Here is a 52,131-nt window from a genome sequence, read left to right on the forward strand (position 1 = left end):
GATTTGTTCGGGATTCAACACGTGGGAAAGGGTTAAGAGTTTTCTTTTTTGAGTTTTATTCCAGAGTGTTATGTTTATTGATCTGCTGTCTTGGGAATTTCTGTTGTTTTCGGCGTTTACCATCATTCTGGTTGCGTCTTCGACCGGGTATGTGCGGACGGTTGGCTTTCTTAGCGCCAACATTGCATTCATTTTTGCGCTTCTCGGCCCAATCGGTTTGGCCTCGACTTTGCTCTTTTCCGGTTTGGGGTGGGCGCTGACCCGTGTGCATCTGACGGCATCCAGAGGGGGGGCAATTCTGTCGGCGACCCTGCTGATCCTCGTTTTCATATACATGCTGGATTACGAGTTCCTGGGATTGTTCCTGCCTGACGCAGTGCGGTTATCATTCCTGCAAACAGTAGGTCTGAGCTTTCTGTTGTTTCGTATCCTGCATGTGATGATCGATGCCCGGTCGGGTGTCATCGACCGCATCGATCCCGCCATTTACTCGAACTATTTGCTGGCATTCACCACGTTCATGATGGGTCCAATCCAGCGGTATCAGGATTTTCGCGACCAATGGGAAGACCGAAGCCGCGCCATTGAGATGACGTACGAGGCCCATCTTGATGCCGGACTGAGGATACTCTGGGGGCTGGTCAAAGTTTACGTTATCGGAACGCTTTTCTTCCGTTTCGCGCTTCAGCCTAATACCGATGTCCTTGCGCTGAGCCTGAGTGAATTCTGGGTTCAGTTGGCGGCCTTCTACTTTTTCCTCTACATGAATTTCTCGGGCTACTGCGATGTAGTGATCGGTATCGGCAGCCTGATGGGCATTCGCCCGCCAGAGAATTTCAACAACCCGTATTTAGCTCAGAACATTGCGGATTTCTGGCTGCGCCAGCACCGATCTCTGACATTGTGGTTAACCGACTATGTCTTCAACCCGGTGTATAAAAAGGCGCTCAGTTCCAGTTCTTTCGCCAGTCTGCCGCTGGCTGCCGGTATCATTGCTGCCATGCTGACCATGCTTGTCTCGGGCCTCTGGCACGGCACCACAATCGGGTTTTTGATCTTTGGTCTTGTGCACGGGACGTGGCTCGCCATCTACCGGATATGGGATCATGTCCTGACGGCGCGTTTCGGCAAGAAGCGGTTGCGTAAGATCAGGGCAAGCTGGCCCGGACGGGTTGTCGGAATGGCGATTACATTTCACGCGGCCGCTTTTGCTTTCCTGTTCTTCCAGTTGGACACGCAAAGCGTGGTTGCGCTTTTGAAAGGCCTTATGTGATGTGGTCGACCCTTTTTCCCAACCGGTCTCTTCGGGTGACACTGAAGATCCTCGTCGCGGTTAGCCTCATCAGTGTCCTTTTTGTTTTCTCCGCGACGGAGGTCGACTTTGTCTACACGGGTTTCTAGGAAACTGCGCCTCTCGGTCGCGGCCCTTAGCACTATTGGGGCCATCGTTGCACTGATCTTCACAGGGTTTGTCTGGCTGGCCATCAGCGCCGAGCGCAATTTGTATATGTTTCCGTTCAAACAGGAGGATTGGTACCGCTTTCTATTGCCGTCGCAGTTTGTGGCGCAGGGCAAGCCGGTCATTATGCTGACCGGACCGTCCACGATGCGCGAGAACCTGCGTTGGGGACAGATGCAGGAAGCTTTTCCCAACTATCACATCTACCAGGGCGGTATTAGCCTTGGAACAATCGAAGACGTGATGATTGCGCTGAAGCTCATCGAGTTTGCCTATGGTGAAGATGCGTTGCCGGACTATGTGATCCTTGGTCTTGGGCCCCGGTTTGTTGCGAACCTTCCACCCGAGCGGCCTATGAAAACGATTGTCGATACCTACAGTGCCTGGTCGATTACTACTGGTCCGAATGGGGTCGTGCTGCAAAAAAAATCTGCGTTTGGTGCCGTTTTGGCCAAAATGCGGTTCATCGGCAAGCAGCCCGAGCGTTTCCGCACTGCGCTGCGTGCGTGGGCAGGGCATTTCGGACGTTCCGTCGAAGAATGGCCGCTTGGTGAAACCATCTTGCGCAAGGCCGGATTGCTGAACTTCTGGAAAGCCCGCGTTCAGAGGCAACTCCGCTCCGTTTCACCGTATAAATTCGCCAGAACCGCTGGTCTGAGCGAGGCGGACCTTGCCGTCTATATGTCCGGCAGCTGGTGGGAATCCGTTTTCGACTGGGATGCGCGTGCGAATGGTGACGCTGCATCTGAGCGTTTACGCCAGCTTATGAAGTTCCTCAGCGAGCACGGAATTGGTGTGGCGGTCGTCAATATGCCGGAAAGGTCATACTCCCGCGATCGTTTTGCTTTCGAGTACGACGACTACCTCGGGGTGATCCGAGATGGTGTTGGCGGGGCGCCGTTCCTCGATCTGAGTACCTTCACGGACGATAGTGAGTTTTTCGACGCTGAACATACTTTACCGAAAGGATCGCAGCGCCTGACAGACCGTGTCATAGTTTGGGTGCAATCGTTACTGAAATAACGTATATAAGTAAGAGAATTGGATTCCGACGCTACTGCGATTAATGATATTGTTTGAATAGGTACCCTAAATTTTGGGGGTGGGTAAGTGGTTTTTGATGTTAGGGCCGGGCGTGAGTATACCGGCATAGATGCCGCCTGCGATACAGCGCGGACTCAGGTTCTGGGTGCTCTTCGTGCAACCGAATCCATCCAGGATTATCTCTCTTTGTGCCGCAAATGGCGCAAGATCGACCGGGTCACCAGCGAAGACGGGCGCAACGAATTGCGGATCGCGCTTCTGAGCGGCGCGACGACGGATTTCCTTGAGATTCCTCTTCGCGCCGAACTCGACAGCTTTGGTATCCGCGCCCGCATTCACCGCCCGGACTTCAACACCCATGTCGCCGAGCTTCTGGACCCGGCAAGCGCGACTGCCAGTTTCATACCGCAGATTGCAATTCTTCTGCTTGGGCTGCCCGACATCACGGAATGGCCTGCCGTGGGCGACACAGAAGCAGACGTGGCGATTCTGGCCAACCGGTTCGTCGACCTGTGGCTGAACAACATCTGCATAACGTTCAACCGGGAAACCGGCACTGACATCATACTTGGCAACCTGCATCTGCCGCCGACATCCGTGACCGGTCATCTCAGCCGTCGTCTTCCTTGGGATCGAACCAATTTCGTGCGCCGGATCAATCAGCTATTGGCTGAACAGGCTCCGAAATTTGTCCATACATTAGACGTGGAACTTCTCTCTGCCCGCCACGGGGTCCAGCAATGGTTCGACCCCCGTTTTTGGTACCACGCCAAGCAACCCGTCTCGTTTGACTGCATGATTCCGCTTGTGCGCGACACGGCGGGGATCATCGCAGCCATCTATGGCAAGACTTCGAAATGTATCGTGCTTGATCTCGATAATACCCTGTGGGGCGGCGTTGTCGGGGATGACGGAGTGAATGGTATAAAGGTTGGTCAGGGCAGTGCGGAAGGTGAGGCGTTCCTGGCTTTCCAGAACTACCTGCTAGAGCTGAAATCACGGGGCATTCTGCTTGCCGTGGCCTCAAAAAACGAAGAAGACAACGCGCGTGCGCCGTTCGACAAGCTGGATGACATGGCGCTGAAATTCGCCGACTTCGTTTCGTTCAAGGCGAACTGGGGGCCCAAGCCGGATAGCATCGCGGCCATCGCAAGAGAGCTGAACATCGGGCTCGATGCGATCGTCTTTGTCGATGATAACCCGGCGGAACGTGCCTTGGTGCGGCAGAGCTTACCGGAAGTACGCGTGCTGGAACTGGGCGCAGACCCTTCAGAATACCCAAATCTTCTCAGCCGGTCGGGCTGGCTTGAGACGATCGAGATTACCAGCGAGGACCGTAATAAATCCGAACAATATGCCGCCAACCGCTCGCGCACGGAGCTTGCGGAAAGCGCGGTGGATTATGACAGCTACCTGCGCTCGTTGAACCAGAAAGCCGTGATCCGCCCGTTCGAGCCAGAGCATCTGGACCGGATTACGCAGCTTATCAACAAAACCAACCAGTTTAACTTGACCACCCGGCGGCTGACACGATCCGAGGTCGAGGCGTTAGCCGCCAGTGACACCGCTCTCACCGCCTATATGAGGTTAAAGGACACCTTTGGTGACAATGGCATTATCAGCGTTGCCGCCGGAACGGTGGACGGCGACACGCTTACACTCGACCTTTGGCTGATGAGCTGCCGCGTTTTCAAACGGGGTGCCGAATTTGCAATGGCGAATTATCTGATGCAGAAAGCCGCGCGTCGCGGGATTTCGCATGTCAGGGGAATCTATCGGTCAACGGCAAAGAACGGTCTGGTCGAAAACCTCTATGCCGACCTCAATTTTGAGAGGGACGGTATTGCGGAAGATAACGCCACAAAGTGGACCCGAAACCTTGCCGGGTTCGAGCCGTTTCCAGTTAACATTGAAATAGTGGAGGATTTTGCGTGACCGAGAGTGAGGTATGGCAGCGCTTAACATCGGTCTTTCGGGACGTCTTCGAGGATGACGAGATCACATTGAGCCCCGAGACCACTGCTGAAGATGTCGAGGACTGGGATTCGCTGACGAACATCCAGTTGCTGATTGCCATCGAGAAAGCCTTTTCCGGGCTTGAGTTCAGCACCGGAGAGGTTGCAAACCTCCAGAATGTGGGTGATCTGGTTTCGGCGATCACAAAGCGCGTTACAGTCTGACGTATCCAGGAAGAGGGCGCAACACAATCGGCAACGGATTTCATTCCGCCCATTGCCGATGCGTAGCATCCAGCCTGTCTTTGTGGCCAGAGGCTGGGTTGATCTTTGGTTGCAACACGGTCTGTTCTATTCGTATCCCTTTCATGACAGCCCAGTATTCAGTTGCTATGACCATGTTGTGTTAAATGGGTTTTGAGTAGATGCAGATTGAAGATACCGCCTTACCGGGCGTCCTGATCCTGACGCCGAGGCGGTTCGGTGATGCGCGCGGCTTCTTTTCCGAATCCTGGAACCGCAAAACCCTTGAGGCGCATGGAATCTCTCTGGAATTCGTGCAGGACAATCACTCGGTTTCCGCCGGGGTCGGCACCCTTCGTGGGCTGCATTTTCAATCTCCACCTCACGCTCAGGACAAGCTGGTGCGCTGCGGGCGAGGGACGCTGTTCGACGTTGTTGTCGATATCCGCAAAGGTTCACTGACCTATGGGCAGTGGGTCGGGGTGGATCTGACGGCGGAAAATGGAAAACAGCTATTGGTGCCCAAAGGATTTCTGCATGGCTTTGTGACACGAGAGCCTGACACCGAGATTTGCTATAAATGCACCGATTATTACGCTCCGGACTGCGATGGAGCGGTGCGCTGGGACAGTTGCGGCATCGATTGGGGGCTGACCGGCGCTCCGGTGCTGTCCGATAAGGACAAGGCCGCGCCTGCATTGGTCGATTTCGACAGCCCGTTTGTCTGGGAGGGCGCCTCATGAAGCTTCTGGTGACAGGTGGCGCGGGCTTTATCGGCTCGGCCGTGGTGCGGCGGGCGATCGCAGACGGGCACCAGGTGGTAAATCTGGATGCGCTGACCTATGCGGCCTGTCTTGAGAACGTGGTCGGAGTGGCAGATCATCCAAATTATTCCTTTTTAGAGGCTGATATTCGGGATCAGACCGCCATGGACCGCGCGCTGGCCGCCCATGCCCCGGACGCGATCATGCATCTGGCGGCGGAAAGCCATGTGGACCGCTCGATTGACGGGCCCGGTGCCTTTATCGAAACTAACGTCACCGGGACCTATACCTTGTTGGAAGCGGCGAGAGGATACTGGGAAGGGCAGGGGAGGCCGGGCAGTTTCCGATTCCACCACATCTCCACCGATGAGGTTTACGGCTCGCTAGGCGCAACCGGACAGTTCACTGAAGAGACACCTTATGATCCCCGTTCGCCTTATTCAGCCAGCAAGGCGTCCAGCGATCATCTGGTGCGCGCCTGGGGTGAAACCTATGGGCTGCCGGTGGTGCTGACGAATTGCTCCAACAATTACGGCCCATATCATTTCCCGGAAAAGCTGATCCCAGTCACCATTTTGAACGCTCTGGCGGGCAAGCCGTTGCCGATATATGGCGATGGGTCCAACGTTAGAGACTGGTTATACGTCGAAGACCACGCCGAGGCGCTACTGCTGGTGGTTCGAAAGGGCCAGGTTGGGCGCAGCTACAATATCGGTGGCGAAAACGAGTGTACCAATCTGCAACTGGTGCAGATGCTGTGCGGTATTCTGGACCGGCTGCGCCCCGGGGCTGCGCCTTATGCCGATCTGATCACCTTTGTCGCTGATCGTCCGGGGCATGATGCCCGCTATGCCATCGATCCGACCCGCATCCGGGAAGAGCTGGGCTGGCGGCCCTCTGTTAGCGTTGAGGAAGGGCTGGAAAGAACCGTGCAGTGGTATCTGAACAATGAAAGCTGGTGGCGGGCGCTGCAGGGCCGTGACGGCGTCGGTCAACGGCTAGGTGTGAAGGCATGACTATACTTGTCTTTGGCAAAACCGGGCAGGTTGCGCAGGAACTGGCTGTTCATGATGGCGTGAAATGTCTGGACCGTATGGCAGCGGATCTAACGCATCCTGCGGCCTGTGCCGCCGCGATCCGGGCAACCATGCCGCAGGCCGTGATCAACGCGGCGGCTTATACCGCCGTGGACCGGGCCGAGGAAGAAGAGGCACTGGCAACTGTGATCAACGGGGATGCGCCCACAGCAATGGCACAAGAGTGCACTGCTTTGGGCATCCCTTTCGTCTCTATTTCGACGGATTACGCGTTTGATGGGTCGGGTGAGGCCTCATGGAAACCCGGTGATCCGACCGGGCCGCTGGGGGCCTATGGGCGCTCGAAACTGGCCGGAGAGCAGGGGATCGCGCGGGTCGGCGGCGCCTATGGCATTTTGCGCACCTCCTGGGTGGTGTCGGCCCACGGCAACAATTTCGTCAAGACGATGCGGCGGCTGGGGGTTGAACGGGATCAGCTATCTATTGTTGCCGATCAGATCGGCGGCCCGACCCCCGCGCGGGATATCGCAGCGGCATGCCTGTCCATGGCACAACAGCTAACCGAAGACGCGGACAAGGCGGGTATCTACCATTTTTCGGGCGCGCCGGATGTCAGCTGGGCCGGGTTTGCGCGCGCAATATTTGGCGAATTAGAGACTGATTGTGATGTAACGGACATCCCGTCCAGCCAATATCCCACCCCCGCGCGACGGCCATTGAATTCCCGCCTTGATTGCTCCTCACTGGAAACAAGTTTCGGTATCACACGTCCGGACTGGCGGCAGGGCTTAAGCGATATTCTGAGAGAACTGGAAGACGCATCATGAGTACACGCAAAGGCATCATTCTGGCCGGGGGATCGGGCACCCGTCTGTATCCGATCACGATGGCGGTCTCAAAACAGCTACTGCCGCTCTATGACAAGCCGATGATCTATTACCCGCTGTCGGTGCTGATGCTGGCCGGTATCCGCGATATCTGCGTGATCACCACCCCGCAGGATCAGGACCAGTTCAAGCGCACGCTGGGGGACGGCAGCCAATGGGGGATCAGCTTGACCTATGTAGTGCAACCCAACCCCGACGGCCTGGCGCAGGCCTTCATCCTCGCCGAAGAATTCCTGGCCGGCGCGCCCTCGGCGCTGGTGCTGGGGGACAACGTCTTTTTCGGTCATGGCCTGCCCAAGTTACTGGCGGCGGCTGACAGTCATGTCGAAGGCGGAACGGTGTTCGGCTATCACGTGGCTGATCCCAAACGCTATGGCGTGGTGGCGTTCGATGAGGACGGACGGGCGCGGGAAATCATTGAAAAACCCTCGACGCCTCCGTCGAACTATGCGGTGACGGGCCTGTATTTCCTCGATGGTTCCGCGCCTGAGCGCGCGAAAAAGGTACAGCCCTCGGCGCGGGGAGAGTTGGAGATTACCGACCTGTTGCAGATGTATCTGGAAGAAGGCCAGCTTAGGGTCGAAACCATGGGGCGCGGCTATGCTTGGCTGGATACGGGCACCCATGCCAGCCTGCTGGACGCGGGCAATTTCGTGCGGACGCTGGAAGAACGTCAGGGTTTGCAAACCGGCTGCCCGGAAGAGATCGCCTGGCAATTGGGCTGGATCAACGAGGAAGAACTGCGCCAGCGGGCAGAGATGTTCGCCAAGAATGAATACGGGGCCTATCTGGATGGGTTGTTGAAATAAACGAACAGGCCGTTGGGCCGGGGTGCGCAAGGCTTGCAGTCAGACCCAAAAAATGCACCCTGAAACCTGATTGAAGCAAATAGAAGTGGTGAAAATTTTCTGGGTTAAGTGGTTTATGTGAACCGAGTGTCGAAAATCTCCTACAGGCCGGACATTGACGGGCTTCGCGCTGTCGCCGTAGTTCCCGTTGTCCTGCACCATGCTGGCTTTGCCACGGTTCCGGGCGGGTTCGTAGGTGTGGACATATTTTTCGTCATCTCCGGCTTTCTGATCACTAGAATTTTGACGCGGGAAATTCGCGACGGTCAGTTCTCGTTGCTCTCCTTTTACGAACGCAGGGCCAGACGCATCCTACCGGCGCTTTTCGCCGTGCTTGTCGCCTGTCTGGCCGTCGGGTGGTTTCTTTTGTTGCCCAGCCAGTACGACGCGCTTGCAAGATCCACCGCGGCAACGCTGCTTTTTGTATCTAACGTGTGGTTTTGGGATGCGGCGGGGGATTACTTTGGCAGAGGGGTCGAACTGGCGCCGCTGCTTCATACCTGGTCTCTGGCGGTTGAAGAGCAGTTCTATCTTGGGTTTCCAATATTATTGTGGTTGATGGCAAAGCAATCGCGCAGCTTTTGGGTTGGTGTGATTGCAGTGATTTCACTCATATCCCTGGGACTTTCGATATGGGCCACGACCGCCGCGCCGATTGCTAATTTTTATCTCACGCCGATGCGGGTGTGGGAACTGGGGTTAGGAGCGCTGTTGGCAATCGGAGCCTTTCCGGCGCTCCGCCGCCCGTGGGCCGCCGAGGCAATTGGGCTGATCGGCCTGGTCATGATCGCCGGCAGCATCGTGTTGATATCCGAGGATACGCCCTTCCCCGGTTTTATGGCCGTACCGCCCTGCGCCGGTGCAGCGTTTTTGATCTGGGCAGGAATGCACGGCACCTCGATTGCTGGCAGGTTGCTGGCTTTGCGTCCGGTTGTCTGGATCGGGCTAATCTCTTATTCGCTGTATCTGTGGCATTGGCCGATCCTTGTCGCGGCCCGAGTGCAAAACGGCAGCGCGGACCTGCCGGTGATGACGGCGCTGGCCTGTGTTTTGCTGTCTGTCCTGCTTGCGGCGGCAAGCATGTACCTGATCGAGCGGCCCTTCCGCATTCCCGCAGGCAAGGGCGGGTTTTCAAGGGGCCGTATCTTTGCAGGCGCTGGCATCGGTGCCGCGCTTATATTGGGGCTGGCCGTTACTCTGGTGGCGAAAGAGGGTGTCCCAAGCAGGGTTCCCGCCGAGCTGGCGGCCAAAATGAACAAGTTCAAGGAATCCCACTATCTGATGGATGCGTGCAGACGATGGGTTGAGGGAGAGGAGCCTTGTAAGATAGGGGCACCTGTTCAGGCCGAAGCAGGACCCCGTGTTGTCGTGTGGGGGGATTCCCACGCAGGGTCTTTGCTTCCGGGCATAAATTCCTGGCTGAAAGACAACGGCATACCGGGGAAGGCCTTTGTAAAGTTTGGCTGCCCTGCGCTGCTGGGGGTTCGCCGTGCTGACATGGCGCCCGTTCACGGGTGTGACACCTATAATGAAATGGTGGCGCGCTATATCGAACAGCTGCCCGATCTCGATGCGGTTGTCGTGGCATCACGTTGGGCTTTGGCGACGGAAGGCGTTCGGGTTTCTGGGGAAGAGGGTAAATCAGCTGTTCTGGCAGCAAGTGATGAGCGCCCCACCGGGATTGCGGATAATCCAAAACACGTGGAACAGGGTCTGAAACGGCTTCTTCAGCGGCTGAGAGGCCGGGGCATCGAGGTTCTTATCGTCGGGTCGATCCCAGAGATCGGGTTTAACGTTCCCGATGCCCTCGCGGGCAGCGCCGCGTTCGGGACCCGGTTGCGCGTGCCCCCGTCACGGGAGGAGTTTGACCACCGCAACACCCGCTCTTACGCAATTCTGGCGGCAGCCGGTCGGGAATTCGGCGTAGCACTTGCGCGCCCGGCCGATATTTTATGCGAGGAGTTCTGCCGTATCCAACTGGATGGCCGCCCCGTTTACCGCGATGACGATCATCTAAGCGAGTTTGGTGCAAACTGGATTATGCCGGTCTTGCTGGATCAGCATTTATTGCAGAACTGACGCGCTTCGCTTGTACACTGAGGCATATCCATAAGGTCGAATTTCTCAACCCTTCAACAACCCGGGTCTTGTATTGAAAATGTCTGTAATCAAGAGACAGTTCACATCAAAATGCACCAGCGCCAGTATATTCGCTTCGACGCATGGCCTGGGAACGGGAATAATCAGGCAGGTTTCAGCGAGCGGCTGTGCCTGGCCCGCGCAAGGTCAGGATTGGTTTGGTGCCCGGAGATGCGAGTGTGATCGGAGAATCTGACATGACCCCGCCATCCCCCGCGATTGGCCGCAATGATCTGGCAATTCTTCTGTTCATCCTCCTGCTTGCTGCAGTGCTGAGGACTGCGGGGCTGAACACACCGCTTTGGTATGATGAGATCTGGACTGTCGACACACATGTTCGCCTGCCCTGGAGCGACATGATGCGCGAATACTCGATGAACCATCATTACTTCTTCAGCATGAAGGCCAAGCTGTTCTCGCAGATTTTCGGGGAGGAAGCCTGGGCCTATCGTTTCCCGGCCGTCTTGTTCGGCGTCGGTACGGTCGCTGCGATTTGGTGGCTGGCCAAAGAGGTCGCCAACACCAGGATCGCGCATGTATCCGCCCTGCTTGTGGCGCTGTCCTACCATCAGGTCTGGTTCTCACAGAACGCGCGCGGATATACCGAGCTTGCTTTCTGGAGCGTGCTTGGCCTCGTTCTCTTTCTGCGGGGTGTGCATCGCCCGGCGATGGGAACCTGGATTGCCTTTGGGCTAACCGCCGCCGCCGCTGTTTTCACACATCTGACCGGCGCGTTTTTCTTTGTCGCGTTAGGGCTTGTCTGGCTGATCTCGTTGGTGACGGGGTTTGGACGGGATACCCTGACCCGCGAATGGGTGCTGCGGCCGCTGATCGGCGTTGCTATCGCGCTGGTTCTGACCCTTTTGGCCTATCTGCCGGTTTTGCCCAGTCTCCTGAACACCATGGGCGAGATTTCAGCAACATCCGCCGTCGACAAAATGCAGGTTTACCAGAGCCCGGTCTGGACCATGGTAGAGGGCCTGCGAACCACAATCGGCAATACCGGTTCCCTGACGCTGATCGTGGCCATCGTTGGGCTGGCAACAATTGCCTTTGGCGCATTAGGGACGCATTCGGCGCAGCCGCTGTTTTTTGTCGCCATTGCCATGCATATAGCGGTGACGCTGGCCATCCTCATGTCGCTGGACATGCGGATCTGGCCGAGGTTCTTCTTCGTCGATATTGGCCCTGTCATCGTTCTGGTCGTTGTCGGCTGCGGATATGGGGCCGGTCTTGTGGCGCGGTTATTAAAGCGACCTCAGCTAGGGCGGGTGCTGTTTGCCGCGGGTGTTCTGGCAATGGTTGTCGTGTCTGTGTTTCTGGTGCAGCGCAACTATGATGCACCCAAGCAGGATCTGGCCGGGGCCTTCGACTTTGTGGAAGGAACGCGCGGGCCATCCGAACGGGTTTACGCCATCAACCCCGGGGGTCCGGTTTTCGAAAGCCATTTCGGCGCGGATTGGACAACCATCGGTGATGCGGATGGTTACGACCAGGCGATGGCCCAGCCCGGACCTATGGCGCTGGTGGTTCTGTTTCCGAACCGGATGTTCCGTGTCATTCCAAGGCTGGAGACAGATGTCGAGGGGCAACTGGAATTCGTACGCGCCTTCGCCGGAACGCTTGGGGATGGGCGGGTTCTTGTCTATCGGCGCAAGTGAATCGAGGCGGTTGGGCAGTGTTCAGACTGTGAACAATCTTCTTGAATATAACCGATTGAAATAAAAATGAGGCTTCTGCCGCACGCCGCATAAAACAACTATTTGTCCTGTGTCAGACCCAAGCTGCTTTCTACGATGTACAGCGGGCGTTTTCGCGACTCTTCGTAGAGGCGCCCAAGATATTCCCCGATCACGCCCAATACAATGAGTTGCAGGCCGCCGATCAGCAAAACCGCGACCATCAGAGAGGCATAGCCCGGAACATCAATGCCGTAGATCAATGTCCGCACGATCAGAAAGATGCCATAAAAGATCGCACCAATAGCGGTGAGCATTCCGATATAGCCGGCGATCCGCAGCGGGACCGTGCTGAACCCCGTGATCCCGTCCAGTGCGAAATTCCAGAGCCGCCAGTAGTTGAACTTGGTTTCACCGGCGATGCGCTCGGGTCGGTCATAAAAGACCTCGGCATGCCGAAACCCAACCCAGGCAAAAAGCCCCTTCATGAAGCGATTGCGTTCCCGCAATCGACCGACCGCGCCAACGACGCGCCTGTCCATAAGGCGGAAATCCCCGGTGTTGGAGGGGATACTAACGCCGGATAACCTGTTGATTGTTTGATAGAACTTTGCCGCTGACCAGCGTTTCAGCACAGTGTCTGTTTCACGATTGCGCCGGACACCATAAACCACGTCATACCCTTCGCGCCACTTTTCCAGAAAGTCTGCGATCAGTTCGGGCGGATCCTGCAGGTCGGCGTCAATCGGAACGACAGCCGCGCCCGAGGTGGCATCCAGCCCAGCCGTTAGTGCAACCTCTTTTCCGAAATTGCGCGAGAAATTCAGCACTTTGATACGACCGTCGCGGTCATGCGCCTCGGCCAGCACTCTGGCGGTGCCGTCTGTGCTGCCGTCATTGACGCATATGATTTCATAGCTTTCCCCTATTTTATCCATCGCCTGCCCAAGGCGATGGAACAGGGCGGGCAGGGTATCTTCTTCGTTGAACATGGGAACGACGATGCTCAGCGTCGGCGTAGTCGGGTCGGCGGCTGTGGCTGCCCGTGACTGGGGGGGGGGTATGTTCATGTTCAGCGGCACCGTGGCAAATGTATTGTCTCTTATCTCTGGCAATAAATGATCACGGTTTGGCGGCGGGTTCAAAGAATTCGGCGATGAGTCGGGCATTTTTTCTTTTTCAGTGATACCCTTCGCTCAACCGGTTCCGGCGCGGTCCCGTCCGGAATCTGAAAAAACTGAGGCTCAGTTCCGGCCGAGTAGGGAGAGACAAATCAGTGCGCAGCAACGTCTGGATCGGGCTAACCGCGCTGGCGGCCTTGGCTGTCAGTCTTTTGGTCTTCGCGGTGATTGGCACACCGATGGGGCATTCCTACGGCTTCAACATGAGCTGGACGGTGGCCTTTGCGGACGCGCTGAGTGCTGGTGCGATTTATCCCCGGTTCCTACCTGCCCTTTGGGATGGAGTCGGAGGGTTCGATTTTTTCTTTTATGCGCCTCTTCCGTTTTATATCGCTGTTGGTCCGGCACAGTGGGTTTGTCCGGGATGCAGCCCGCAGGTGCTTTTTGGGTTGTCCGGCGGCTTCCTATGCTGGTTGTCGGGTATGACGTTCTGGATCTTTAGCCGGCAGTTTCTGCCCCTAAAGCCTGCATTGGTGGCTGCCTTCGTGTGGGCGCTTGCCCCTTATCATGTGGGCATCGACTGGATGGTCCGTCAGGCTGCGGGTGAGTTTGCGGCCTATGTTTTCGTGCCCCTTGTCGGGCATGGGGTGCTTGTGACCCTGCGTGACCATCGGCCGGTCTGGTCCTTGCCGGTTGGGCTTGCAGGGCTTGGCCTCAGCCATCTTCCAACCTTGCTTTTGGTCGTTCACGTTATGGCCGTTATCGTCGCCGTGTGGATTTTGACCGACCGGACCCGCTTTGTCCGGTCGCTTGTCATACTGGCCATCATGGGGATTTCCGGGATCGCCTTGTCCGCATTTTATTGGTTGCCTGCCCTTATTTTGCTTGGGGACGTGTCGCCCGAAGGCCTTTATACGCAGGAGCTCATTCCCGAAAGCTGGTATCTGATCGGGGCGGATGTCCTTCCTGAAAGCATGTACAAGCTTGCCCTTTTGATATGCCAATTGACCGCCGCCGCCGTGGCCGGGCTGGCCATCCTGATTACAGCGGGCGAAACCAGAAGAAACCTGATCATCTGGGCGTTGGTGCCTGCAATTCTTGTCCTCCTGCTTAACAGCTCGTTCTCGCGGGTTCTGTGGGATAATTGGATCATTGCGAAGGTCCAGTTTCCCTACCGGCTGACTTTGATTTCCGATCTGGCGCTTGCCCTTTCCATAGGTGTGTTGAGCGCTGCCTTTGCCTCGGACCGACGTTCGCGCCGGATTGCATGGGTCGGTGTTGGGGCGCTGGTGATCTCTTTCCTTGCTGTGGGGATGCTGCTGCCGGATCGCATTACCAAAGGCATTGCGGCGCGCGGGCAACCAATTGCGATGATTGGTGCGCCGGAATACTTACCGCCAGCGGTATTTAACCCGCTTGCCGAAGACGTGAAAGCCGAAGGGCAGCCGATCTGGAGATTGTCGCGGCACATGCTGGAGCTTGCGGCCGAAATCGAAGCTGCGGGGTCTGGTTTCATCCAGCCTGTTCAGGAGGCACCGCGCCAATGGATCGTTCGCGTTGAAGACCTCGGGCAATCAGAAACACCGCTGCGCGTTGTGCTGATATATTGGTCACATATGAAGGCCGAGACCACAGATGGAACTCCGCTGACACTCTCTCCGGACCCGGAAAATGGCTTTGTCACATTCGCCCCGACTGACGCGGATGTCAGGATCACCCTTCCACGACATTGGAGCGAATGGGTTGGCGCGTTTCTGGCCGGGTTCGGCCTGATCGCGGCGGTCTTTGTACTATACCGGGGGCGCAGGGCCGAGTCGAACCTAACCCGGTTTGCGGAATACCCAGAGGGTTGAAATCACATAGTTGACGGCAAAGGACGCGCCGATCGCCACCAGCAGGATGAACCAGAAGGGCAGGGCGGTGACATAGCCCAACCCCGCAACCACAGCGAGCCGCACGACCAGCGAGGATACCACTGCCATAAAGTACTTCACGTATCCCCGGACCGAGATTGTGCTCTGGCTGGTATGTTCGTAGCTGAAGATATTGTGCCCGCAGTAATTGATGATCGAGCCGAGGGCAAAGCCACAGGTCGATGCAAGGACAGGCGGCGCAAGCAGAATCGCAGCCAGCAACAAGGCCAGCAGGTAATCAGCGGTTGTGCCAAGGGCGCTGATGCCGAGGAACCTGAAAAACAGGCTTTTGTTTTTAAGGTCCGAGATCATGACAGGGCCGCAGAGTGATGATTGGGGGCAGGGTAGAGCAAGCTTTTGTACCGTTGGTTCCGTGGATCGTCTAAAGGGAATTATTGTACTTAAAACAGTTCAATTTTTGGGCCTCTCAACCCCGTATCTAACGGCGCGTCGGGTAATTTTTAACAAGTGTGGAACCGGCATTAAGGCGGTCAATTTCGCTGCCGGGACGCACCCCGTATTCATGAAAGCCATTGGCGGCACCGGTCGCATAGTAGATGAATTCTCGGTCATAGTATCCGGGCTTTGAAGGGGACTGGTCTTGAACGATGGCGTTGTTGAGTACTGCCCAGTCCTTTTGATTTTGGTAGCCGTTGATGGCGCCGACGACGTTTTGTTCGATCACGACATAGGTTGATGCCGATACATTTATGCGTGGGATCGTGACCTTGCCATCATTCGCCTGGCGCACCCGAATGATCGAGTTTTTGCGGATTGAAAGATTGTCTGCCGCATGGATCGAAATCCCATGCAGATGCGCGTTGTAGATCACATTGTTTTCAATCAGGACGTTCTTGTGACGCAAAAGGGGGTCATTCGTATTCTTCCCGCTTTTGCCCATGAAAATCGTCTGGGTGTAATCTCCGGCTCCGATATCGAAGATATTGTCCCGGATCACGATATTGGAACTGCCCCGGTTTGTGCTCCGTATCAGCTGGATCATATCCCGGTGGTCGCGGCTGGTACTGGCGCGAAAATTGTGCATCCTGTTCAGTTCGATCACCAGATCATCCATGCCGCTGAAGATCATTCCATCGGCCCGGATGTCATAGAACTGGTTTCGGCGAATTGTCAGATATGTGCTATGAACACCGGTCAGCGCTTTCCACCACTTCCGAAAAACGCTGTTTGAAATGGTGACTTTGGAACTGTCCCTAATCAGCAGGCCCCGGCCGTGGCCAATGCCTGCTTTGTAATCGCCATCGAACACAGAATTGCTGATGGTGATTTTGTGGCTGTTCCGGATGCTGAAGTGGTTGACGCGGTTTTTGTCACCGGGTTTGTAGGAATAGTCGAACATCAACCCATCAAGTGTCAGATTTCCGGCTCCGTTCAGGCGCAGCTCAGTGAAACACGCCGGAGAACTGGGGTCTGCGGACCGGATCGAGACCGGGGTTTTGAAGGCTGCCTTGATATTCAAAGCGCCATAATTTCCCCCGGCCAGCACTATGATTTCGCCGCCGCCGGCAGTCCTGAGAGCCTCGGAAAGGTTCTTGGCGTTTTGGATGATCTGGTCGTTTAGGGTTTCCGACGCGGTGTTCGCCCCGGAACAGGCTGGTGCCGCAAGCAACGGCGTTGCCGGTGCCATTAACAAAAGAATGGAGCAAAACAGGATGCCAACAGAGATGTATGTGCTTCGCATGGGCGGTCGCTCTTCATAACATTGGTGGCAGGGAAAACACTACGGACATGCAAAAGCCTTGTCTATGACGGCACCTTCACCAGCTCGCGAGCGCCCTTTAAAACCGATAGAACGATCTTCCGGCGACGAATCCGTCAAGCCCGACAGTGCGCGCGAATTTGTACAGGTCACTCGTTTTGTTAATGAAGCCCGAGCGTTTGAAGTTCAGCGATGTGTTGCACAAGACGCCGGCGCCGCTGGCTGCCTTGAACTCGGTCAGCAGGTCATACAGCATTGCATTCTGGTCTTTTGTCACGGTCTGCACCCGGGCTGATCCATCCACGTGGCTTACGGCCTTAAGCCTTGGATCGATTACTTGCTGAAAATGCAGCATGTGCGGCGAGGGACCTGACCAGTCGAAATGTTTTGACACATCGTCCTCCAGACAAACGGGGGACACCGGCGCGCGGCCCGCGCGGCCCTTTATCCTGTTCACCCGGTCGCGTGTCTCGGTCGAAAACGGGGCCGCGAGGATTGATCGGTTTCCCAGCGCCCGCGGGCCGATTTCACAATTTCCCATGACCCAGCCGATGACCATCCCGTCCTGCAGTGCGGCGGCAACCTCGCTTAAGTTCAACTCGCGGCTGGTGACGCCTTCCATCTCGCCCCGATCGTCGTTGAAGGGCTGACCCGCGTACACCGTCCAGTCCAGCTTGGCCCGCCCCGTGAAATGGCGCATGGCATCAACCGCCGTGCCGATTGCACAGCCGGAATCATTGGTGCACGGAGGGATAAAGACATCGCGGAACAGGCCGCTGTCCCGCCAGCGCGTGTTCCAGCGATAGTTCAGTCCGCATTCCCCGGAAATCAGCAGCGGATAGCGCTTGGTCAGATTGGCTTTCGCGAAGTCATGGAAGCGGGAAAAGACCGCCTCGGAATATTTGGCCGCAAGGTTGTGGAACCTTGGCGAGGCGACACCGATGTTGTGGTAGGGCGAGTCCCTGAACGTATCCTTGTTTAGGAAACCGGATTCTGCGCCGTTGTTTAAAAGCGCGTCAATCAAGCCCGGCGCATCACCGTCGTTGGCGCTTGCGTCCCCATGCGCGCTGGCGGATTGCAGCTTGCTGGAAAAATCCTTTCCCAGCGTTTCACGACCCCCCGTAAAAGCGGGGTCCGCAAGTGCGTAGAGAAAGGAAAACCGGCGTCCGGGCACGGTCAGTACCCGCCCCTTGTGATGTATCTTCAGATCGCGGTCGATTTCATAGAAATCACCGAGTTCGTCTTCCCAGACCAGCACATAACAAGGCTCGCCCTGTTCGAAGGGCGACATCGCATAGGTCGCCCAGATAAGCGACCGTTCATGCGAGGAAGAATAATAGTCCAGCCGTTTGCCAAAGAAGTTCTTTGTCCCGACAATGGCTGCGCTTTCGTCGATGCCGAAACTTCCGGCACCGGATATGACCGTGTGGCTTTCACCCGGTGTCGACCAGCCACTTAGGGCCAGAACGTCAGGGAGTTCGTTAAACCACAGCCCGGCGTCGATCAGCGTATTCGGGTCGATGGGCGAGTTTCGGGGCAGGCTGTCTTTCTCGGCTTCATAGGAAAACATCAGGTGCTGATTTGGTGCGTCGATTCCTGCGACCGCCCCATCATGCCCGGATTTGAAGGAAAGAATTTTCATACCAGCACCCTAATCCAACCAGCCTTTCATCGTCAGGTGATCAAGGACCGTCCGCGCGACGACCTGATGCCCTTCCGGGGTCCAATGCGCATCATCCAGAAAATAGACCAATGCCCCGTCAGCGGCGGCCTGCTGCAGGGCAGGCGTTAAATCCATGTAGTTTAGGCTGTTCTCATCTGCCCAGGCCTGAAGCTCGGCGGCCAGTTCCAAAGGCACCCAGTCCTGCACGACGCTGTCATTGGGAAATGCCAGCAGGTCGCGATAAACATCGATTTTCATCGGGATATGCGCGACCAGAAGTGTCGCGCCGTTTTCCCGAACCAGGGCATCCCCCTGAACCAACAGGTCCTTCAGATAGGGCAGGCGCGTCTCGGCCCGTTCAGGAGGGCCATAGTCGAAATACATTGCTGTTTCATCGGACCACGCCACATCGGGGAAATTGCCGGATCGGGTCCGCGCATAGTTGTCCTGCTGCAGGCTGCGTACTGCCAGCGAACTCCACGAGGCCAGACTGGAAGACAGGCTGCCAAAGAACGACCGCTCGCTGAACCGGGCCGGTTCGGCAGAGGCCGCACTGCGGGACACAAACTTGTCATGGCTGATCGGGAAGTAAGGCAGATCGTTGCCCTCAAACAGAAACCAGACCACAACCCTGGGCGAATAGTCCTCCAGATAGTGAAGCATCGCGCTCAGCCCGTGGTAAAGCGAGTAGTCGCTTTGGGCGAGGCTTATGGCCGTATAGTTCGATCCCTGCATGATCTGTTCGGTGACGGTCGCATCCTGCCCGACCTTGTACCCTTCGATAAAGCTGTCGCCGACAAGCAGCAGATCGGGATTTGCGATTGGGGTGCTGTTGCGAAAACCGTTCTGATCATAGGTGTAGTCCGCCTCGTACAAGCGGTTCGTCTGCGCGCCCAGCGTTAACACGGAATCCCCCGGTCGCACCTCGCTGTACTGATCGTTTGCGGGGCGGTGGAAAAAGCCGCCCGGCTCGTAGATCCGATTGTGGGGGCCGGTCAGGCCTACCCCTTTGGGGATAAAGACCTGCCGGTAGTCGATGAAACCTGTCAGGGCGGGCAGTTCGATCAACAGGGCCACAAACCCAAATGTCGCCACACTCAGTGCAACGTTCTGGGCGATGTCCCGGCGTCGGTCATTCCGGGTTGTGAAAACATATGCTAGCAGCGCCGCTATGCTGAGTAGGACATTGAGATAGAAGCTCTGCGGCAGATAGGCCAGAAAGAAATGCTCAAAGCTTTCGGTGGGCTGGCGCGTTGCAGCCCAGACATAAAGAACAAAACCAAGCAGGATCAGAGCCAGCCACAGGCGCTGTCGCTCGAGGTTCAGAAAAGACAGCCCCATAGTTCCCAGCAGAATCTGAATCCCGATGATCGCGTAGATGAACAGCTCGGAGTTTATCTGCCCGTCCGAGGTGGCCAATGCCTGCACCGACCATTTGTTGAACCCCACACTTGCGGCCACCAGGAAAACTCCAAGCAGCTTCCGGTAGTCGAATTTGGGTCGGGTGAGCGTCATTTCTGCCTCACGCATCGAAATCAGGCGGACATATGTTGAATGCGTCGGGACCAACGCGATGAGAGATGCCTGGGCTAGTCAAGCTCGAACGCTTCTTTGTAATCCTGTTTCAGCGCCTCGTCTTGATCCGGTTTGCGCAGAATGCAGCGGCCAACAACTAGCATGTCCAGATCTGTGCCCATGAAACAGCGGAACGCATCTTCGGGCGTACAAACGATCGGCTCTCCCCGAACGTTGAAGGAGGTGTTGACCAGAACCGGGCACCCGGTGCGCTGCTTAAATTCAGAAATAAGCGCGTGGTACAGCGGGTTGGTTTCGGCATGCACGGTCTGCACGCGGGCGGAATAATCGACATGCGTCACCGCCGGAATGTCCGAGCGCACAACGTTCAGCTTGTCGATCCCGAAACGCTGCGTTTCCTCGGACGTCATCGCGCGGCGCAGCTTTTCCTGAACATCCGCAACCAGCAGCATATATGGGCTGTCATAATCCAGTTCGAACCAGTCGTTTACATCTTCGCGCAGAACCGAAGGGGCGAAGGGGCGAAAGCTTTCGCGATACTTCACCTTGAGGTTCAGCGTCTTTTGCATCGACGGGGACCGCGGATCGCCGATAATGGACCGACCCCCAAGCGCACGGGGTCCAAACTCCATCCGCCCCTGGAACCAGCCAAGCGCCTTACCATCGACCAGAGCCGCCGCCGCCTCGGCGATCATGGCATCAGTCTCGAGCGTCTCATATTTTGCACCGATGACGTTCAGACGCTGTTCAATGTCATCCTGCGCAAACTCCGGTCCCAGATAAGACCCTTTCATCTTGTCCGAGGCGCTGTCGCTTTGACGCTCGTTTTGCAGTTCCGTATGCCACGCGGCCAAAGCGGTCCCAACCGCACCACCGGCATCCCCGGCGGCAGGCTGCACCCAGATATTTTTGAACGCGCCGTCCCGCAGGATATGACCGTTGGCGACGCAATTCAGCGCCACCCCTCCGGCCATGCACAGATTGTCGATGCCATATTCCTGCGCGGCCGAGCGGGTCAGCCGCAGAACGATCTCTTCGGTGACGGCCTGAACCGAAGCCGCGATGTCCATGTGAAACTGGGTCAGTGGGTCTTTTTCCGGTTGGCGTACGGGCTCGCCAAACAGGTCCGCGAAACGCTGGTTAGTCATCGTCAGGCCAACGGCATAGTTGAAATACTGCATATCCAGCCTGAAGGACCCGTCGTCCTTCAGGTCGATCAGTTTCTCGAGAATGACATCCTTGAAGCGGGGCGTGCCGTAGGGGGCCAGCCCCATGACTTTGTATTCACCGCTGTTGACCTTGAAACCCGTGTAATACGTGAACGCGGAATAGAGCAGGCCGATCGAATGCGGAAAATGGATTTCCTTTTCAATCTTCAACTCCCGCCCACGCCCGATCGCCAAGGTCGTCGTCGCCCATTCGCCGACACCATCCAGCGTCAAAACCACCGCCTCTTCAAAAGGCGAGGGGAAGAACGCGCTGGCAGCGTGGCTGAAATGATGCTCGCTGAACATCAGCCGGTCGCTGGGTCGAAATTCGGGATCGTGCCGACGCAGTTCCCGGCTAAGTAAATCTTTCTGAAACAGCTTTTCACGCAGCCAGACCGGCATGGCCATCCGAAAGGATTTCAGCCCGCGCGGAGCGTAGGAGACATATGTTTCCAGCAGGCGCTCGAACTTCAGAAACGGCTTGTCATAAAAGGCGATGTGATCGACGTCGCCAATTTTAAGCCCGGCTTCGGCCAGAACATATTCGATCGCATGAAACGGATACCCCGCATCATGCTTCTTGCGCGTAAAACGTTCTTCCTGCGCAGCGGCAACCAAAGTGCCGTCGACAACAATGGCCGCAGCGCTATCGTGGTAGAATGCAGATATTCCGAGAATTGCGGTCACGGTCAGAACCTAGAACAGAGTATAGATGAACGGGGCGATAGCCGAACCCTGGCTGAGCACGATCAGCCCGCCGAAAATCACCATCATGATGAGGATCGGAAGTAGCCAGAATTTCTTTCGAATTTTGAGAAATTGCCACATCTCTACCAGAAACGACATCTGACACTCCTAGAATTGATTCTTCATTGGGCCCACGTTTTCCGTGCGCTCAATCCAATATGTATTCGTATCTTTGTTTAGTTTTTGTCTCAAAAGGTCCTTTCCTAAAGCCCTCATGATCAGTCCTGTTGGCGTCACGGTCAGGAAGTAGACCAAAGCCATAACGATGGGGGCAATAATCGCGCCCAGAAGCAGGCCGAACTTTGTCCACAGTCGGTTGGCGCCCGACAGTAGCGACGGGCACAGCAAGGTGATCAGCAGAAACGCGACCGCGATAGCCAGCGCCCAGTACCGCAGACCCCCGCTATGGATCAGCGGCCAGAGACCAATGATGGTGAAAACTGCTGCAAAAACAAATCCAAAGTTGCGATTGCTGCCCCCCTGGACTTCGTGGCGTGCCTCAATATCGATCATAATAAGATCATCTCATTCGGGTAACTCTAAGAACTCATACGCCGCCCTGTACAACCAGTCAGGGAAACCAACTTTGTTAATTTATACACCCGGACTGTGGCATTGTCGCAAATTTTTTTGGCAAATGAACGCAATTCACGGGCTTCAGAACACAAGCGCCGGTTTTGCGATCTGTTTGAGCGGAAAAATCGCGCTTACTGTTGTGAATAGGGAGACAAATGACGCAGGGTTCTTTGATTGGTCGATCCTTATGGATTCAGAATTTTCCGACAGGGCGATACGAACAGACGGGCCCACGCCCCCGGGGTGCGATTATTTTCTGCCTCCAGCCTGTACCACGCCGGTGCCCGGTGACGCATCCGTGACGACAAAAGGAATCCCTGATGTGTGCACCCCCGTCAGGTCTCATTCCATCAAAAGCCTTATTTGTATCGGTGTGAGACTGCATGACGCAAGTTGCGAGGTCTTCTAAGGAAATGACGTAGGGGCACCCAGCAACTCATTGCCGATGCCTAGCGTAAATACGCGAGGACACGCCTGAATAGTGGCAATTTTGTGTCCATTGTTGCGCTAGCGGAATCAATTCTCCAAACCCTTAGCTACCACCAAGGGATGAGGAACAATTCCCGGTATCGAGTATCCAGTTTACTCGGAAATGAAGGCAATGGGGCAAGATTGTCCCAGTACAGGCAACAGTTTCCAAACATAGCCATATTTCGGCCAATCTGTCGCCCTTGTGCGACTGTTCCCTCTGTCCTGGGTGTGCGGGATCTCTTGCGCTGCCACTCACAGCGCCCATGAAACAGAAGGTGAAATATGTCGACGACAATCACGGTAACCTCTGCGGCGGAGCTGAACCAGGCTTTGTCACAGGCGACAGGTGGGGAAACGATACTGCTTGCAGCAGGTGATTATGGCACGTTGAATACCGGTGCCAGCTATGCATCGACTGTAACAATCAAGTCGGCTGATGCGAATGCGCCAGCCACTATCTCGGCGATGAAGCTGAACGGCGCGTCGAATATCGCATTCGAAGAAATAAACTTCGATTACACTTTTGGCGGAGAGCCAAAAAGCTATAAGCCCTTTCAGATTCAGAACAGTTCGAACATCACCATCGATAACTCCACGTTCTCGGGTGACTGGGCGACGGGTGTCTCTCCGACCGATGACGGTTACGGCTGGGGTATGGGCCTGCACGTCCGTGGCAGTTCCGATATTACCATTTCGAACAACGAATTCTCGGACTGGTTGAAGGGGATGAACATCGGGTCCAGCAGCAATGTGACGGTCTCGGGCAACGATATGCACTCGATCCGGTCGGACGGGATGTATCTTGATGGCAATCAGGGCGTTCTGGTCGAGGGCAACTACATCCATGACTTTGAACGGTCTCTGAATTCTGGAGACCACGGAGACTTCATCCAGTTTTCGAAACTGTTGGGGCCAAGCAGCGACATTATTATTCGCGATAACATCATCGATATGGGCTCTGGCGACTATGCCCAGGCAATCTTCATGGGTAGCGGAAAAGTCAACCCCGATGATCCGTCCAATTTCTACACAAATGTGCTGATCGAAGACAACATGATCTACAACGGGCACACGCACGGGATTACCGTGTCGGGCGCCAAGGATCTGACAGTTTCGAACAACACGGTTGTGGCGGTTCCTGGTTTGCTGACCGGCGGCGTATCGATACCGAAGATCAACGTGTCGAGTGCCTCGCAGAATGTCACGATTGACCAGAACGTCGTTTCCAGTGTCACCGGATACAACGGCCAGTCGGATTGGAATGTTACCAGCAACGTATTCATTCAGAACACTAACCCGAACGCATCGGGTTATTATGATGACGTGTTCACGTACCACGCCACTGGTGCAAATGACGGATACAACCAGTTTGGTGTCAAACCAGGCAGCGCCATTGACAACTTGAATGCGGGATCAGATCTGGCTCAACAGTTTCCAATGTCTTACGATAACTGGGTTGGGACTGCTACGACCGGAGGGGGTAACTCGAACACCCAGCCTGACAGCGGAATAACCCTGCCGGACAGCGGAATAACCCAGCCTGACAGTGGAGCGATCAAGCCGGACAGCGGGACCACCCAGCCGGACAGCGGGACCACCCAGCCGGACAGTGGGACAACCCAGCCGGACAGCGGGACCACCCAGCCGGACAGCGGGACCACCCAGCCGGACAGCGGGACCACCCAGCCGGACAGCGGGACCACCCAGCCGGACAGCGGGACTACACAACCAGATGTGGGCCAATCCACTCAGATGGTTTTCGATGATTTCGTTCTGGATATCAGGACATTGCTAAGCCAAGACGAAATCGCATTGAGGGGGGATACGACCGTCGCGAACACTGGATCCGGACCGGCTATACAGTTCGACGGCAATGACGATTACGTAAATATGGGCCGGCTTGAAGAGTTTGAATCTTCCAGTCAGCTTGGGTTTACGGTCGAATTCACCCGGGATGAGGCCGATGGAAGCTCACAGCGCCTTGTCTGGAACCACAAGAAAATCGGCCTGGTTCTCAAAGATGATGGCCTGATTGTGAATGTCGCCAATAATGATGCCAAGTTCCATAAAGGCTTCAAGGCAAAGGACATCGGCCTGAACGACCTCGACAAGCACGAGATCACCGTTCTGGTGGATGAAGATGCGGATCGCTTGCAGGTGCTTGTTGATGATCAGGTTGTCATTGATGAAACTGGCGTGGATTTCGACTTTACCAGTGCACGCAATCGGGATTGGACGCTTGGATCCCAGTGGGGTAGCGATATTGATGGCGAAGTCAGTGCATTTGCGATCGATGATGAAGTTGAGTTTATCAATACGACGGTTCTGGATGACACTCTGATTGCGTGACGCCAGTGCGTTCGGCCACAGACAAAACGAAACAAATTTGGGCGGGGCGCAGTTTTTGCGCCCCGTCTTTGTTTTCCATATCTGGTCTTTTGCGGGTTCTTTCCACATAACGCTATGTAGGTTCTGTATCGTGTTCATGGTTTCGCTTTATGATTTTATCTGACCATTATCGTTTTATTTTCATCCACATCCCCAAATGCGCGGGGACATCGGTACGAAATGCCGTTTTACCCTTTCATGATGCCGACAGCCGATTCCTGAAAACCGTGGAGCATCATCCAAAATTGGGCGAAATCGACTTTCGACATTTGCCGTTGTCATTGCTGCGCGAGCTGGATCCCGAAGCGTTCGGAAAGTTTGATAGTTACGAAAGCTACGCGCTTGTGCGCGACCCGTTTCAAAGGTTTCGGTCCGCCATGGCGCAACGGGCCAAGATGTATCTGGACAAGGAATTCGCGCAGCTAGATGACTGCGATATCCGTGACGAGATCGGCAAGGTCATCGCCTATCTTCAGTCAGAACCGGCGGTGATCGCGCCGGATTATATACATTTCGCTCGACAATCCGGTTTCGTCGAGGTCGATGGCAGGCGCATAGTCAGGAACCTATACCCTGTCGAACGCATGGATTGTTTCGTTTCTGATCTGGCCCGTCATATCGGCACCGATACGCTGGAGATTGGTCATGCCAATCGCACCACGGTATTTCGCTATCAGGGCCTGAGCCGCGCCATGTATGCGGGAAGCGCCGTTGCCAAGCGGGTTCTGCCCGGTCCGATATATGAAAAGCTGCGCGTCTCGGCCCGAAAAATATTAATGAAACCAAATGTCTCGTCCGCACCTTCCGTTTTTGACGAGCCTGAAATCCGGGATTTTGTGCAGGACCATTATGCCGCGGACATTGCTTTGCACCGGAAAGCGCTTGAGGATGTTGTCGCATAATCACACCCGATTCCGGTCCGGGTTTGACCCAACAAAACCTGTTATAATCATAGTATTCATCAAAAGTGATTTTTGTCCGTGACCAGTATTCGGGATAACAGGCAGATAAGGAATATATCTGGTAACATGTACGCAGAGTGGTGGTGAGTTCCATTGGCGGTATCGACAGCGACAAGAAGGGGTTTGCAGGCGACGGGTGGTAGCACCGGGCGCACGTCCCGGCCGTTTGTCGTGCCTTTGCTGTTTCTTGGCTTTATACTCCCGCTCTATTTTGAAGTCGCGGGGCTGCAACTCAGCGGATATCGCATTGTTCTGCTGGTTTTCTTTTTTCCGGCCCTGATCCGCTGGCTTGATGGTTCGGGCGGGTATTACGCGCCGGATTTTCTGGTGCTGGGCTATGCAGTGTGGGGCGCGTTGGCGATTTTCTACCACCATGCCCTGTGGCGATGGGAATATATCGGTATCTCATTCATCGAGACAACCAGCCCGTATTTTATCGCACGCTGGATGATACGGGATGAGCACGCATTTCGGACCTTCGTGCGTTGGATTTTTATTGCCGTACTGCTCATGCTGCCGTTCAGCGTCCATCAGTTTATTACGGACAGATCATTGATTCTCGAGATATTCAGCAAGATCGGCAACGTCTATAACATCGTGCAAGAGGAACCGCGCTTGGGCTTTTACAGGGCGCAGGGTTCGATGCCGCATCCGATCCTGTATGGTGTTTTCTGCAGCGTCGCATTCTCTTTGGCCTGGTACGTATTGGGATATGGCAAGGGGTTCACCTACAAGGTCAGCCGGGCCGGCAGCGTCTTGCTTGCCACTTTCGTATCCTTGTCGTCGGGCGCCTGGCTGGCGATTGCCGTTCAGATGGCATTAATGACCTGGAAGACCGTATTCTCGTTCCTCCAAAAAAAGTGGAACCTGTTGCTGTATCTCTTTGCCGGGCTGTATATTTTCCTTGAGATTTTTGCGAACAGGCCTCCGGCTCAGCTTTTTGCGGCGTATCTGACGATTAAAAAATCGACGGCTTTCAACCGGATTCGCATTTTCACCTATTCCTCTGATGACATCCTGAACAATCCGATATTCGGGATCGGGTTCAACGAATGGTCGCGCCCGCGCTGGATGGTTGGAAGCGTTGACAATTTCTGGCTGGTTGTCGCTTTGCGCTATGGGTTGCCGTCGCTGATTTTCATCGTGTCGGCCATTGTTATGGTTTTCGTGATCCTAGGGCGCGCTCAGCTGTCCAGCAGATTGGACAGCTACCGGTTGGGGTATCTCTTCGCTCTGTCAGGATTTTGTATCGCAGCCATCACAGTGCATGTCTGGGATGCCACATCGTGTCTTTTGATGTTCCTGTTGGGCGCGGGGCTTTGGATGGCCGATGCCAAGGAAGAAAGCGACCAACCGCAGGTCGAGGCGAAACAGCACCGCACGCGGCGGATAAGATATACGCGGTTCGGGCCTGAGGGCACGTAAGCAGACAAGAGTTGGCGGCGCAGTGTGCGGCGCGTTCGGTGATAGGTGTACAAGGAAGTCGTCAGGTGTCCGTTCAGAAAAGCAAGATCACGACAGATGCCGGGATTGGCCGCAAGCCGAAGCGGTCAGAGTTGCAGAAAAAACTGACACAGATTCCCATTTCGTTTCGCAAAAACTACGGGCTGCTGAAAAACCCTGAGTTCTGGCAGATGATGCCGCTTTTACTGGCGTGCAGGATGCGTGCGCGAGGGTTGGAGGGAGAAAAGCCCAAAATATTTGTCGGCACGCATCACAAGGCCATGACCACCTATTTCAAGGCGGTTCTCAAGCTTCTGGCCTTTGGGCTGAACGCCCGGTTCGAAGATATTTCAAAAGACGCTCCGCAACCGAAGACCAGAGTTTTCCTGTCGACGCACAGCCGGACGCCTTGGTCTGAAATCGGCCCCTACCGAGGAATACATATCATGCGGGATCCGCGCGATATGATCGTATCGTCTTATCATTATCACTTGTGGACGAACGAACTTTGGGCTCATGTCCCGGATGAAAGCGGGCAGACGTATCAGGAAAAGCTCCAGGCGGTGGACAAGACTGAAGGCCTGTTCATGACAATCCGGCATTTTATCTTTTTCAGCCGCGAAACGCTTGAGAACTGGGATCTGGATGACCCGGATATCCTCGAGGTCTCGTATGACGATCTGATGGGGGATAAGCGTGATGAACTATACTCGGAAATTTTCAGTTTCCTTGGGTTGAAAAAAAAAGAGCATGAACTGGGCGTTCGTCTGATGCGTCTGTTTGAGGCCGGAAAGCGCAGCAAGGTTTCGGCCACGAAAACCAACGAACGGGCGCATATCCGCAGTGGACGCAGTGGACAGTGGAAAGACGAACTGGAGCCCGCGCATCTGGCCTATATCGAACAGGAGCTGGGGCATGTTCTGGACAAGTTCGGTTATGCCCGTTCATCTGTTACAGGATCGAAGGATGCTGTGTGAGCAGTGCTCAGCGCAGTGGCAGAATGCGCTTCTTGATCATGCCGGCTGCGCGGTGCAAACGTCGGACAGCCGGCATGCGCCCGGCACAAATCGCGCCAATCTCTGCCTGAGTCATATCCCCGCGCAACGAGGTGCGCGGCCGCAGAAATGCGGTATCGGTCATATATCCGGCATCACTTGAAAATGCGGTCCTGTAGCCATTCCGGCGCAAGGCGCGCAGAACACGGGCGTTGTATTTGCCGAACGGAATTCCGGCATCGGTCACCGGGTGGCCACACAATGTCTGCAGGGCATCGCGTGACTGGACGATTTCCCGTTCAAGTGCGGCCGCATCCAGGTCGCTCCAGGCGACATGGTCAATCCCATGGCTGCCAACACCCATCCCGGAGGCCAATAGGGCCGTGACGTGGTCGCGCGCCAGTGATCCGGGTTCATCCAGCCGCCCTGTCAGAACAAAAAAACGCGCTGTCAGGCCCCGTTGTATAAGGGCGGGCAGGACGATTTCGTAGTCCGACAGATTGCCATCATCGAAGGTCAGAACGAAGGCCGACGGATCGGGGCTGGCTGCCACCCGATCCAGAATCTCAGTAAACTGCGTCTCTGACAGCCAATAGGGGGCCTCGTCCTCCTCCAACTCGCGCGCGGGAGAGCCTATTCCGTGGAAGTTGAGGCCGATCAGTCGGGGCATGTCAGGATTTCAACTTTTTGTGCAGGGTTTCAGCCAGGTCGATCAGATTAGCACCAAACCCGTTTGGCCGGGCCTCGTAAGGGCCGGATGCGATGGCATCCGAGCCCCCCGTTCGCAGTTTGAAACGGGTGACACTTGGATTCGCCTCAGCATCGATCCCACCCAGATCGAAACATTTCGCCCCCCGTTCGTGACAATACAGCATGGCTTGCCACATCAGGTAGTGCCCGGCATTGAGCCGCCGCCCGGCATCAGATGTGGCTCCGAACAGATAGGTGGCGTTCGGACCGGACACGCCGATTGTCATCGCGCCGATATCTTCGCCGTCCTTGCGTGCAATCAGGACGTCATGGTCGAAATCCTTGCCCGACAGCGCATAGTAGAAGTCCGGCGGAATATCGGGCTGAAATCCCTTGGCGTCCCGGACCTGTTCATAAAGGCGTGAAAAGCGGTCTGACAGGTCCCGGATCGGGCCGGTTTCAAGCTCCAGCCCTGCTTTCAGGGCGTTGCGCAGCGGATTGCGCCATTTGCCATGCAAGGCACGCATCAGGTTGTCATCTTCCTGATCCGGGTCGATGAGCACAGTCCGATATTGGTCAGCTTGCCGGGCTGGCGAAAACCCTGCCCGTGTGATCGCATCTTCCGGAGGAGAGGCTTGTACCGGAAATCGCAAGCGCAGGATGTGCCCCGAGGCATGCACATGCTCGCGAAGCCCAGACAGGATGGTTTGGATCATTGCCGGGTCGGGCTCCTGCTGGCCAGCGGCACATGTCAGCGGGCCCGCCGCAATCCAGGCGATGCCCCGGTTCAGAACCGGGATTCTTTTGATCCGCAGACAGGCGGCGGCAACCGGTCTGTCCTGCGTGTCGCACAGGACCACAAATTCCGCCGTTGCACCGATGCGGCCCGCGGCTGCCTGCGCATAGGTTAGGCTCTGCTCATAGGTCAGATCGTCGAACAGGCCACTGACATGGGGCCAGTCCTCGGGCGCGACCGGGCGCAGCGAAAGCGTTTCCTGCGCCATCAGACCGCCGCTCCGGTTGGCGTGCGCCGAAGCACATCGTCCAGAAATGCCTCGTCTTCCGGTGAAAGCGGCTTGGACGGCCGCAGGGAGAATGTCTCAGGAGCAGGGTCTTGTTTCAGCGGCAGGGTGGGGACATTGCGATCCGAAAGAAACTGGGCGACGTCGGACAAAATATTCTGGGGATTGGTGCAAAGGGCTGCGTAATCGACCCTGAAATGCCGGTCTGCTCCGACATAAGCACAATCGTGTTCGATATCCTGGGCCACCCCCAGGACCTGATGACAGGCCCGTTCGATATCTGTGTCGCCACTGGCGTTTGACGGGCGCACGGACCACCATTCATCCTCGTCCGTCTCGGGCCCCTTATTGCGCCGCTGCGCCCGGATGATGGATCTGGCGGTGTCTCTGGCGTCGCGCTGAACCTCCAGAAACAAGCAGCCAGGGAACAGGGCGTCCAGCAGCCGCACGCGGTTCGAATGCATCACGTTCTTATTGATGAAGGGGGCCGCAGACAGGTACGACATTCCGGCCAGTGTCGATCTGATTTCACCCACCGGCAATTCCACAATCCTGCTCTCGTCCACCCAGGGGCCGTCTTCCAGCCAACGCTGCCAGATCCATCCCCCTTCGTTTGGGGCGGCCCAGCCCGAAATATGGCCATAATCGCTTTGATAGGCAGGTTTGTGTCGTGAGATGAAAGGCCGCCCGATCCTGGTGGCCGCCAAAGGAGTCTTATAGAACCGGTGCGCCAGATTGGTGAAATAGGCAAACGCGAACTGTGTTGTCATAAGCTCGTAAAACAGCGAGGTCCCTGACCGGGGCGCGCCCAGAATAAATATGTGGGGCCATTTCGCCTCGGGGTGCCGGGACAGCATCTGCGCCTCGATCGGGGCAAGAACGGTATGCACCGTGCCGCGCAGGGCGGATTTGGCCAGCGCCTTCATGTCGCCATGCCAATATCGGGTTGCGGAGGGGTCTGCCCTTTTGGTTGCCTGAACAAGGCACCAAACAAGAATGCCAGCCGCGCGCGCCAGGCCCGGGTCCCCTCATGGCCGGGGCGGATCAGGCTGAGGGGCAGGAACCAGATGGCGCGCAGCAGGTCCGCCAACACCATAAGCACGGTTCCAAACCACGCGATTGCTGGTCCCCGGGTAAAGCGCAGAAAAAGGATGTGCCCCTTGGCGATCTCAACAGATTTCCAAGGTGAGGTCTGACCGGTTGATACAGCGCCATAATGCATGAGGCGCACATCAGGATTGTAGCGCACTTTCAGACCGGCCTGCCGGACCCGCCAGCACCATTCGGATTCTTCGCTATACATGAAAAACCGGTCATCCATCATGCCTACCTTTTCGACGATCTCTCGAGAAATCATCATGAAACATCCGGCGACAACCTCGACGTCCTGCGCAGTGTCGCGCGCCAGAGAGGCATAGCGCTGATCGCCGAACATCTGGCTGCGGCGCAGAATGCGGTTTGGCACCACCAGGCCCCAGAACAGTTTGCTTAACGAGACTTCGCGAAACAGGGTTGGTTGCTGTGTGCCGTTCTCAAGTGAAACATGGCCGCTCAGAATGCCGACCTCCGGGTTTTCCTGCATATAAGCAACCGCACTCTCAAGCGTGCCGTCATAGACCAGCGCATCGGGATTGAGGACCAGCAGATAGCGCCCTCGGGCCCGCCGGATGCCGACATTGTTGCCCCATGCGTATCCCCCGTTATGGCCGGTATCCAGGACTGTTATCTGCGGAAAGGCTGCGCGCAATACCGCGACACTGCCGTCTTGTGAATCGTTATCGACCACGATCACCTCGAGATTCAGTTTGCCGGGATGATCCAAAACCGACTGTATAGCCTTCAATGTCACGTCGCTGGTTTTGTAGTTCACAATGATGACACTGAGATCAAGTTGAGGTGCAGGTGAGGGTTTCACAGTGACCACCCTGTTCCATCGCCGAGATGCTGCGCTGCGCCGTCGGCCCTTGTGGCCGTGGCATCACAGAATTTCAAAGAACATTCGGTGCAAAACACTGTTACGATTCCATCGGGCCATGTTTCTTGGCATTCGGGTTCAAAATGCGGTTGCGTATCTTTCGGGCAAATCTGAGAACCAGACTTTCAAAGCCTTCGGGACGTTTGACGAGATGCCACAATAGGAAATGTGTCCCGGTATATACAAAGGCGCCGATCAGCACTTTGACTGCGAAGCGATAGCGCAGCAGCGGCAGATCATCGAGTGTGTCGAACGCCCAGCCGATCTGGTCCTGATTGCCAATCGCGCTGTCGACGAAAAGAATGGCCGCAATCATGACCAGCGTTGACACAATCGACCGCCAGGCGACGGTGATTGGCCCAAAGAATGTGCGCGTCCCATATCGCTTGGCGATGAGCAGTGTTGTGAAAATGGCGGCGGTGCTGGCTGCGCCTGCCGCGGCCAACGCACCCATAAAGCCGAACTGTACACCGGCCATCATCAGCATGCAGACGAGGGTCAGAAGGAAAAAATTTCTGATAAACAGAAGTTTGGTCGAACCCTCGACATAGGATGCCGATCGGACATTTTCCTGCAGTGTTTCCAACGCTTTGAGCGGTGCCAGAACCCAAATGACCTGAGCCGCACCCAGCCATTGCCAGCCGATCACTACAATCACCAGGTAATTGGCGACCAGTGCCATTCCGACTGAAATCGGCAATACAATTGCCAGAAGCAACTCGTTCAGCCGATTGAACGCTTCATCCTGGCGGTCAGTATTGCGGGATATGTCTGCAAGCCCCGGATAAAGCACACGCTGCAGGGGGGCGAACAACTGCGTTGTGACGAGCGTGCTCAGCCGATTTCCCAACCGGAACACACCGGCATCGGAAAGTCCCAGGGTGGCACCAATGATAAGCTGAGGCATGTTTTTCGAGAAGAACTGAGCGATCTGCGCGCCGGTGGTCCAGACTGAAAACGAAAAACAGTCGTGCCAGCGCTTCAATGACAGGCGCACGGTCATTGGGGCCATGCAGAATGTCCAAATGCTGCGCGTCGCAAGTGCACAGAAATTGGCGGCGATGATTGCCCAGAAGTCGCGCCAGATCAAAGCCATGCTGATCGCGATGATCGCATATACGATCCGGCTGATCGTCTCTTCTCCGGCGGCGTAAATAAAGCGTAGTTTGCGTTCATACAGGATGAAGCGGGGACTTCTGAGGGCGATGATCAGGGACAACACACACAGAACCGGGGCAAGCTGTGTCAGTTCGGGCAACCCGATAAGCGGAAACAGGGGCCTGGTGGCGTAAAACAGCAGCGCTGCGGCAATGCCGAGGATCACCTGAAACGTGAAAATCGTGCTGAGATGATCCTGGGTGACGTCGTCAATTCGAATGAGGACCATCGAAATTTGCCGCGACAGCATTTCCAGAAAGGCTGTCGCGACCAGGAAATAGGCAGCGATGCCAAAATCTGTGGGCGACAATAGCCGGGCAATCACGATCAGGGTGATCAATCCAAGCACCTGCCGGAAAAGGCTGGAGGCAAGCAATGTGGTCGCCCCCACCGCAAGAGCGGACGTGCGGGAAGACGTGCTTTTAGCCGGAGCAGGATCGGGCGGCTGCTTCAAGTCATTAACTTTCTAAACTCACAACAAACGGCGCATTACTGCGTTAGTGTTTCCAAATCTACAATTCTTTAGGATGTCCTGAGACGTGCTGGATCGCGATTCTGGTATTCTGAGCGGACGACTGATAGTTGCCCGCATAGTGCTATTTTGTATGTGCCTCGCAACGGTTTTGTTTCATTTATCAGATGATACTCATATCTCGTACCAGTACATTGAATTCTGTTTCAAAGTGTATTCTCAATTGGTGTCGTGAATTGGACACCAAATGCGGAAAGAAGCCAAGCGCGACGGTTTGCATGTCTTTGGTCGCGGCAGGATAGATAATTAGGTGCTGAGTTTTAGAGCGGTATTACGGTATGAAGATTGCGATTTTTGGTTTGGGGTATGTGGGTTTCACGGCGGCATGCTGTCTGACCCGTGAAGGACACGAGGTGGTCGGCATTGATGTGAATGCCGACAAGGTCTCGGAGATTAATGCTGGCCAGCCTCCGATCAAGGAACCCAAAGTGGCCGGACTTCTGACCGAGGCGCTTGGCAAGAACCTGATCCGGGCGGTGGTTGAAATGCCGGACCTTGGGGATGTGGATCTGGCCATTGTCTGCGTGGGCACGCCCAGCTCGACCGATGGCTCACACAACATGGATTTCGTGGCCGAGGTGACGCGCCAGATTGCCGAGACCGTTTCGCCCGACCGGGCGCGGCCGCTAACGGTGGCGTATCGGTCGACCTTCCGGCCCGGCACGGTCCGCCAGTTGATCGAGCCGATCTTCCGGAACACGCTGGGGAACCGGGCGGCCCAGGCGGTCGAGATCATCTATAATCCCGAATTCCTGCGCGAAGTGTCGGCAGTCGATGATTACTTCAACCCGCCCAAGATCGTGGTGGGCACGGCGGATGGAAATCGCTCGGCGGTGATGGACGCCCTGCACGAAGGTCTGGATGCCCCGGTGTTCTACACCGCATTTGAGGAGGCTGAGATCACCAAATTCGTCGACAACACCTGGCATGCAACCAAAGTGGCTTTTGCCAATGAGATCGGCCGCATCTGTCACCGGATGGGCGTGTCGGCGAAAACCATGCACGAGATTTTCGTCTCGGACACCAAACTCAATATCTCGGCCTATTACACCCGTCCGGGGGGTGCGTTCGGGGGGTCTTGCCTGCCCAAAGATGTCCGCGCGTTGCAACACATCGCGGGTGAGGTGGGCGCGCATACACATCTGATCGACAGCCTGTTGCAGACCAATCAGGCGCACAAGACCTATCAGGCGCAGGACATCATGGCTCGGTTACCCGATGGGGGCAGGGTGCTGATGGCGGGGCTGGCCTTTAAGGCCGGCACCGATGATCTGCGCGAAAGCCCGAATGTCGATATCGCGCGGCGATTGCTGGACGCAGGCTATCAGTTGTCGGTCTATGATCCGGGCATCGAACCCGCTGATTTGCGAGGCCAGAACCTGGGCTATGCCTTTACCCATTTGCCCAATATGGACAGCCTGCTGGTGAGCCGGGCCACGGCCGAGGCTGGCCCCTGGGATCTGGTGATCGGTTCGAACCGGATTATCAACGATCTGAGCCTTGGCGATACGCAGGTGGTGCGGACCTATGAATATGACTAGCCCGCCGCCTGCCGTTCAACCAATCTCGTTCGATGAGCTGCGCCAGACCCAACCCCTGAAAGGGTTGAAGGTTCTGATCGTGGTTGAAAACCTGCCCGTGCCTTTCGACCGCCGTGTCTGGATGGAGGCCCGCACGCTGGCCGCCGCAGGCGCGCTGGTCTCGGTCATCTGTCCCACCGGAAAAAGTCATGAGGAACGTGTCTGGGAAGATGAGGGCATCAAGGTCTATCGTCATCCGCTGCCTTTGGATGCCAGTGGCGCGATGGGGTATCTGCTGGAATATGGTGCGGCACTGTTCTGGGAAAGCTGGCTGGCGCTGAAGATCAAGTTCACCCGCGGTTTTCACGTCATCCATGGCTGCAACCCGCCCGATCTGATCTTTCTGGTGGCGCTGCCCTTCAAGCTGTTTGGCGTGCGCTATCTGTTCGACCACCACGACATCAACCCCGAGCTTTACGAGGCCAAATTCGACAAGCGCGGGTTCTTCTGGAAACTGATGAAAACGTTCGAGCGGCTGACCTTCGCCTCGGCGCGGGTGTCGATTGCAACCAATGAAAGCTATCGCAAGATTGCCATCGAACGGGGCGGCATGGCGCCCGAGGATGTCTTTGTTGTCCGCTCGGGGCCCGATCTGAGCCGTTTGCAGCATCTGCCCCCGAACCCGGAATGGCGCAACGGGCGGCAGTATATGGTGGGCTATGTTGGCGTGATGGGCGATCAGGAAGGCATCGACCTGCTGCTGGAGTCGGTGGCGCATCTGGTGCAGGTGCAGGGGCGCGAGGATATCCAGTTCTGCCTTGTAGGCGGGGGTCCCAGCCTGGAGAAATTACAGGAACAATCCACCGCGATGGGCCTGTCGGATTACGTCACCTTCACCGGCCGCGCGCCGGATCAGGACCTGTTCGAGATCCTGTCGACCGCAGATGTCTGCGTGAACCCGGACCGGGTGAACGAAATGAACGACAAATCCACCATGAACAAGATCCTCGAATACATGGCGTTCGAAAAGCCGATCGTGCAATTCGACGTGACCGAGGGGCGCTATTCGGCGCAGGAGGCCTCGCTTTATGCGCGCGCCAACGATCCGGTCGATATGGCGGATAAGATCACCGAATTGCTGGCGGATGAGGAACGTTGCGCTGTCATGGGCAGCTACGGCCGCGCCCGGGTTGAGGCTGAAATGGCTTGGCCTCATCAGGTGCCCGCTCTGATTGCGGCCTACAAGCGGATCTGGAAAGGGTAGGGGGCCGACCTCGTTTATTTGATGACAGGTTTGGCCTTAATGCGTGCAGGCGCTTTGATCCGATGCCGCAGTTTCATGGCCGGAGCTTCAATCAGATGCCAGGAAAGAATGGCGCAGATCAGAGTGAAGGGAAGCGAGATGGCCATGTTTATGGCTGGCGTCGTTACACCCGATTGCGCCACCATCTGCTGGATGGGAAAGGCGTAGATATAAACGCCGTAGGAATAATCGCCCAGCCGATTGTAGCGCAGCAGCAGCGGTACTTTGGCATATCCCGCGAAGAATACGGTATAAGACAGGCCAACAGCGAACACGGGCATAAACAGCGGTGTGAACCAGGACGCGACTGTCACGGCTGTCATCCCGGCGAGCATGCCCCATGACAGTGGGATTTTGTTGCGCCAGATGTAAAACACCATTCCAGTGAGGAATGTCAGCCCAAGCTTTGCGAGTTGTTCGATACGCGTGTTCAGATCCAGAACCATTGTTGCGGCGTAGATGCACAGGAACAGCAGCACTAATCCGGCAAAGACCTTTCGATTCCCCAAAAGACCAAGAAGACCGCAAATAAAGACACCGGCATAACAGGTGACTTCATAGGATAATGACCAGAGTGAGCCGTTGATGCCTGCACCACCGGGGTTGGTTTCAAACACGCCAGGCAGGCCGTATAGCAAGTCGAACAACAGCATGTTGCGGACGAAATATTCTCCGGTTGCTGCCCAGAACACAGAGGGATTGGCGTATGTAAGCACGAAACCGGCGACCAGAATGGTCACCACAAGTACCGTGGCAAGGGCGGGATACAGCCGTAAAATCCGGGCTGTCAGGAACGAAACAATTGATGGTTGCCGATCAAAGCTACGCGTAATGAAGAACCCTGAAATGGCGAAGAAAACCCACACGCAAACCGTTCCTAATGTCAGGCCGTGCAGCAGGTTTTCAAGGGGTTGAGGGGCTGATCCTCCCCAACTGATGGGGTAAGCGTGCGACACCAACACACCACTGGCCGCAAGAATGCGGATCAGGTTGAAGTTATTGTCGCGACCATCCGTGCGGTCCGCAATGAACCTGGCAGTCTCCTTAGGTGATATGTTCGTAGCGCTTGCTTTCATCAATGAGTCTCGGGGTCGATAGTATCCTGAAGTTGGGGCTATTGGGCTGCTATGCGTTGATACAACGTCCACGGCTCGGTTGCGGCCAGTATCCTGAAACCATCGACCTGTTGTCGAAAGGAATCCACCGCACAGATTACAACGGTATCCGCCTGTGCCTCTGACAAGACAGCCAGAGCGGAAGGCACCGTGTATTCGGAATCCCCGCTGATTTGCCGGGTTGCATTCTGTATATCGCTCAATGGGCCAATCAGTCGAATTGGTTGTTGTGTGGGATTGGCAAATGTCGGCACAGCAGTTCCGTTGAACACCATAAGAAAAGACAAGGGGATGCAGCTGGGTCTGAAGACATGAGGGTTTCTGGTATCTTCCAGGTAGGCACCCGCCCCCAGGCTGAGCGTGTCATGGGTGTTGAGCGCATCGAGGAATGCCTCGTAGTTCCTGCCATCCTGATACCACCCGGTGGTCAACACCAGATTTCGAACCAGCAACAGCCCGGCAAGCGTTGCGATCGCTGCCTGCCGGTAAGACAGTTTTGTATCCGGATTCAGAGAGAGGCTGGCCGCCAGAAGCGTCAGCAACAGAAGTGGGGTACGCTCGCTGAGATGTCCGACACCAAACAGGTTGGGCGGAATGATCAGAACCAGCACGGCGCAAAGCGCAACGGCAAGTTTCATGCGTTTGTCAATGTGCCAGACACCGGCCAGCAGGCCGCAGATCAGCGCGCCCCACAAAACAACGCCGAACCCATAATCGAACGAGCGCCAGGTTGAATCCGCCACTCGTAGAAAACCGTCGATGCGCACAAAAACCTCGGTACTCAGCCGATCCCACAAGGTTCCTTTTTCGGCATGTGCCAGAAGGTTTGAAACCGGAGAGGTCGCGCCGCCCCCTGCGGTTTTGGTCTGCAAAAACAGTAGAACCGGGGCGACGGCGATCAAGGCCAGCCTGCCAGCCCGTCGCGCAAGTGTGGAAAGCCCCGGATAACCGGCCCGAAGCGCAAGTGACAGCTCGACCATGCCCAGGAGCAGGCCCCATAGTGCAAATGCGAAGCCGTGGATGAAAAACAGCAACAGACCCAGGGCAGAGGTCACGAGCAGCTGGCGTGCCGGGCGATCCTGTGTCGCGATCCAGTATCCGGTGGCGCCCAAAAGAACGCCCAACCCAAGCAGAAAGTTCGAAAACCCCCAGATCAGGATATGGTTATAGGCCACCAGCCCGGCCAGCAGCACGTTCAGCGTTGTGATCCGGCCATGCAGGACATGTGACAGGTACAGGACACCGGCAAAGGGGGCGGCTATGATAAGCCCGGCGATCAGCTTGGCCCCAAGCAGCGGGTTGAGCACCTTCATGATGCTCACGCCCACAATATCGAGGCCGAGATTGGGCAGCAGTTGCCAGGCAGATTCGTAATACTGCTGCAGCGCTTTCGAATCCGACAGGTTTGCCAGAACATAGTAGCGCGCAATGTGGGCATAGAAATCGGTCAGAGGCAGGACGGGCGTTACGAACAACGGAATGAGACTGACGAATATGGTCAGCGCCAGAACCGTGCGCTGGCCGTCACTTCGGATCGACGTATTCATCTTTGCCGTACACTCATACTTTTTTCATATACTCAATAATCAGAACGTTTTTTTCGGCTAACAATCAGAGTCACCTCACCATACAGTTATTATGTTCAGAAATGGTTTGAAGTTTTAGATACACCTACCATGAGGCAAAGGTTTGGCAGCCGTATAAATTGATATTGCGTTGAATGCATCTCCTGTAAGTGCGTAATGCTGAACCGGGTAAAAGAATGGGCTGTTCGTGGTATCTGGTCTGGCTGTCAATGCGGGACAAAGCGGGGCAGTTGGTTCAGGCTGGGTTCCATGAAACGCTGCAATCTTGCATCCGCGCCAGCTTCGGTCTCGCCCGGCAGGATGGGGGTCACAAAGCGGACCAATGCGCCATCGGTCCGGCCCATGGTGAACCCGTCCTGAATGACACTCATCTTGGCACGGAAATCGTTGACCATGCGCTTGCCGCGCTGTTCGAACCAGTAATAGACCAGCTGTTTTGACAGCTCTTTCTGGATGATTGCACGATTGACGGTGAAGCTGCCATAAGGGGTGTTGCCGGGATTGATCTCATAAGGTTCGAGGCTGAAGATTTCCCAGCCTCCAACTGGCAGGCAAACCTCGGGCGAATGGATGCCGTCGCCATCGGTTTGCTTGTTGTAGAAGGCCACGAACATGTTCACGAAATCACCGGATCCGGTGTCGATATAGGTGGCGTTGAGATAGTCGCTGGCGCCCAGAGTTTGTTCGACCTTCGAATCGAGGCTGGTGGTCGACCCGGACCAGCCGCCAAGCTGACGGGGGTACAGGGCAAACGGATCGCGTTCGATGGGTTCCACGTCCGAGGCCGGCCGCAAGGCCCAGGCGGTCGACACTGCAAGTGTTAGCAGGGCTGCTGCTGCCAGCGCCATCGAGGCGCGGATGCTCAGGACGCGCAGTGCAATGGTACCCAGCCCTTCGGTATCTAGGTCGATTGTCTCGGCAAACGGTTTTGGATAGGGGGCAAGACGCTGCAAACCGATCGCCATGAGAAACAGAATGACGACGCAGAGCAGGAAGATGATCCAGCCCTCGAAGAAATGCATGAACCCTTCGGCCTGTTCGATGCCGTAATGGTTGACCAGAACGCCGATCACGCCGATGCGGACCGAGTTCATCAGGACGGTCAGTGGCGCGGCCGAGATCAGAAGCACAGCCTTATGCCAGACCGGGCCGCGATAGAGCAGGGCGAACAGGTACGAAAAGCTGAGGATCGGGAACAGGTAACGCAACCCGGAACAGGCCTCGGCCACCTGCAGTTTATAGACCCCCAGATCGATGACATTGCCTTCGATAAAGACCGAGACACCGGCTAGCTGTACGAACCAGACCCCAAGCTCGGACGACACCCATTGCAGAAAGATCGTCAGCTTCCAGTAGACGAACTGCGGCAAGGGCAGCATGAAGACCAGATGGATCACGGGCAGTTGGTGGTATTTGCCGCGCTGCCAGCCGAACACTGCCAGCATGACGCCGCCGGCCCAGATGATCATGGCATAGGTGACGATATCCGGAATACGCGCCAGATTGCCGAGAATGGCGATGGCTAGGGCCACGGCGATGACCGCGATGCCCGGCCAGCGGTCATGAGCCTCTGGAGTGGCGGGGGGGTAATTGCGCAGCTCGCGCAGGAACAGATACAGCGAGATGATGGGGATCAGCGGTCCGTGGCTGTATTCCGGGGTGCTCCATGCCGCGCCCAGAGAGACAATTCCGATCCAGAAAACCGGCACTGATCCGACCAGCAGCAGAACAAACCAGAACAGCCCCGCGGCGTTGATAGCCGGCAGGGACATTCGTGCCGCCTCAATCATCTTGTTGCGGCTGTCATTCGATTCGAAATGCTGCATTGCTTTTCATCATGCACAATCAGATGCGATCTGGAATTACGGTGGTCCGGGATCGCAGGGTTTTGATCTTTGTTTGAACCAATTTGCCTTCCAGCGTTCGATTGTTCTGAATTTCAATCTGGACTGAATGCGGGTCAGGGCTTGAGGGTGAAGCGCCGTCCAAGGGTCAAAAAGACCGAGCTTGAACTTGCCGTAAAGCCGTTCTGATCATCCTTTTCGTATTCATATCCCACGTTCATCGCCCAATCTCTTGTAATTACGCGGGAATAAGACGCAGAGAACGTGCCGCGCTGACGCGGGTTTGACGGGCCGGATCCTTCTGTTTCCTGATCGATGAAATCAAGGCTGAAGGAAAGGCCGGACACTGGATTGATGAAATAGTCATATGTCAGAAATGCCAGCGTCTGACGAGTTTCCAGACTGTCTGTGCTGGTGCCTACCCGGCGCTGGATCGTCGCCCCGATCCGGGAGCTAGGCAGTTGGTACGAATAGTCGATTTGACCGATCGGAGTAACCTCATCAAATGGCCCACGGGTAAATCCGGCGTCGAAACTCAGCGTTCCGTTGGCCCGCTGATAGCTGCGTCCGGCGGTTGCGTTTATTCTGGATCCGTTCACGCCGAATGTCTGATCAATCTGAGCGGTGACAACTCCGTCCGGCAGAGTTTTGTTCCAGCCGAAGTTCCAGACGTAGTCTTCGGTTACATCATTCGTGTTGGTTGCACGTTCTGTATTGTCCACCTGGCTGTAGCCGACATTGGCGCTGACGGTGGTAACGGAGGAAATGTTGTAGGTTCCCCCTGCTGAAACGGTTGTTGTCTGCCGATCGGTCTGGGCGCTGTCATCGGCCTCAAAATCTCTGTAATCGACAGTCAGGTTCCCCAGTAAAATTGGGGAAATTCGAAACAATACGGCCGCCGTATAATCGTCTGAGCTGTTCTCGAACAGGCTTGGGTCAATCGTGTCCTTATAGCGGCGTTCGCGGTGGCTGTAGTCGAACTGGAACCCGAGGGGCGCGTTCAGTCCCACAACCCAGTTCAGGTCCGCGCGGGTATTGATCTGATCGCCGATGGTACCGATCACGTCGGCCGAGTTGATGATGCCATCCAGGTTGGTGTCCGTCAGCGACCGGTTGAAGGCCAGGTCCTGTTCACGATACTCCAGTTGTAGGCCAAACTGGCTGTTCAGGCGGGTACGCTGATACGCCAGCTGCGCGGAGGGATCTGAAAACGACGATTCAGTCCCGATGATCGGTTCGTTGGCGATCCGGTACAGACCTGACAGATCAAGGGCCAGAGAGGAATCGGATGCCTGCCTCAGGATGCTCAGGGCCAGTGTGTTTTCCCACCACGTTGTCGACCCAAGCGATGGGTCCGTCAGCCTGAGGTTATTGTCATGTTTGAGCGATGTCAGGTAATCTAGGGTGACGCTCAAACCGGTCCCCGTACCGATCGGTTGGATGGTCGTGGGCAAACCAACCTGACGGGCCGGGTTTCGTAGGGCTTGTTGCGCGATTAACTGTTGGCTGGGCGTTTGCTGCACAACCGTTGATGGCGCAGTAGTCTGCTGCAGGGTCGTTTGCGCAGCAGTTGTTGGCAGTGTCGTCTGCTGTACGAGTGCCTGTTGACCGATTGCTGGCGTCAGTGAAACTGCAAAAGCGACCCCGCCCCCCAGCGCAGAGGACAGCTTGTTCCTGAATTTGCCCACCTGTATAGCCCCTATTCGAACAAGCGGCGTGCTGGTACGACAACAACGTCTCCGGGTTTAAGTATGGTATTACCTTGAATGCCACCGCCCGAGCCCTTGTAGTTATAAGTGTATCTGTTCATCACGCCTGTTTTAGTGTCAGCCCGACGCAATTCGATGCGTTTACGAGCCGCGAAGTTGGTCAGGCCGCCGGCCTGCGCCAAAACCTGAAGAATTGTTGTACCCTCGGAGGCAAGATATTTTCCAGGTATGGTGACCTCGCCCATTATGAAGACCTCGATCGTTGGTCCGGTCGGGGCAAGCCCGCCCAGCAAGGGAGGCGGTGCAAGCGATGCGATCGAGATGAATACGGTCGGCGGCGTATTGAAATTCCTGGACAGCGCCGAAGAGAGAGATGAGCTTAACCCGTTGGTGGATTGACCCGCGGCCCGCAACGAGCCGGCAAGTGGAAAGTTGATAGAGCCATCAGGCAGAACCAGAACGGTTCGGTTGAGGGTGGGATCTTCCAGAACCTCGACCTGAAGCGCATCACCCGGCTGGATTTGATATGAGCCTTGTGCGGATGATCCCGTTGCCGCGAACATGGCAATGACAAGGGCGATTAATGATCCGATAACTGTGCGCATATTCAAATCTCTCACTTTTCCCTTTATTTATGCATTCAGGTAGCTTGCAAAACAATCCACAGGATATTTGAAGAGGGCAAGATGCGGCAGAAATGCAGCGCTCTTTTTTATTGCCCGGCGATGTTTGCAGCGCTCAATTGTTCAATTTCTTCCTCAAGTGTTGGGGAAAGATTTAAGGCAACCCCGGTCTTCTGCGCAGCCTGATATGCGCGCAGGGCGTCTTCCTTCCGGTCAACTGCGGCGTAGGCCTTGCCCAGATGATAAAGAACCAGAGGCTGGTCCGGAAAGGCTCTGGCCGCAGGTTCGAGATAAATAAGTGCTTCTTCATAGCGGCCCAGCCGATAGGCAACCCAGCCATAGGTATCCTGATATGTGGGTATTCTTGTACCACGCAGTCGTCGCGCCAGATGCTGCGCCTGCTGCAGGCTTTCGTCATCGCTGCGGTGGGTCGTCAGAAGGCTTGCCAGGTTGTTGGCCACAACCAGAGATCGGTTGCTGAGCGGGTACAGCTTTTCATAGACCGCAATCGCCTGGTCCAGTTCTCCGGCGCGTTCGTGCTCCGCTGCCAGTAGCATCAAAAGATCGGGGTTTTCCGGCAGGGTGGCCAAAGCTTCTTTCAATACGGCTCGGGCCTGCTCTGGCTGTTCGCGCTGAATCTCCAGTGAAAACAGGGTGGTCCAGGCGCGGATCGCATCCGGACGATCTTTGAGGATCGCGCGGTAGAGCTGCGCGGCTTCGTCGAACTTGCCTTCACCGGTCAGAACACGGGCTTTCACAAAACGCAGGTTCAACGAGTCCGGGTCTTCCGCAAGCAACTCATCAAGGCGTTCGGTGGCACCGGTCACGTCGCCCTGTGTCAGCATCAGGCGGATAAGTGCAATATCGGCGGACAGGCCGAATTCAGGGTCGTTTGCCAGTTCTTCCAGAAAAGCCGCCAGTTCATCCTTGCGTTCCTGGGTCGACAGCATCTGTGCTCTGAGCTCGTTTGACCGCCGCAGCGCATCGGGTTCGTCCAGATCGCGGACAGTGTTCAGCACCACTTCGAGCCGCTCCCAGTTCTGCAGGTTCAGATACACACCGCCGAGTGCCAACAACAATTCCGGGTTTTCAGGATTTTGCTTGAGAGCGTCGATCAAAATGCGTTCGGCGATTTCCAGATCGCCCCCTGTAATCAAGTGCTGGGCATAGTTCAGTGTTTCTTCCGGTGCACTCTGGGAAACCTCTGTCGCAAGTGCCAGCATTTCGCCCATTAGTTCCTGGTCGCCGTTGCGCTCATGCGCATGGGCCATCAAGGTCATAAGCCGCGAATCCCGGGGGGTTTGGTGCAACGCTTCGCGCAAAAGCACGATTGCGTCGCCGGTTTTGTCTTTTTCGATCAGCCAGGCTGCCTTCAGTTTCACAGCTTCGGCCTGTGTCGGGTCTTCGGTCAGGACCTGCTCGATCACAGCCCGACCTTCCGCAGGTTCACCGACAATCAATAGCATCCGGGCGAACTCTACCTCGCTTTCGCGGGTCTGTGTGGTCCGTTCGGCACCTTCAAGCAATTCCCGCATCTCGCCAAGCGCGGTTTGCGTGTCTCCGAGCTGGAATTTCAGAGCCGACCGCATGGTCTTGAAACGCGGCGTATTAATCCCGCCCGTCGCGATGATGCCATCCAACTCGGCAATTGCTGCGTCGGTGCCACGATGCTCTGCCAGAAACGCTATGAGCCTCTGTATCGAAAACGAATCCTGCGCCTCGGGCTCTGCCTTGTCGCGCAAAACGCCTTCGGCGGCATCCAGATTGTTTTGGTCGACATAGTGTTCGAAAAGCGTCTGCTGCACGCTTGTGTCTTCAGGGAAGACCTGCAGCATTTGCATCAGCTGCTTTTCGATTTCCTCAGGTTCTTGCAGTTCTTGCAAGGCACGGAGTTTGATGGCGTACAAATTGCCTTGCTGCGGTGCAAAGCCAAGGGCCGTATCGGTTTCTCCCAACACGGCCGCCCAGTCCTTAGAACGGACCAGATCGTCGATGACGATCTGCCGCGCGGTCATCAGGTCGGGGCGTTCATTCAGTATTTCATGGGCAGCGTCGATGGTGAGGTTTGCCTCAACCGCATTGTTGGCCTTGACGGCCTCGGTATAGGCCAGTGTGTTGTTGAGGGACTTGATTTCGATGTCATCGGGGGCAAGGTCTTTTGCCACCCCGGCGTGGCGCCGCAAATCTTCCCAGCTTGCTGTTTCCAAAGCCATCTCGGCCAGGGCGCGATGTCCTTCGAGATTGTCCGGATATTGCTCGACCAGCAGCAGATATTGCCGATAGGCGACGGGGATATTGCCGCGGTCGCGCTCGAGTCGGGCAAAGGTCAGGCGGGCTTCTTTGTGCTGGCCGTTCAGCTTGAATACGTTCTTGAATTCGACCAACGCACGCTGGACATCGCCTGCCTCCAGATGGGCCAGGCCAGCCTGGAAATGGGCTTCTGCGCGCTCCTCGGCCGAGTCGCATGCACTTAGAACCAAAGACAGGGTCAGAAAAACAATTGCCAGACGATTGCTGGCCAGAAGGTACATTCTTCTTATTATTGACATGCTCATTTACCCGGCGCCGTAGGATACGTGGTCGATCTGATTACACCCGGCAGCGGGTCCTGACGTCAACAGCCGGTGCCGCGCAGGACAACAGAAACCGTCCTCATCAGGATAGAAACATCCGACGAGAAGGACATGTTCTTCCAATACTCGGTATCGTGATGCGCGCGTTCGGCGAACGAGGAATTGTTCCGCTTTGAAACCTGCCATGCTCCGGTGATACCAGGAAGCATCGAATAGTAGGTTGTGCTGGGATATATGCTTTGCTGGTCCACCATCATGGGCCGGGGTCCGATCATGGACATATCGCCCACCAACACGTTCCAGAATTGCGGCAGTTCATCCATTGAGGACTTCCGCAAGAACGAGCCGAACTTGATGATGCGCGGGTCATTGCGTAGCTTCTGATTCCGGTCCCATTCCTTCCGCGCCTCGGGATTGGCCGCCAGATGGTCTTTAAGCACTGTCTCGGCATCATGTACCATGGTGCGCAGTTTTAGCAGCTTGAACACCCGACCGTTCTTGCCGACCCGTTCCTGCCGGTAAAACGGCGTGACGCCCTGAAAGGCCAGAAATACAGCAAGGGCCAAAACCAACGGCGCGACAAACGGAGTCGCAAGCAGCACGAATACAATGTCGAAGACACGCTTCCCCATACTTCTGTAAAACCCCGGAGACTGTGCCGAGGTCCGCACAACAGAGATGTCAGGATAGCCCGCGCCAGCGTTGGCTACCTCTTTCGAATGACTTGTCACTATTTAAACCCCCAAAACACAACTCATATTCAAGAACCACTTACAAAACTAAAGACCTTACTACGCTCAACCTCAAACTTACTTATATACAAAAAGTATTATATTTTTATGTCTGTTTAAGTTCTGCCCATACTCACATAACCGGCAGACCGCCTGTGACCAAGTGTTAACAAATTCCTGCCAGCTTGCAAAACATTAATAATGATGAGGGTCTTCCCAAGATCGTGACAACCCGGGCGTACTGAAGGCTGCCAATGCAAAATATTTACGCCAACCGGGCAATACATACAGCGTATTTGTTCGTAGGTGGGGATAATGAGTGATATTTGGCAATTTTGGTTCCAATTTGGGGGATAAGGTGCATTTCTGGCGAGCGGCGGCTTTTGAGTCTCACTGCTGCTCAATTAGGCAGTCTGCGCAAGGGTGTTGGGGAGACAATCACTTAGATTCCATCAGATTGGGCAGGCGAAAGCGTCTATTTGGTGACTGTGAATTTTAGTAATGCTCACTATCTTGATTTTATGGCAGAGTAGTCACCAAGTGCTTTTTTAGTTCATGTGATAAACTGCGTTGTATAAGGGTTTACTAGTGGTTCAGGGTGCGATTTCAGGTGATCTCAGGGGGGCTAAGATCAGGTTTGACAAGGCGGAAGGCAACCGTGGTGCAATGGCGTCCAGTGACGGGTTTTATCTAGACTTCTTCGGGCTGGACCGGCGACCCTTCACGCTGCTTCCGGACCCTGGGTTCATGTATTGGTCGCCGCTGCACAAGCGCGGCTATTCTGTCCTGCAATTCGGCATCATGAGCGGCGCACCGATCACGGTGCTGACGGGCGAGATTGGCGCAGGAAAGACAACCCTCGTTCAACACCTGCTTAGCGAATTGGAACAGTCGATCACGGTTGGATTGATCTCGAATGCTCAGGAAGGGCGGGGAGAGCTGTTGCAGTGGGTGTTACATGCTTTGGGCCTTCCGATCGAAAAAGATGCAACCTATGTGCAGCTGTTTCGGGCATTGCAGGATTTTCTTGTATCAGAATATGCCGCAGGGCGGCGCGTGGTTCTGATTTTCGACGAGGCGCAGAATCTGACGGTCGAAGGTCTGGAAGAAATCCGTATGCTGACCAACATCAACTCCAACACGGATGAGTTGATCCAGCTTGTTCTGGTCGGCCAGCCCGAGTTGCGTGATATGGTTTTGGACCCCAAGATGCGCCAGCTGACGCAGAGGGTGGCCGCAAGTTTTCATCTGGAACGGATGGATGAGGCCTCGGTCGAACGCTATATTAAACACAGAATGAAGATCGCCGGCGGCTCGGGCGAAGAGTTCACGGAAGACGCCTGCAAGATGATTTTCCAGCAGACACGCGGTGTGCCGCGTCTTGTGAACCAGTTTTGTGATTTCGCCCTGCTCTATGCCTGGACAAGTGAAGCGGACAAGGTGGATGAAGGCGTCGTAAATCAGGTGAGCGAGGATGGTGTGTTCTTTGGTGGGAACTCACTAGAGAAGGAGCTGATAGTCTGAAATGGGTCCCGTTCGTTACTATTCTTCCATTTTTCTGAGGCGACTCCCGTATTTCCTCATTGTGGCGTTGGTTGTTTCGATGACGTCAGTCATCATCGCGATGACTTTGCCGTCGACATATGTGTCGCAGATGCGGCTGATTGTTGAATCCCCTCAGATTCCGGGCAACCTTGCGGCCAGCACAGTCAATACTTCTGCAGGCGAACAGCTTCAGATCGTTGAACAACGCCTGCTGACGCGGCCAGTCCTTCTGGATATCGCCCGCCAGCTTTCCGTGTTGCCCAGCCAAGACGAAGCAACCCCGGATCAAATCGTTGACGCGATGCGGGCGAACACCCGAATCCGCATCAACTCGGGCTTGAATCAGGCCAGTCTGATGAGCATTTCTTTTGAGGCCCGGTCCGGTCAGATTGCCGCCGGGGTGCTCAATGAATACCTAACGGAAATCCAGAAGCTCGACGTGTCCTACCGCAAGGGGCGCGCGTCAGATACGCTGAGCTTTTTCCAGCAGGAAGTGGAACGTCTTGGCAACGAGCTGGATAAACGCAGCGCTCGTATTCTGGAATTCGAAAGAGAGAACTCCGGTGCCCTGCCCAGCAGCCTGCAGTTCCGGTTGGCACAGCAAGGGGCGCTGCAGACCAACCTCGAACAGACAGATCAGCAAATTTTCTCCAAAAAAAGCGAGCGGGAAAAACTCCTGGAGATTTACAGCTCGACCGGCCAGATCGTTACACCAGCGCAGCAAAACAGAACCCCCGCGCAGTTGCAGCTGGCGCAGTTGAGGAACGAGCTTGACGCGAAGCGCGCGATCTATTCGGAAGCCAACCCACAGATACGGCTTCTGCGGGCCAGAATTGCCAAGCTGGAAGAAACGGTTGCCGCCGAGCAGGCGGCCAATACCGCGCAGGTCAACCCTCAGACAGGCAACTCGTCACTGGACCTGCAACTGGCCCAGCTTGATTCCCAGATATCGGCCCTTGAGGATCAAAGGATTTCGATTGCGGATCGCCTTGCCAAGTTGACGCTGACGATCGACCAGACCCCGGCCAACGCGATCACGCTGGCCGAACTGCAGCGTGATCATGACAACATCCAGGCCCAGTACAACGGCGCTGTCGATCGTTTGGCAGCGGCATCGACCGGTGAACGGATCGAAGTGACATCGCAGGGTCAGCGCATTTCGGTGATCGAATATCCGGTGGCACCAAGTTCACCAACAAAGCCCAACCGCATGTTCATTGCAGCAGGGGGTATTGCCTTTGGAATTCTGCTGGGCGCCGCTTTGGTTCTGCTGCTGGAGGTCCTGAACCGATCCGTTCGCCGGCCCGAAGACCTGATTAACAAGCTGGATGTGTGGCCAATCGCGACCATTCCTTATGCACCTTCACGCGGTGAGATGATCCGACGCCGGGTCGTCTGGATTATGGTCGTTTTGGCCATTCTGATCGGCGCGCCCGCAGCGGTCTGGGCCGTGCATACCTACTATTTGCCGCTGGATCTGATCGCAGAGAAAGTGATCGACAAGTTGGAGGTTTACTGGTGATTTTTGCTTCTACAGGATTGGATAGGGCATAATGGACCGTCTTCAGGAGGCAATTCGCAAAGCCCGCGATGAGCGCGCAGGCCGCCAGACAGAACCGCCTGAACTGCCCGTGGCTCAGCAGCCTGCTCCACCGGAAAGCAGAGGTGGGGCCTGGGATGCTCTGCCAGAGTTGCAGATTGATCAGCATCTGATTACGCGCAATCGCCTGGTTGCCTATCACGGCGGAGCTGAGGCCGCGCCTTACGACATGTTGCGAACAAAGATGCTGCAGCAGATTCAGTCCAACGGCTGGCGTCGTGTGGCCCTGACATCCCCCTATAGCGGCTGCGGCAAAAGCACGGCCACAGCCAATCTGGCCTTTAGCCTGGGTCGGCAGAAGGACCTGCGTACGATTGTCATCGATTTCGACATGCGGCGCATGGGGCTGGCCGACATCCTGCGACAGACGGGCAATCACAGCATGGCCGACGTCATTCACGGAGACATTTCGTTTCAGCAGCATGCGCTGCGTCATGGCCAGAATGTCATCTTTGGGCTGAACTATTCTCCGACGCGCAATCCGGCTGAGATTCTGCAAAGCCGGGCAATGGTCGAAACGCTGGAGCGGATCGAAGAAGAGTACCAGCCGGATATCATGCTGTTCGATACCCCGCCGCTGATGGCGAGTGATGACAGCCACGGGTTTCTGAAGAACGTTGACTGTGCCCTGCTGTTGGGTGCGGCCGAAGAAACCAGCATCGACCATATTGATGTGGCAGAACAGCAGCTGGCGGAACTTACAAAGGTCATGGGCATCGTGCTGACCAAATGTCGCTATATCAGCGAGGCTTTCGGTTATGGTTACGGCTCTTACTGATCCGGTTCCGGCTGATGCGGTCATAATTCCCCATTACAACGATCTTCCCAGGCTGGAGCGCTGCCTGCGGGCGTTGATGGAGAATGACGTCGCCAACACCGAAATCGTGGTCGTGGATAATGCCTCCCCGATCTCGCTGGATGGGATGAGCCAGGCCTTCCCAGACGTGCGGTTCATAACCGAAACCCAAAAGGGCGCAGCACATGCCCGCAATCGGGGCGTGGCCGAAACCACGGCGCAGCGGTTGTTCTTCATCGATGCCGATTGTGTGCCAGCGTCTGAATGGCTGGCGGTCGGCCGCGAGATTGCAGACCGGGCCGATCTCATCGGAGGGCGGGTTGACGTCTTTGACGAAACCCCACCACCACGCAGCGGTGCCGAGGCGTTCGAGGCAGTTTTTGCCTTCAACTTCCGCAGATATATCGAGGTTCAGGGGTTTTCCGGCGCGGGCAATCTGCTGACCCGGCGCGATGTGTTCGACGCGATTGGCGGGTTTATCAACGGCGTCTCGGAAGATCGGGAATGGACCATGCGGGCAGTGTCGCGCGGGTATACTCTGATTTATGAAGACCGGTTTCGAGTCAGCCACCCGTCGCGACAGGACTGGCCCGCGCTCAAGACCAAATGGCGCCGGACAACGCAAGAAGCCTATCAGTTGAACGGAACGAGTTTGTCGGCGCGTCTAAGTTGGGCGCTGCGCGGGCTAGCCATGCCAGCAAGCGCAGTGGTGCATACGCCCAAAGTGCTTGCCAGCAAGAAACTGGCATCATCGGGTGAGATCGTGCGGGCGACGGCAATTTTAATCCGTCTCAGATGCACGCGCATGATCTGGATGTTGTGCCAGGCGCTCGGAAGGTCCATCTGAGCAAAACACAAAAATAAAAGGACCGTTTCCAGCCCTTTTACCATAACATCTGTTATTGGGGTCTTGTTATGCCGTTTTACGGCGGCGAACCAAGACCAAGCCACCCAGCGCCGTGAGAAGCAACACTCCGCCTGCTGGCAGCGGAACCGCAGCCACATCGAAGT

Annotated in this window: 42 protein-coding genes; 21 read left to right on the forward strand and 21 right to left on the reverse strand. The window is 55.9% G+C overall.

The genetic code is table 11. From position 1 onward, the window contains the following. The first annotated feature begins 70 nt into the window (after positions 1–70). The 10 genes from SJY13_RS22945 (at position 71) to SJY13_RS22990 (ending at position 12,037) form a co-directional block, all read left to right on the forward strand. Positions 71–1,273 carry an MBOAT family O-acyltransferase gene (locus SJY13_RS22945; protein ID WP_377194735.1) on the forward strand — a complete coding sequence of 401 codons (1,203 nt, stop codon included), beginning with the start codon at positions 71–73 and terminating at the stop codon, positions 1,271–1,273. Positions 1,274–1,381: 108 nt separating this feature from the next. Continuing rightward, on the forward strand, positions 1,382–2,482 hold the full coding sequence (locus tag SJY13_RS22950; protein ID WP_377194737.1) for a hypothetical protein: 1,101 nt from the start codon (positions 1,382–1,384) through the stop codon (positions 2,480–2,482). Between the two features lie 87 nt (positions 2,483–2,569). Next, positions 2,570–4,438, forward strand: coding sequence for an HAD-IIIC family phosphatase (locus SJY13_RS22955; RefSeq protein ID WP_377194739.1), 1,869 nt, complete (start codon positions 2,570–2,572; stop codon positions 4,436–4,438). Further along, the gene (locus tag SJY13_RS22960; protein ID WP_377194741.1) at positions 4,435–4,683 is read left to right on the forward strand and encodes an acyl carrier protein; all 249 of its coding nucleotides are present in this window, start codon (positions 4,435–4,437) and stop codon (positions 4,681–4,683) included. The genes SJY13_RS22955 and SJY13_RS22960 overlap by 4 nt, the downstream gene beginning before the upstream one ends. 200 nt (positions 4,684–4,883) lie before the next feature. Beyond that, a complete protein-coding gene (gene rfbC / locus SJY13_RS22965; protein ID WP_377194743.1) occupies positions 4,884–5,444 on the forward strand; it encodes a dTDP-4-dehydrorhamnose 3,5-epimerase in 561 nt (186 codons plus the stop codon). Then, the gene (gene rfbB, locus SJY13_RS22970; protein ID WP_377194745.1) at positions 5,441–6,481 is read left to right on the forward strand and encodes a dTDP-glucose 4,6-dehydratase; all 1,041 of its coding nucleotides are present in this window, start codon (positions 5,441–5,443) and stop codon (positions 6,479–6,481) included. Before rfbC ends, rfbB begins: the two co-directional genes overlap by 4 nt. Then, positions 6,478–7,329: a dTDP-4-dehydrorhamnose reductase gene (gene rfbD / locus SJY13_RS22975; RefSeq protein WP_377194747.1), complete on the forward strand. Its 852-nt coding sequence runs from the start codon at positions 6,478–6,480 to the stop codon at positions 7,327–7,329. The genes rfbB and rfbD overlap by 4 nt, the downstream gene beginning before the upstream one ends. Then, positions 7,326–8,198 carry a glucose-1-phosphate thymidylyltransferase RfbA gene (gene rfbA / locus SJY13_RS22980; protein ID WP_377194749.1) on the forward strand — a complete coding sequence of 291 codons (873 nt, stop codon included), beginning with the start codon at positions 7,326–7,328 and terminating at the stop codon, positions 8,196–8,198. Before rfbD ends, rfbA begins: the two co-directional genes overlap by 4 nt. Before the next feature lie 126 nt (positions 8,199–8,324). Further along, positions 8,325–10,316 carry an acyltransferase family protein gene (locus tag SJY13_RS22985; RefSeq protein ID WP_377194751.1) on the forward strand — a complete coding sequence of 664 codons (1,992 nt, stop codon included), beginning with the start codon at positions 8,325–8,327 and terminating at the stop codon, positions 10,314–10,316. A gap of 257 nt (positions 10,317–10,573) precedes the next feature. Next, positions 10,574–12,037: a glycosyltransferase family 39 protein gene (locus SJY13_RS22990; RefSeq protein WP_377194753.1), complete on the forward strand. Its 1,464-nt coding sequence runs from the start codon at positions 10,574–10,576 to the stop codon at positions 12,035–12,037. 98 nt (positions 12,038–12,135) lie between these two features. Here the strand turns inward: SJY13_RS22990 and SJY13_RS22995 are convergent, their stop codons facing one another. Beyond that, positions 12,136–13,125: a glycosyltransferase family 2 protein gene (locus tag SJY13_RS22995; RefSeq protein ID WP_377194755.1), complete on the reverse strand. Its 990-nt coding sequence runs from the start codon at positions 13,123–13,125 to the stop codon at positions 12,136–12,138. A 206-nt stretch (positions 13,126–13,331) separates the two neighbouring features. On the opposite strand from SJY13_RS22995, the gene SJY13_RS23000 reads away from it, so the two are divergent. Continuing rightward, positions 13,332–15,029, forward strand: a complete 1,698-nt coding sequence (locus tag SJY13_RS23000) for a hypothetical protein (RefSeq protein ID WP_377194757.1) — start codon at positions 13,332–13,334, stop codon at positions 15,027–15,029. Here the strand turns inward: SJY13_RS23000 and SJY13_RS23005 are convergent. From SJY13_RS23005 to SJY13_RS23035, 7 genes are all read right to left on the reverse strand, one after another. Next, the gene (locus SJY13_RS23005; protein WP_377194759.1) at positions 14,997–15,401 is read right to left on the reverse strand and encodes a GtrA family protein; all 405 of its coding nucleotides are present in this window, start codon (positions 15,399–15,401) and stop codon (positions 14,997–14,999) included. The genes SJY13_RS23000 and SJY13_RS23005 overlap by 33 nt on opposite strands. A gap of 127 nt (positions 15,402–15,528) precedes the next feature. Then, entirely contained in the window at positions 15,529–16,791 is a 1,263-nt protein-coding gene (locus SJY13_RS23010; RefSeq protein ID WP_377194761.1) for a right-handed parallel beta-helix repeat-containing protein, read from the reverse strand. Positions 16,792–16,888: 97 nt separating this feature from the next. Continuing rightward, positions 16,889–18,451 (reverse strand): carbamoyltransferase C-terminal domain-containing protein, encoded by a 1,563-nt coding sequence (locus SJY13_RS23015; RefSeq protein ID WP_377194763.1) that lies wholly within the window; start codon positions 18,449–18,451, stop codon positions 16,889–16,891. 9 nt (positions 18,452–18,460) lie between these two features. Beyond that, positions 18,461–19,987 (reverse strand): alginate O-acetyltransferase AlgX-related protein, encoded by a 1,527-nt coding sequence (locus SJY13_RS23020; RefSeq protein WP_377194765.1) that lies wholly within the window; start codon positions 19,985–19,987, stop codon positions 18,461–18,463. Positions 19,988–20,061: 74 nt separating this feature from the next. Continuing rightward, positions 20,062–21,903, reverse strand: coding sequence for a carbamoyltransferase family protein (locus tag SJY13_RS23025; RefSeq protein WP_377194767.1), 1,842 nt, complete (start codon positions 21,901–21,903; stop codon positions 20,062–20,064). 9 nt (positions 21,904–21,912) lie between these two features. After that, complete coding sequence (locus SJY13_RS23030) at positions 21,913–22,062, reverse strand: DUF5989 family protein (protein ID WP_377194769.1); 150 nt, start codon at positions 22,060–22,062, stop codon at positions 21,913–21,915. Between the two features lie 9 nt (positions 22,063–22,071). Beyond that, entirely contained in the window at positions 22,072–22,476 is a 405-nt protein-coding gene (locus SJY13_RS23035) for an SxtJ family membrane protein (protein WP_377194771.1), read from the reverse strand. A gap of 816 nt (positions 22,477–23,292) precedes the next feature. Here SJY13_RS23035 and SJY13_RS23040 point away from each other — a divergent pair. The 4 genes from SJY13_RS23040 to SJY13_RS23055 all read left to right on the forward strand — a co-directional run bounded on the left by SJY13_RS23040 (position 23,293) and on the right by SJY13_RS23055 (position 28,780). Continuing rightward, positions 23,293–25,359, forward strand: coding sequence for a right-handed parallel beta-helix repeat-containing protein (locus SJY13_RS23040; RefSeq protein WP_377194773.1), 2,067 nt, complete (start codon positions 23,293–23,295; stop codon positions 25,357–25,359). A 149-nt stretch (positions 25,360–25,508) separates the two neighbouring features. Continuing rightward, positions 25,509–26,300: a sulfotransferase family 2 domain-containing protein gene (locus tag SJY13_RS23045; protein ID WP_377194775.1), complete on the forward strand. Its 792-nt coding sequence runs from the start codon at positions 25,509–25,511 to the stop codon at positions 26,298–26,300. Between the two features lie 153 nt (positions 26,301–26,453). Further along, positions 26,454–27,785, forward strand: a complete 1,332-nt coding sequence (locus SJY13_RS23050; protein WP_377194777.1) for an O-antigen ligase family protein — start codon at positions 26,454–26,456, stop codon at positions 27,783–27,785. Between the two features lie 65 nt (positions 27,786–27,850). After that, positions 27,851–28,780: a sulfotransferase domain-containing protein gene (locus SJY13_RS23055; RefSeq protein WP_377194779.1), complete on the forward strand. Its 930-nt coding sequence runs from the start codon at positions 27,851–27,853 to the stop codon at positions 28,778–28,780. Positions 28,781–28,787: 7 nt separating this feature from the next. On the opposite strand, the gene SJY13_RS23060 is transcribed toward SJY13_RS23055, so the two are convergent. The 5 genes from SJY13_RS23060 to SJY13_RS23080 form a co-directional block, all read right to left on the reverse strand. Further along, the gene (locus SJY13_RS23060) at positions 28,788–29,468 is read right to left on the reverse strand and encodes a polysaccharide deacetylase family protein (protein ID WP_377194781.1); all 681 of its coding nucleotides are present in this window, start codon (positions 29,466–29,468) and stop codon (positions 28,788–28,790) included. Position 29,469: 1 nt separating this feature from the next. After that, positions 29,470–30,492: a lipid II:glycine glycyltransferase FemX gene (locus tag SJY13_RS23065; protein ID WP_377194783.1), complete on the reverse strand. Its 1,023-nt coding sequence runs from the start codon at positions 30,490–30,492 to the stop codon at positions 29,470–29,472. Then, complete coding sequence (locus SJY13_RS23070) at positions 30,492–31,436, reverse strand: sulfotransferase (RefSeq protein ID WP_377194785.1); 945 nt, start codon at positions 31,434–31,436, stop codon at positions 30,492–30,494. Before SJY13_RS23070 ends, SJY13_RS23065 begins: the two co-directional genes overlap by 1 nt. After that, the gene (locus SJY13_RS23075; protein WP_377194787.1) at positions 31,433–32,425 is read right to left on the reverse strand and encodes a glycosyltransferase family 2 protein; all 993 of its coding nucleotides are present in this window, start codon (positions 32,423–32,425) and stop codon (positions 31,433–31,435) included. Before SJY13_RS23075 ends, SJY13_RS23070 begins: the two co-directional genes overlap by 4 nt. 100 nt (positions 32,426–32,525) lie before the next feature. After that, a complete protein-coding gene (locus SJY13_RS23080) occupies positions 32,526–34,034 on the reverse strand; it encodes an oligosaccharide flippase family protein (RefSeq protein WP_377194815.1) in 1,509 nt (502 codons plus the stop codon). Between the two features lie 419 nt (positions 34,035–34,453). Between SJY13_RS23080 and SJY13_RS23085 the strand changes: the two genes are divergently transcribed. Together SJY13_RS23085 and SJY13_RS23090 are read left to right on the forward strand one after the other, a co-directional pair. Next, positions 34,454–35,716, forward strand: a complete 1,263-nt coding sequence (locus SJY13_RS23085; RefSeq protein ID WP_377194789.1) for a nucleotide sugar dehydrogenase — start codon at positions 34,454–34,456, stop codon at positions 35,714–35,716. Continuing rightward, complete coding sequence (locus tag SJY13_RS23090; protein ID WP_377194791.1) at positions 35,709–36,959, forward strand: glycosyltransferase family 4 protein; 1,251 nt, start codon at positions 35,709–35,711, stop codon at positions 36,957–36,959. Before SJY13_RS23085 ends, SJY13_RS23090 begins: the two co-directional genes overlap by 8 nt. A gap of 14 nt (positions 36,960–36,973) precedes the next feature. Here the strand turns inward: SJY13_RS23090 and SJY13_RS23095 are convergent, their stop codons facing one another. The 7 genes from SJY13_RS23095 to SJY13_RS23125 all read right to left on the reverse strand — a co-directional run bounded on the left by SJY13_RS23095 (position 36,974) and on the right by SJY13_RS23125 (position 47,080). Next, positions 36,974–38,074: an acyltransferase family protein gene (locus SJY13_RS23095; RefSeq protein WP_377194793.1), complete on the reverse strand. Its 1,101-nt coding sequence runs from the start codon at positions 38,072–38,074 to the stop codon at positions 36,974–36,976. A 38-nt stretch (positions 38,075–38,112) separates the two neighbouring features. Further along, a complete protein-coding gene (locus tag SJY13_RS23100; protein ID WP_377194795.1) occupies positions 38,113–39,660 on the reverse strand; it encodes a hypothetical protein in 1,548 nt (515 codons plus the stop codon). Positions 39,661–39,905: 245 nt separating this feature from the next. Then, positions 39,906–41,525 (reverse strand): VPLPA-CTERM-specific exosortase XrtD, encoded by a 1,620-nt coding sequence (gene xrtD, locus SJY13_RS23105; protein ID WP_377194797.1) that lies wholly within the window; start codon positions 41,523–41,525, stop codon positions 39,906–39,908. Between the two features lie 134 nt (positions 41,526–41,659). Then, on the reverse strand, positions 41,660–43,231 hold the full coding sequence (locus SJY13_RS23110; RefSeq protein WP_377194799.1) for a hypothetical protein: 1,572 nt from the start codon (positions 43,229–43,231) through the stop codon (positions 41,660–41,662). Between the two features lie 11 nt (positions 43,232–43,242). Further along, the gene (locus SJY13_RS23115; protein WP_377194801.1) at positions 43,243–43,857 is read right to left on the reverse strand and encodes a polysaccharide biosynthesis/export family protein; all 615 of its coding nucleotides are present in this window, start codon (positions 43,855–43,857) and stop codon (positions 43,243–43,245) included. A 107-nt stretch (positions 43,858–43,964) separates the two neighbouring features. Then, positions 43,965–46,406, reverse strand: a complete 2,442-nt coding sequence (locus SJY13_RS23120) for a tetratricopeptide repeat protein (RefSeq protein WP_377194803.1) — start codon at positions 46,404–46,406, stop codon at positions 43,965–43,967. A gap of 83 nt (positions 46,407–46,489) precedes the next feature. Further along, positions 46,490–47,080 (reverse strand): sugar transferase, encoded by a 591-nt coding sequence (locus SJY13_RS23125; RefSeq protein WP_377194805.1) that lies wholly within the window; start codon positions 47,078–47,080, stop codon positions 46,490–46,492. A gap of 765 nt (positions 47,081–47,845) precedes the next feature. Between SJY13_RS23125 and SJY13_RS23130 the strand changes: the two genes are divergently transcribed. The 4 genes from SJY13_RS23130 to SJY13_RS23145 all read left to right on the forward strand — a co-directional run bounded on the left by SJY13_RS23130 (position 47,846) and on the right by SJY13_RS23145 (position 51,967). Next, complete coding sequence (locus SJY13_RS23130) at positions 47,846–48,703, forward strand: ExeA family protein (RefSeq protein WP_377194807.1); 858 nt, start codon at positions 47,846–47,848, stop codon at positions 48,701–48,703. A 79-nt stretch (positions 48,704–48,782) separates the two neighbouring features. Continuing rightward, a complete protein-coding gene (locus tag SJY13_RS23135) occupies positions 48,783–50,246 on the forward strand; it encodes a GumC family protein (RefSeq protein ID WP_377194809.1) in 1,464 nt (487 codons plus the stop codon). A 31-nt stretch (positions 50,247–50,277) separates the two neighbouring features. Continuing rightward, entirely contained in the window at positions 50,278–51,102 is an 825-nt protein-coding gene (locus tag SJY13_RS23140) for a CpsD/CapB family tyrosine-protein kinase (protein ID WP_377194811.1), read from the forward strand. Then, a complete protein-coding gene (locus SJY13_RS23145) occupies positions 51,083–51,967 on the forward strand; it encodes a glycosyltransferase family 2 protein (protein WP_377194813.1) in 885 nt (294 codons plus the stop codon). Before SJY13_RS23140 ends, SJY13_RS23145 begins: the two co-directional genes overlap by 20 nt. Positions 51,968–52,033: 66 nt before the next feature. On the opposite strand, the gene SJY13_RS23150 is transcribed toward SJY13_RS23145, so the two are convergent. Beyond that, on the reverse strand, positions 52,034–52,123 hold the full coding sequence (locus SJY13_RS23150) for a VPLPA-CTERM sorting domain-containing protein (RefSeq protein WP_377194817.1): 90 nt from the start codon (positions 52,121–52,123) through the stop codon (positions 52,034–52,036). Positions 52,124–52,131 lie beyond the last annotated feature (8 nt).

The organism is Ruegeria meonggei, from assembly GCF_042768335.1.
In the GTDB taxonomy this organism is placed as follows: domain Bacteria; phylum Pseudomonadota; class Alphaproteobacteria; order Rhodobacterales; family Rhodobacteraceae; genus Ruegeria; species Ruegeria meonggei.

What these genes read in the sequence shown, in the direction of transcription:
- SJY13_RS22945 (WP_377194735.1), top strand. Translation starts at nt 71, where the DNA reads ATGTTTATTGATCTGCTGTCTTGGGAATTTCTGTTGTTTTCGGCGTTT.
- rfbC (WP_377194743.1), top strand. Translation starts at nt 4,884, where the DNA reads ATGCAGATTGAAGATACCGCCTTACCGGGCGTCCTGATCCTGACGCCG.
- rfbB (WP_377194745.1), top strand. Translation starts at nt 5,441, where the DNA reads ATGAAGCTTCTGGTGACAGGTGGCGCGGGCTTTATCGGCTCGGCCGTG.
- rfbD (WP_377194747.1), top strand. Translation starts at nt 6,478, where the DNA reads ATGACTATACTTGTCTTTGGCAAAACCGGGCAGGTTGCGCAGGAACTG.
- rfbA (WP_377194749.1), top strand. Translation starts at nt 7,326, where the DNA reads ATGAGTACACGCAAAGGCATCATTCTGGCCGGGGGATCGGGCACCCGT.
- SJY13_RS22990 (WP_377194753.1), top strand. Translation starts at nt 10,574, where the DNA reads ATGACCCCGCCATCCCCCGCGATTGGCCGCAATGATCTGGCAATTCTT.
- SJY13_RS22995 (WP_377194755.1), bottom strand. Translation starts at nt 13,125, where the DNA reads ATGAACATACCCCCCCCCCAGTCACGGGCAGCCACAGCCGCCGACCCG.
- SJY13_RS23005 (WP_377194759.1), bottom strand. Translation starts at nt 15,401, where the DNA reads ATGATCTCGGACCTTAAAAACAAAAGCCTGTTTTTCAGGTTCCTCGGC.
- SJY13_RS23010 (WP_377194761.1), bottom strand. Translation starts at nt 16,791, where the DNA reads ATGCGAAGCACATACATCTCTGTTGGCATCCTGTTTTGCTCCATTCTT.
- SJY13_RS23015 (WP_377194763.1), bottom strand. Translation starts at nt 18,451, where the DNA reads ATGAAAATTCTTTCCTTCAAATCCGGGCATGATGGGGCGGTCGCAGGA.
- SJY13_RS23020 (WP_377194765.1), bottom strand. Translation starts at nt 19,987, where the DNA reads ATGACGCTCACCCGACCCAAATTCGACTACCGGAAGCTGCTTGGAGTT.
- SJY13_RS23030 (WP_377194769.1), bottom strand. Translation starts at nt 22,062, where the DNA reads ATGTCGTTTCTGGTAGAGATGTGGCAATTTCTCAAAATTCGAAAGAAA.
- SJY13_RS23035 (WP_377194771.1), bottom strand. Translation starts at nt 22,476, where the DNA reads ATGATCGATATTGAGGCACGCCACGAAGTCCAGGGGGGCAGCAATCGC.
- SJY13_RS23040 (WP_377194773.1), top strand. Translation starts at nt 23,293, where the DNA reads ATGTCGACGACAATCACGGTAACCTCTGCGGCGGAGCTGAACCAGGCT.
- SJY13_RS23045 (WP_377194775.1), top strand. Translation starts at nt 25,509, where the DNA reads ATGATTTTATCTGACCATTATCGTTTTATTTTCATCCACATCCCCAAA.
- SJY13_RS23060 (WP_377194781.1), bottom strand. Translation starts at nt 29,468, where the DNA reads ATGCCCCGACTGATCGGCCTCAACTTCCACGGAATAGGCTCTCCCGCG.
- SJY13_RS23065 (WP_377194783.1), bottom strand. Translation starts at nt 30,492, where the DNA reads ATGGCGCAGGAAACGCTTTCGCTGCGCCCGGTCGCGCCCGAGGACTGG.
- SJY13_RS23070 (WP_377194785.1), bottom strand. Translation starts at nt 31,436, where the DNA reads ATGAAGGCGCTGGCCAAATCCGCCCTGCGCGGCACGGTGCATACCGTT.
- SJY13_RS23085 (WP_377194789.1), top strand. Translation starts at nt 34,454, where the DNA reads ATGAAGATTGCGATTTTTGGTTTGGGGTATGTGGGTTTCACGGCGGCA.
- SJY13_RS23090 (WP_377194791.1), top strand. Translation starts at nt 35,709, where the DNA reads ATGACTAGCCCGCCGCCTGCCGTTCAACCAATCTCGTTCGATGAGCTG.
- SJY13_RS23095 (WP_377194793.1), bottom strand. Translation starts at nt 38,074, where the DNA reads ATGAAAGCAAGCGCTACGAACATATCACCTAAGGAGACTGCCAGGTTC.
- SJY13_RS23100 (WP_377194795.1), bottom strand. Translation starts at nt 39,660, where the DNA reads ATGAATACGTCGATCCGAAGTGACGGCCAGCGCACGGTTCTGGCGCTG.
- xrtD (WP_377194797.1), bottom strand. Translation starts at nt 41,525, where the DNA reads ATGCAGCATTTCGAATCGAATGACAGCCGCAACAAGATGATTGAGGCG.
- SJY13_RS23115 (WP_377194801.1), bottom strand. Translation starts at nt 43,857, where the DNA reads ATGCGCACAGTTATCGGATCATTAATCGCCCTTGTCATTGCCATGTTC.
- SJY13_RS23120 (WP_377194803.1), bottom strand. Translation starts at nt 46,406, where the DNA reads ATGTACCTTCTGGCCAGCAATCGTCTGGCAATTGTTTTTCTGACCCTG.
- SJY13_RS23125 (WP_377194805.1), bottom strand. Translation starts at nt 47,080, where the DNA reads ATGGGGAAGCGTGTCTTCGACATTGTATTCGTGCTGCTTGCGACTCCG.
- SJY13_RS23130 (WP_377194807.1), top strand. Translation starts at nt 47,846, where the DNA reads ATGGCGTCCAGTGACGGGTTTTATCTAGACTTCTTCGGGCTGGACCGG.
- SJY13_RS23135 (WP_377194809.1), top strand. Translation starts at nt 48,783, where the DNA reads ATGACGTCAGTCATCATCGCGATGACTTTGCCGTCGACATATGTGTCG.
- SJY13_RS23140 (WP_377194811.1), top strand. Translation starts at nt 50,278, where the DNA reads ATGGACCGTCTTCAGGAGGCAATTCGCAAAGCCCGCGATGAGCGCGCA.
- SJY13_RS23145 (WP_377194813.1), top strand. Translation starts at nt 51,083, where the DNA reads ATGGTTACGGCTCTTACTGATCCGGTTCCGGCTGATGCGGTCATAATT.